We start from the raw sequence: 54819 nt of genomic DNA, 5'->3' as shown, positions 1-54819 counted from the left end.
TGCGCGTGAAGCGCCGTCGCCCCGTCGTTGACGATGTAGAGCGTCACGGTGAAGTGGCGCGTCGTTTCCATGCTCGAGTGGCGGGCACCGAACGATGAAAGGCGCTCCGGTCGAACGCGTCGGGGCCGGATCGAATCGGGCGAAGAGAACGAGTAGCGCGAAGGACGGATCACGTAATATTATAGTAGCCGAGTCGAAAGTCACGGCCATGTCTAATCAGGAATCGCAGGGCTCACTCATGGTGGACGAAGACGAAGACTTCGTCCGCAAAGCGATGTACATCATGTTCGGCTGGGTCGTCGTCGTCGTGGCCGCAGGCGTCCTCCTGTTGTTGCTTCGGGAACCCCTCGCCGGCCTCGTCGCGATGGGACTGCTGTGAAGGGAGGCGTCGATCGGATCCACGACCGCAGTTGGCTTTCGAACAGCGACCGTCTGACCGTCGACTCGCGGTTCGATCGATGGCGTCGCTCGAAAAGCGGCGGCAGTATCACTTGGAACGGCGACAGCGCCATTCTGAACGGCGACACACCACTCTCGGAAGCCGGCGTTCTGATGACCACCCTCGCCGATCTCTGTATCCTCGGATAGCGGATACTTTTACTACGGTACCGATCATCCGTTCGCGTACATGAGCGACGAGCAACCGAATCACCGCTTCGCCACGAACAGTGTCCACGCTGGTCAGGAACCGGACCCGACGACGGGGGCCAGAGCACCACCGATCTACCAAACGACGTCCTACGTCTTCGATGACACCGAACACGCCGCAAACCTGTTCGGACTCGAGGAGTTCGGCAACATCTACTCGCGGATCATGAACCCGACGAACGCGATGTTAGAAGAGCGCATCGCGACGCTCGAGGGCGGCGTCGGCGCGCTCGCGACCGCGTCCGGGATGGCCGCCTTCGACCTCGCAACGTTCATCCTCGCCGAGGTCGGCGACAACATCGTCTCCGCGTCGGCACTCTACGGCGGCACCTACACCTACCTCACCCACACCGTCGCAAAGCGCGGCATCGAGACGAAGTTCGTCGATACGCTCGACTACGACGCCTACGAGGAGGCCATCGACGACGACACCGCGTTCGTCCACCTCGAGACGATCGGGAACCCGGCGCTGGTCACGCCCGACATCGAACGGGTCGCGGAGATCGCCCACGAACACGACGTACCGCTGTTCGTCGACAACACCTTCGCGACGCCCCACCTCTGTCGGCCCTTAGACCACGGCGCGGACCTGGTCTGGAACTCGACGACGAAGTGGCTCACCGGCTCCGGCTCGACGGTCGGCGGTATCCTCGTCGACGGCGGCAGCTTCCCCTGGGACGAGGGCGACTACCCCGAACTCACCGAACCGAACCCGGCCTACCACGGGATCAACTTCCACGAGACGTTCGGCGAGCAGGCGTTCGCCATTGCCGCGCGCACTCGCGGACTGCGAGATCTGGGCAACCAGCAGTCGCCGTTCGACGCCTGGGTCACGCTTCAGAAACTCGAGTCGCTGCCCCTGCGGATGGAGAAACACTCCGAGAACGCCCAGATCGTCGCCGAGTACCTCGAGGATCACGACAAGATTTCGTGGGTCAACTACCCCGGTCTCGAGAGCCACGAGACCCACGAAAACGCCGAGAAGTACCTCGATGGGGGCTACGGCGGAATGATAACGTTCGGCGTCGAAGGCGGCTACGACGCGGCCGAGACGGTCTGTAACGAGGTCGATCTCACGAGTCTGCTGGCGAACGTCGGCGACGCGAAGACGCTGATCATCCACCCGGCGAGTACGACCCACCAGCAGCTCACCGAGGAGGAGAAACTGTCGGGCGGGGTCACCGACGACCTCGTTCGGCTCTCGGTCGGCATCGAAGACGTCGAGGACGTGATCGCGGACCTCGATCAGGCGATCGAGCAGGCCTAACTGGCGAGAAGCTGCGTTCTATTCGACCGGAAATAACCACCGGGATCGATCACTTGGCCGCGGAAAGCCACCGTCATTAAGGTGACGGAGACCTACCCCCCTGATATGGCCACAGGGCTACTCACGTCCGACACGTCGAACCAGATCGTCACGACCGCCCGGACAGCCATCGGCGATAGCTTGCGTTCGGTCACCTACTTCACGAGAGACGACTACGAGCAGCTCTACCTCCGCGACGACCTCGAGCGCGATGCGGACCTCTCGACGTTCATCGGCCACGAGTGGCGCGGCTTCACGACCGCCCAGACCGCCTACGACGGGTCCGAACTCGGCGACTACAATTACACGATTCGGGTCTTCGACAACGGCTTTCTCATCAGGGTGACAAACGACCGCGAGGGCGTGCTGGTCACCACCGACGGGCTCACCGTCAAGGACTTCGAAGAAGTCGCGACCGCGCTGCGTACGTACCTCGCGGAGCGGGCGCTCGACTGAGTTACTCCGCGGTTCGTTTCGGTTTCGAAACGGACGTATCGCTTTCCTGCGTCTCGTTTTCGGCTCGCGAACCGATTGGTAGTCCAGAGCCCGCTTCGTCGTCGATACCGAGCAACCGTGCAAATCGACGACGTTCCGCTTCAGACCTATCAAGACTCATGGCACCGACAGATGACAACGTCGGTTGTAGTTATGGAGCGCGTTCGGGCTGAGAAACGCGCCCTTTCGATCAGAAACGGTCCAAACGGTCCGAAACGGGCCTGAACAGTTCGGATCGTGTGACGGTTCGTTCGACGCGGTCGGCATCGTCCGGGACGCCAGCGTAACACCCTTTTTCGACCCGGCCCTTGTCCGGGTAATGACCGACCAGCCCGCAGCAGTCGAGCGCGAACTCGAGTCCCACGACGCGTTCACACCGCGAGAGGATGACACAGGCTACGACCTCGAGACGACTGTCTTCGAGACGACCGTGACCGCGGACGAAGGGGAGGGGAAACGGGACGGCGAGTTCCGCGTCACGATCACGCTGCCGACGCTTTCGGCTGCCACCGCCGACACCGGTCCCACCGTCGAGCAGGTCGTCGAAGACGGTTGGTTCGAAACCCTCGAACGCCGGCTCGAGGACACCTTCTCGCTGGCTCACACGAGCACCCACGACGAACCCGTGCTCGAGCGCGATTCCGACGAAGTCCGCGTGATCCTCGAGTACGTCGCCTGGGACGCCGCGGAGGGAATCGAGGACGCCAAAACGCTGCTCGAGTACGTCGAGGGAACCTACGCTCAGGGCATCGTCCCCGGCTACGAGTACGAGGGTGAGGCTGCAACGTTGCTCGAGAACGCCCAGAGCCGAGGCCAGCAGGCCGCGGAGGGAGACGGGAACAGTGGCGGTATGCCGATGTAACGTCGGGAATTCCAGTGAAGTGCTACAACTTTTCACACGGCCAAACACACGATAGATAGTTGATATTATTCATAGGAGGTTTGTGTGCGATATGCTAGTAATATAGCTATCAAAATTCCAAACCCAAATCCGATTGTGGCAAATGAGATCGGGACAGAAATAGCTGGGTATGCTGGACGAACCAGGCTCACAGAGATAACAACTGAAATAACCATAAATGATCTTAGAAAGCCATTATCAGTTGATAGCGCTGCCGTACCTAATACGATTCCAAACAGAATAGACAGCACTCCAGAGATGCGTATGACACTGTACGATAGAGTAGTCGAGAGAGATAAAGAGGAAACTCCAAGAATTACAGCACAACCTGCCGCAAAAATCCACCAAGCGATATCCTTCCGTGTCTGTATTGTACTGACAACAACCATATCCAGATTCTCACTCGTACTATAACGTGTATATGAGCTGGCAATCGTTTATATTTATCATGTATCGCCCGATAAATCGGAAAAGTCCCAACTACCGGATAGGAAGCCTCACTGGTGAATAACCTACGAAAAACGGGACTCCAGCACAAAAGTTCGTCTCTAGTCCATCCCGATGTACGTCTTCGTGTCGGCCACGCCCTCGAGCCCCTGCACGTCCGAGGAGGCCGTCTGTAACACGTCGTAGACGTCGGGAACGTCGACTTCGACGATGATGTCGTAGGTGCCGGCGACGATGTGGGCCTCCGCGACCTGCTCGAGCGCTCTGATGTCCTCGAGCAGGCGCTCGGATTTCCCGGCGGCCGTCTTCACCATGATGAAGGCGTGGACCATTGCTCGATAGTGTGGTACTCTCTGGCACGACTAAAACCTTTCCCGAAATCGAACGTGGCCCTCTTCGTTCGGATCAATACTATCCACTACCGTCGGAATTGAACGCGTGCTATCATAGTTACCGGAGGTATATATGATATCAGGCTGTAATTTTTCACATGGCTAGGAGAATCGCTGTGTCGGTGTTTCTGGCAACTATTTTCTATCAGTTCATCGATTCTGGTGCTGAACTGCTTGTCCCGTTCTATGACCGGGGCGGCCTGGTTGCGGCACTGCTGTTTTGGTTGATCCCGGCGGGGACCGCTTTCGTCCTTGGGTTCAAAGAGACTGAGCAACATGCGAGAGATAGTCAGAGACGCAAACGGGTGTATGCCTCTACTGTTATCGGGGCGGCTGTCGGTCAGTTCGCAAGTATCGTTGTTCTGCTGCCGACACCGGCGTTGCCAGATATGACACTTGGCGGCGGCGTGATTTTGGCAGGAATCACTGCCATGTTTGTTATGATGGCAGTAGCTGCAGGCATCATGCTCGTCCTTGCAGCTACTGAGGATAAAGAAGAGCTGATAAATTACCGCCACTCACAGATACTCGGTGTGATATGTCTATCAGCACCATTGCTTTACCTGTCTACCGAAGTAAGTAACTTGTCCAGTCCATACCTAACAGGAAACGACGCGGTTGTCTTCTTTCTCGCGGGCGTCTGGCTTCTCATCCTTGCACGAACCATCAAACAAAACAGTGTGAACAAGAACGGTGGGAAAAAGTCTACTACCGCCTGAATGCACGGTATGTACTGGTTGCTAGAGAATTCGATCAAGATTGAGAACAATACACGGTAAGTTTGAAAGAAGTCCTTGAGAACCCGAGAGACTACTCGGTAGATGTAACGATTTTGGGACAATAGCCAAGGTGAGACGAACGAATCTCACTCGAGCGTCCCAGCTTCGAATGCGCCCTCGAGGGATCGGGTATCGGCGTATTCGGACGTCGTAATCCCGAGTGCGATATACTGGCGACCGGCGAATGGATGGGTTTCGTCGCTGACGAGTAGATAGGGTCGACGCGGTGTGTTTCCGTAGGGATCCGAAGCGACAACGATGACGCCACGGTCGTGCATCACTTCTCCCTGGTGGATTCGTTCGCCTGCTCGTTTAGATCCTCGAGATCGCTATCCCAGTCTGGGTTGTCGTCGTAGTAATCGCCTTCGAACTGGTCGGCGACGGTTTGGAGACCAACGACGCTCGCCGTGTGTGCATCGTACGCCGCGGGATTGATAGCCCAGTACTCGCCCTTGTGTCGAACGAGTCCGCGGGTCTCGAGTCGGCTCAAGGTCGTTCCGACGCTGCCGCGGGGGATGTCGAGCTCCGTCGCGAGCTCGCCGGCTCGATAGCCGGTTTCGGGGCGTTCGGCGAGGAACTCGAGAATTGCCCGCCCGTTCGTATTCTCGTCGGGAAGATCCGTCGGGCGGTACTGCTCGAAGTCGACTGGCATACGTAACAGTACGTAATCGACTGTAATATGTCTGTTGCTACCCTGACAGACTACTCCCCCCTCACTATCACCACCCATCGGAATACTGGTCAGCTTACTACCATTTTCGCATCTCAATAGCACGACTCGAACGGACGTACGACAACTACTACACTGTTGAAACGGGCGAACTATCTCGAGTGCTCGATCACCAAGTGATTCGCTAGCGCAGGGCAAACTTATTCACGGGGGCGAGCGTACCCCACTCCATGCGGTTCGTACTAATCGGGGCTGGACGGGTCGGCTTGCGCACCGCCCGCGTCTTGCGCGAGGAGGGCCACGAGGTGACGCTGATCGAACGAGACGAGGCCACCGCCAGACGGGCGCGCAATCAGGGATTCACGGTCGTCGACGGCGACGGCTCCCAGGAGACGCTGCTCGAGCAGGCGGGCATCGAGGACGCCGACGCAGTCGGCGCGTTGACAGGGGATCTGAACACGAACTTCTCGGCGTGTCTGATCGCCGATCACTACGGCTGTCGGACCGTCCTGCGGATCGACGAGGAGTACCGCGAGGAGATCTACCGGAAGTACGCCGACGTCGTCGACGAGGTGATCTACCCCGAGCGCCTCGGCGCGATGGGTGCGAAAAACGCCCTGTTGGGCGGGACGATCCGCGCGATCGCCGATATCGCCCAGCACCTGCAGGTCGTCGAACTGACGATCACCGACGAGGCGCCGATCAACGGCTACACGATCAGCGAACTGCAACTCCCCGCGGACGCGACCGTCCTCGCGTTCGGGAAGATCGACGGCGACCTCGAGATCCCGACGGCCGATGAATCGCTCGAGGTGGGCGACCGGCTGGTCGTTCTCGCGGACTTTGCGGTGCTCAGCGACGTGCGACAGATCGTCGTCGGTGAGACGGCGGGCCGAACCGGCGCGGAGATCGAAGCGGAAGCGACGGTCGAAGATACCGAAGCCGACACTGGAGGTGCCAACTGATGGTCACAGCATATATCATGGTCAAGGCGAACACGGGCGAGGCGGATCGACTGCGAGACAGCATCGAGGGACTCGAGGGCGTCGAGTCGGCCCACATCGTCGCCGGCGACGTCGATATCATCGCCAAAGCCAGGGTCGAGACGCCCGCGGCGGTCAAGGAGATCGCGGCGACCCAGATACAGGGAATCAGCGGCATCGAAGACACGCAGACGTACATCGCGATGGACTAAAGAACAAACTTTTACACCAAACTTTTGCGCTGCGGGCGCGGCTCGCCGCGCCCTCGGCAAAACTTTGATGAAAAGCACTCCTCCCTCCCCTCCGGGTCGGTCGTCGACCCGCTCGGCCGCTCCGCGGCCTCGCGGTACGAACGGGTGTGAACCGCCTGCCCTCCCCCGAGTCGTGCGACTCTCGAGTGCCTCGAGTCGCACTCCCGGCCACAGCACGGTTTCAGCTTATTCTTCGAGCGCCTGCTCGAGAACGCGTTCGACCTGCTCGAGAACGACCTCCGGCGGCTGGGTTGCATCGACGCGAACGAATCGGTCCGGGTCCCGCTCGAGGAGTCGCTCGTAGTTTTCCCGGACCGACTCGAGATACTCGGCGCGCTCGAACTTGTTCGTCGACCCCGAGCGAGCGGCGGCGGTCTCGGCGTCGAGATCCAGATAGATCGTCAGGTCGGGATCGATCGAGAACGGCTCGTGGATGTCTACGATGTACTCGAGCGGGCGATCGATCTCGCCCTCGAGGGTCGCCCCCTGGTAGGCGTACCGGGAGTCGGAGTAGCGATCCGAGATCACGAGGTCGCCGCGCTCGAGGGCCGGTTCGATCACTCGAGAGAGGTGATCCGCGTGGTCTGCGGTGTAGAGAAACAGTTCCGCCAGCGAGTCCGCGTCGTCGTCCTCGATCGAGCGGTAGACGGCGTCGCCGTACCACGACCCCGTCGGCCCCGAGGTCGGTTCGCGGGTGAACGTCGCGCCGGGATAGACCTCGTGGAGGGCCTCCCAGACGGTCGTTTTCCCGCTGCCGTCCAGTCCCTCGAGCGTGACGAGCATGCACGGAGTTCGCGGCGGTGAGTACTACAATCTGTCGAGTCGCCGTTCGCGGGTTCGGACCCGTCGAGTTCGGCGGCAGCCCACCGCTATGTCGGTGACAGACCCACCGCTATGTTGCCACCAGACGCGTGTAGGCAACCGATTTTTATTCACTCGAGCCCACATATCGCGTATGAACGTCCTCGTCGCCGGCGGAACCGGCTTTATCGGATCGGTCCTGTGTGCGGAACTGGCGGACCGCGGCCACGAAGTCACCGCGCTGTCGAGAACGCCGGACGGCGACTCCCTCCCCGACGACGTCAACGTCGCGATCGGCGACGTCGGCGCGTACGATTCCATCGCGGGGACCGTCGCCGCCCACGACGCGGTCGTCAACCTCGTCGCGCTCTCGCCGCTCTTCCAGCCGAGCGGCGACAAAAGCCACGAGAGCGTCCACCTCGAGGGAACGCGAAACCTCGTTCGCGCGGCGGAGGAGGGGGACACACAGCGGTTCGTCCAGATGAGCGCGCTGAGCGCCCACCCCCACGCGGAAACGGCCTATCTGCGGGCGAAGGGGCGAGCCGAGGGCGTCGTCAAGGAGTCGTCGCTCGAGTGGACGATCGTTCGCCCCTCGGTAGTCTTCGGCGACGGCGGTGAGTTCGTCGAGTTCACGAAGACGCTGACGACGCCGCACGTGACCGCGCTCCCGGACGGCGGACGAACGCGGTTCCAACCGATCTGGGTCGGCGACCTCGCTCCGATGCTGGCCGACGCGGTCGAAGACGACGCACACGTCGGGGAGACCTACGAAATCGGCGGCCCGGAGGTACTGAGCCTCGCGGACGTGACCGAACTCGCCTACGAGGCCGAGGGCAAGTCGGTGACGATCCTGCCGATCCCGTCGGCGCTGGCGAACGTCGGCCTCTCGGCGGTCGGCCCGGTCCCGTTCGTCCCGTTTGGCCCCGATCAGGCCCGGTCGCTCGAGATCGACAACACCGTCGCGGAAAACGACATCTCGGCGTTCGGCGTCGAAGACGCGGACCTGACGACGCTTTCGGCACACCTCGGCCTCGAGGGGAATCATTCGGCGTTTCACGAACCCGGCTCGTAATCGGTTGTCAGACCGATACTGTAGCGCGAATGAGTTAGGGGAGATCGAAGGCATAGTCTGTTATTTGTTAACATAGTATAGGGCCCAAAGATTAATATAAATGTTTGGAAGCCGTGGTAATATTCCTGTTTTATCTCTGTAACCACATTCCAGAACCTTGGCGCAGTCTGCCGGTTTGGTCTTCCTACACGAACGCGTGAAAGTCACACCAACACAAGTTTTATATGGCTAATTGCTCTGACTTCAATTCACGGAGCCCCCTATCAACTATGAAGCTGGCGATGATCGGATTCGGACAGGCCGGTGGCAAGATCGTCGATCGATTCCTCGAATACGACGATCGAACCAACAGCGGGATCGTCCGCGCGGCGATTGCTGTGAACTCCGCGAAAGCGGATCTTATCGGATTGGACCGGATACCAGAGGAGAATCGAGTGCTCATCGGCCAGGCCCGGGTGAAGGGCCACGGCGTGGGTGCTGACAACGAGCTCGGCGCGGAAATCGCCGAGGAAGACATCGACGAGGTCCAGAACGCGATCGATTCGATTCCGACCCACGAGGTCGACGCGTTTCTGGTCGTCTCGGGTATGGGCGGCGGCACCGGTTCCGGTGGCGCGCCGGTCCTGGCGAAACACCTCAAGCGGATCTACACCATTCCGGTCTACGGGCTCGGCGTCCTGCCGGGAACCGACGAAGGGGGCATCTACACCCTCAACGCCGCACGGTCGTTCCAGACGTTCGTCCGCGAGGTCGACAACCTGCTGGTCTTCGACAACGACTCGTGGAGACAGACCGGCGAATCGGTCGAAGGCGGCTACGAGAAGATCAACGAAGAGATCGTCAAGCGGTTCGGCGTCCTCTTCGGCGCCGGCGAGGTCGGCGAGGGACAAGAGGTCGCAGAGAGCGTCGTCGACTCCTCGGAGATCATCAACACGCTCTCGGGCGGCGGCGTCTCGACCGTCGGCTACGCCTCGGAGGAGGTCGAACTCAACACGAGCGGCGGCCTGCTCTCGAGATTCACCGGCGGCGACGGCGGTGGCGACGACGGCCTCGACGCGGCCAACACCACCAACCGCATCACGAGCCTCGTTCGAAAAGCGGCGCTCGGCCGGCTCACGCTCCCGTGTGAGATCGAAGGCACCGAGCGCGCGCTGCTCGTCCTCTCCGGTCCGTCGAAGTACCTGAACCGGAAGGGCATCGAACGCGGCCGGAAGTGGCTCGAGGAGGAGACCGGCAGCATGGAGGTACGCGGCGGCGACTTCCCGCGGGGCGAACCGGAGGTCTCCGCGGCGATCTTGCTCTCGGGCGTGACGAACGTGCCGCGGATCAAGCGCCTCCAGCAGGTCGCGATCGAAGCCCAGGATAACATGGACGACATTCAAGAAGAAAGCGACGAAAACCTCGAGGAACTCGTCGAAGACGACGAGGACGAGCTCGAGCCGCTGTTCTAGGCGCGGTGCCGAGAACGGCGCGCCGGCGCGGTCCCACCGCGCCGGTCGTCTCGAGCGGCCATCGCCCGGGGGGACGGTGGCCGCTCGGTATCGAACGCACTGGCGTATGTACGCGTTATCGTGTCGAATGCACGTCGACGTGATCGTGGGTGGTCACGCCGGCGCGCGGAAACGACTAGTGCTGTGGGTTCGACGTATTTTTGAGCGCGTGCTACCAACCGTCCGGAGATGCACGTCGTCGTTCCGTACGCGCCGGACGCGCCAAAGACCCGTCTCGAGCCGGTGCTGTCCGAACGGGAACGCTCGAGGCTCGCCCGGGTCATGCTCGAGGACGTGCTCGCGGCCGTCCGAGAAACGGGTCGGGAGCCGACGGTGCTCTCGACGGAACCGCTCGAGGTAGACGCGCCGGTCGCCGTCGACCGGCGACCGCTGACCGAGGCTGTCAACGCGGTCGTGCGCTCGCAGATGCGGAACTCGGCGGCCAAATCGGGCGACGCTACGGGCGTCGCCGTCGTCATGGCCGATCTCGCGTTGACGACGCCCGAGGCGCTCGAGCGACTCTTTGCCCCCGACGCAGACGTCGTCATCGCACCGGGTCGCGGCGTCGGGACGAACGCGCTCGTCGTTCGCCACCCCGAGTTCCGGGTCGACTACCACGGCGGCTCCTACCTCGATCACCGGCGGATCGCAGACGACGTCGGGGCGACCCTCGAGACGGTCGATTCGTTCCGGCTCGGGACCGACGTCGACGAACCCGGCGATCTAGTCGAAGTGCTCGTTCACGGAACTGGCCGAACCCCCTCGTGTCTGCGCGAGTTCGGATTCGAACTCGATTCGACGGACGGGCGCCTCGAGGCCGTTCGGTCCGCCGAGCCGTGAGTCCGAGAGCGCGTCGATCGCGGGCTCGAACCGACGATATCCACCCCGGAATCGGCTCGAAGTGAAGCGCTTATGTGCCGAGCGACGACAGACCGAAGTAGAATGATCCCCGGCGCGAGCGACTACGATGTCTCGCTGTCGATCGACGACGAGGCGATCGATCGGCTGTGTGCCGTAACCCCCGAGGACGTCGAGCCAGCGCCGGAACTCAGCTTCGCCCGGAACGTGTTCGTCCCGCTGACGACGGCGTGTCGCTACACCTGCACGTACTGCACCTACTTCGACGGCCCCGGCAACGCCTCGCTGCTCTCGCTCGAGGAGGTCCGGGATATCTGCCGAACCGGCGCCGACGCCGGCTGTACGGAGGCGCTTTTCACGTTCGGCGACGACCCCGACGAGCGCTACACCGAGATCCACGACCAGCTCGCAGAGTGGGGTCACGACTCGATTCACACCTACCTTCGCGAGGCCTGCGAGGTCGCCCTCGAGGAGGGGCTGCTCCCGCACTCGAACCCCGGCGACCAGACGCGCGAGCAGATGGAAGCCGTCGCGGACGTGAACGCGAGCATGGGCGTGATGCTCGAGACGACCGCCGACGTCGACGCCCACGCGGGCCCGCGCCAGAAGAGCCCGGGCCAGCGCCTGCGGACGATCCGGACGGCTGGCGAACTCGACGTGGCGTTTACGACCGGCATCCTCGTCGGAATCGGTGAGTCGTGGTCGGATCGAGCCGAAAGCCTGCTTGCAATTCGCGAGATGCACGAGCGCTACGATCACGTCCAGGAGGTGATCGTCCAGCCGGTCTCGCGAAACGAGCGGTGGTCGGGCAACACGCCGGACCTCGAGACGATGCGACGCGTGACCGCCATGGCGCGGGTCGCGCTCCCCGAGGAGATCTCCGTGCAGGTCCCGCCGAACCTCGCGCCCGCCCGCGAGCTCCTCGACTGCGGCGTCGACGATCTCGGCGGCGTCTCGCCGATCACGGACGATCACATCAACCCCGACTACGCATGGCCCGCCCTGCGCGAACTCGAGGACATCGCGTCGGAAGCCGGCGTTCCCCTCCGCGAACGGCTCCCGGTGTACGAGCGATTCTTCGAGCCGTCGCTTCGAACGAACGACTTCGATGGCGTTCCCGCGGCGGGTGCCGACGAAGGGGGCTGGATCTCGCAGTCGATCCGGGAGGCGCTCGAGGCCGACGACGAGGCGGGCAGGCGGTACCGGTCGGTGCTTCGCGAGGGAACCCCGTGATCGACCCCGGTCCTGTTCGGAACGCGTAACTCGGTCACCTCTCGAGGGGGTCCGTATAATCGAAACTTACACCGACGCGTGAGGGCGCGTCGGAATCGTCCGACTCCGCCGATCCGCCGGAGCTGTACGAGTCCGTTTCACCCGCGAAGGGTGATCGAACACGGCTCGCGGGAACGACGTTCGAGGAGCGCGATCGAGTCCGGCGGGAGTCCGCTCACCGGAGCACCGCGGGGCGAGTTTCGAAACCGAAACGCTCGGCGAGAATCGGCGTCTCGAGGGGACACAGCGTTCTCGAGTGGCGGTCGGCGTTCCTGACGTACGGCTGATTCGAAACCGCCGCCTGTCTCCGGGAAGCCGGACTGAAACAATGGGTCCGTAGCCCGTCCGCCGGAGTACGCCGTGAGGATACCCAATCGATCACTCCGACGCTCGAGTTCGGCGGACACCGAGGTGACGGTCGATGACGAGACGGGGCCCGCCGTCCGCCTCGAGGACGTCCGTCACGAGTACGGCTCGACGACCGGCCGGTTCCGCTCGCGCTCCGAGCAGGCGGTGACCGCGCTTCGCGACGTTTCCATCGACGTGGAACGGGGCGAAGTCCTCGGGCTCGAGGGCCCGAGCGGGAGCGGCAAGTCGACGATCCTCCACGCGATCGCGGGACTGCTGGTTCCCACGGCGGGTGCCGTCTCCGTGCTGGGGACCGACCTCACCGAGTTATCTGACCGGGGACGGACGCGGACCCGTCGCCGCCACGTCGGGATCGTCTTCCAGCGCTTTCACCTGCTCCAGTCGCTTTCGGCCCGGGCGAACGTCGCGTTACCGCTCGTCCAGGTCGGCCTTCCGAAGTCGGCGCGACGGGAGCGTGCGACGACGCTGCTCTCGGAGGTCGGCCTCGAGGATCGGGTCACGCACCTGCCCGGCGAACTCAGCGGCGGGGAGCGACAGCGCGTCGCGATCGCGCGGGCGCTGTCGACGGACCCCGACATCCTCGTCGCCGACGAGCCCACGGGCGAACTCGACACCGATACCGGAGCGAACGTCCTCGAGTTGCTGACCGACGTGGGTCGCGACAGGGCCGTGATCGTGGCGTCCCACGACGCCGCGACGCTCGCCGTCGCCGATCGGGTGGTGACGCTCCGGGACGGGACGGTGATCGAGGATGAGCGATGAGCCCCGGGGGTCGGCGATCGACACCGCCGGAGCCGGGCGACGCCACCGCTGGCGCGGCCTCGTCGGCGTCTCGACCGTCAGGCTCTGGCACCGCCAGACCCGGACCAATTCGAGTCGGATTCGGATGGCGGTCGTCGTCGTCGCGCTCACGATCGCCCTGCTGGTTTGTATCAGCGGCATCGCGCTGGCGCTCGCCGACGGTGGGGCGATGCAGACGGACGACGCCGACGTGACGATATCGCCGGAGGGGAGCGGTTCGCTCTCGACCGTCGACGGCGTCGAGAGCGCGCGACTCGGGGACACGAACGAGCGAGCGGCGCAGATCCGATCGGCGGAGGGGGTCGAACACGCCTCGCCGGTGCTCGTCGAGCCGACGAAATTCGAGACGCCGGGCGGCGAGACCCGGACGGTACTCCTCGTCGGCGTCGTGCCGGACGACACCTCACGAACCGTTGCCGGCCTCTCGACGGCGGCCCTCGAGCCTGGCGACTCCCATTACGACGGTGGTTCCTACGCGGGTCCGACGGAGCGACAGCTCGTGCTCTCCTCGAGCGCCGCGGATCGGCTCGACGCCTCGGAAGGCGACGAACGGACCGTCTCGAGCGGCGTCGTCGAAGCTGCGATCCCGTCGCTGACCGTCGCCGAAGTCGACGACGCCGGAGCGGCGGGCGAGAGCGACGCGCCGATCGCGCTGGTTCACCTGAGCGAGCTGCAGACGTTCGCCGGCAGCAGCGACGACCAGCTCGCGGATCGAGTCCTCGTGTGGGGCGAACCCGCGGCCGCGGAGTCGGCGGCGACGGCGGCGTATCCGGACGCGACCGTCGAGTCGGCGAGCGGGGGAGATCCGATGGCGCTGTTCGACGACGGGCTCGCGTTCGCGACGAGCGCCGTCGCCGTGCTCATCGGCGTGACGATCTGCGCCTCGTTCGTCGCGACGACGATGGGGATGGCAGTCGATCGTGACCGGCGAACGCTCGCCGTCTTGCAGACGGTCGGGATCCCGCTGTCGGGCCGGCTCGTCGTCGTCGCCGTGGCGACGATGGTCGCAACGCTGTGCGGCGCAATCGTCGGGATCGTTCTGGGCGGCCTCGGAATCGCCGCGATCAACGCCGTCGCCGGCGCGACCGTGGCGTCGGGGACCGTCGCGATGGCCCATCCGATATTCGTCCCGTACGCGCTCGCGGTCGCGCTCGTCGCCGGCGCGCTCGCGGTTCCGTACCCGCTCGCGATCGCGGTCAGAACCTCCGTCCTGTCCGAGGTGGGACGATGATCGGGCGAGTCGCGGCGAGACTGCGCGCGGCGGTCGGACTCCGACGCCGGAGCGCTCGAGCGAGCGGCGTCGTCGGCGTCGCGTTCGCCCAGATCCGCCGCGCCCCCAGGCGAACCGTCCTCGCCGTGCTCGCGGTCGCGCTGGTCGTCCTCTCGGTGACGCTGCTCGCGAGCCTCGGCGTCGGCGTCGTCGCCATCGGCGAGGACGGCCTCGAGAACGCCAACCGGGACATCTGGCTCTCGAGCGATCCGATCGATCCGGCCGCCAGCGGGACCGAAAATCCGATTGGCGGCGCACACAAGGTGACCGCCGATCTCGAGGCGCGCGAGGACGTGAGTTCCGCCTCCCCGATCGCGATGTACGAGGTCTACGTCGGAACGAATCCCGGGGAGTTAGAACGGACGTCCGCGGTCGGCGTCCCGCAGACCCACTCTGGGTTCGACTTTCAGGCTGGCGGCGGGTTCGAAATCGAAGAGGAGGCGGCCGAGGAAGCCATGACCGAGGGCGAACCGACGACCGAGGAGGTCGTCCTCGATCCGGCGACGGCCGATCGGCTCGACGCGTCGCCGGGCGATACCGTCTATCTCGGTACCAGCCGGCAATCTGCGCCGGAGTACGAATTCACCGTGGTCGGCACCTCCGGGTACTACTCGCAGTACCTCGGCTCGAAAGCGTCGGCCGTTCCGCTGCCCGATCTGCTGGCCGTCGCCGGCACGTCCGGAACCGACCGGTCGACGTTCGTCACCGCGGACGCCGCACCGGGGGAAGACCCGCGGGCGGTCGCGGCCGACATCGACGCCGCGTACCCGGAATACGACGTTCGAGCGAGCGACGAGCAGATCGGCGCGATGGCCGAGAAGCGGCCGCTCGTCCTCGCCAGCGGCCTGACGCTGGTCGGCCTCGCCGTCGTCGGCGGCGTCGTCCTCACCGTGAACCTGTTCGCGCTCGTCGCCTCCCAGCAGCGCGAGGAACTGGCAGCCCTGCGGGCGATCGGCCTCTCGAGGTGGGTCCTCGCCGGCACGATTGGCGCGCAGGGACTCGTCATCGGACTGCTCGGCGGGGTCGCCGGTCTCCTCGCCACGCCGGCGCTGGCGGCGGGACTCAACCGAATCGTGACCGACGTCATCGGCTTCGAACGGCTCCTGCGGACGCCCCTCGAGGTGTACGTCGTCGGGTTCGTCCTCGCCGCTCTCGTCGGCACTATCGTCGCTCTCGTCGCCGGCTGGCGGGCCGGTCGGTACGCACGGATCGAACACCTCGAGGCCTGAGAGCACCGTCTGTCTCGCAGCCTGAACGCGGTTGGCGGCTCAAAAGTCGACGCCAGCGCCCGCGACCCGAGCTATCAAACGGCTGTGGCCCGTATCAGGGGTATGAGCTGGACCGCGGCCGACGTTCCTGACCAGTCGGGGCGCACAGTCGTCGTCACCGGCGCGAACAGCGGCATCGGCTTCGAAGCGACGCGAGTGCTCGCAGACCGCGGCGCGACGGTCGTCATGGCCTGTCGCAGCGTCGACCGCGGCGAGTCGGCCGCCGAGGAGATCCGGACCGAGAACGGACCCGACCTCGAGGGCGAACTCGTCGTCGCGGAACTCGACCTCGCCGACCTCGAGTCGGTCCGATCGTTCCCCGAGCGGTTCGACGAGGCGGTCAACCGCGACGGCGACTCCTCGGAAACCGAAATCGACGTGTTGGTGAACAACGCGGGCGTGATGGCGATTCCGCGCCGCGAGACGGCCCAGGGGTTCGAGATGCAGTTCGGTGTCAATCACCTCGGACACTTCGGGCTCACCGCCGTCCTGTTCGATCGCCTCGCGAGCGACGTCCGCGTCGTCACCGTCTCGAGCGGCCTCCACGAGCGCGGGGAGATCGACTTCGACGACCTGCAGGGCGAGGGCGACTACAGCAGGCAGGGAGCCTACGCCCAGTCGAAGCTGGCGAACCTGCTCTTCGCCTACGAACTCGACCGGCGACTCGACTCGGTCTCGCCGAACGCACTGAGCGCGGGCGTCCACCCCGGCTACGCCGACACGTCGCTGCAGGCTCGAGCGCCCGAGATGGACGGCTCGGTCACCCGCAAGCTCCTGATGGACGCCGCGAACGCCGTGCTCGCCCAGTCGGCGGCAAAGGGCGCGCTGCCAACGCTGTACGCGGCGACCGCGAGCGACGTCCAGGGAGGGGAGTACTACGGCCCCGGCGGCTTCATGAACATGCGCGGCGCGCCGGAACGCCAGCGCTCGGCCGAGCAGTCCTACGACCGCGAGACGGCCCGAAAGCTCTGGGACGTCTCCGAGGAGTTGACCGGGATCGAGTTCGACCTCGAGGAACGTGCCGACGATACCGAGCGTGTCGATCAACACAGCGCCGAAAACTAATCACCGAGTTAGCGGAGCGGCCGAAACAAAAGCGGCGCGCTCGAGGGAAACGTACACGTACACGTGACCGTTGACAAATATTTATCAGTGGCTTCGTGGTCAGAAACGGATAGATGACCCCACCTCGGCCACCGACCTCGGATCGCAGAACCGTACTAACCGGCCTCGCCGCCAGCGTCGGCGTTCTCGGCCTCGCCGGGTGTACCGAATCCGAGGATAGCGACCCGACGAGCGGAAACACGAGCGCGAGCGGCGACGACGAGAGTGGCGAGGAGACGAACTCGAGCGACGACTCCTCGGAGATACACGCAAGCTACGACAAGACCGAGGTCAGCGTGATGACTCTCGACGGCGAGGAACTCGGGGAGGTGACGGCGGCGGTCGCCGTCACGTCCGAACTGCAGAATCTCGGGCTCAGCGACACCGAGGAGTTGCCCGAGGATCGAGGCATGATCTTCATCAACAGGTCCGAGCAGGACCTGCGATTCGTCATGCGGGATATGTCCTTCGGTATCGACATCATCTACGCCGACAGCGAGGGCGTCATCACGGGGATTCACCACGCGCCAGAGCCCGGCCCGAACGAGGACGGCTCCGAACAGGTGTATCCGGGCTACGGCCAGTTCGTCCTCGAGGTCAACTACGAGTGGACGACAGAACGGGGCATCGAAGAGGGCGACGTGCTCGAGTTTTCCTATTCGGGTTCGGGGTGAGCGGGATGCCCTCAAGGACAGCGAACGGATATCACGGCTCACTTCTCGAGATAACTGCACTCACGTGGAAGCAGTGCCAGTGGTGAGACGACGGTACCACGTGGCGAAATCCAGAATGGCGCCACCGATGAGCACCAGACCGAGCAGGATGTCGCCAATAGAAAGCCAGTAGAGGCCGATAATGGCGACGACACTGCTGGCCACGCCGGCGAGGACCCATTCGCGGATATCGAACAGTTCGCTACCCAACAAAATCGCACTGATCGAGACGAACGACACGACCCAGACAGTGTCGTGCGGGCGCGACACTCCGACGACGAATATCAGGAGCGCCAGAGCAACGGTACCGAGAGATATCTGGTCCGTCGACTGCATTACTTACAATTCACCGATGGAAGAGTAAAAAGCATCGTCTCAGGTGGTACACGGACGGATCACGGCGTACGGAGAGCGGTTTCGGATTAGTCCGCGAACGCGACTGCGAGGCAAAAACGGCGTCAGTCGTCGGCGGGAACGGTATCGTCGCCTCGAGCCAGCAACGGCGTGCCGTCGGCTTTCGGCCCGAGTTGCGGTCCGAACGGCGGATCGTCGGGGTCGACGACGCGGCGTTTTTCGTAGTCCGTCGAGCGCTCGACGGGGACGCGTCCGATCGAGGTGATGAGGTCGACGTAGTCCTCGACCGAGCGGAACTCGCCGTACTCGCCGCCGGCCCGTTTGGTGATCTCCTCGGAGAGGATCGTTCCCATGAAGTCGTCTGCGCCACAGGAAAGCATCTTCAGGCCCTGCTGGTCGCCGTATTTCACCCACGAGGACTGGATGTGATCGATGTTGTCGAGGAAGAGCCTCGAGACGGCGATCAGCAGTTCGTCCTCGTCGGTGCTCGCGCCGCTGGAGACGACATCGTGTTCGTACAGCGGTGTGTTCTGGTGGATGAACGAGAGGGGAACGAACTCGGCGATCGCGCCGTCGACGCGCTCTTGGAGGTCGCGGATGCGTTTTAAGTGCATCACTCGGTGAGCCTCGTTTTCGACGTGGCCGTACATGATCGTCGAGGTGAGCCCGTGGCCGGCGTCGGCCGCGGCTTCCATCGCCTCGAGCCAACCGTCGGTGCTGATCTTGCCGGGGCAGATCACCTCCCGGACCTCCTCAACGAGGATCTCGGCCGCGGTGCCGGGGACGGTATCGAGGCCGGCGTCTCGAAGGCGGCTGTAGACATCCTCGTAGGACCAGTCGGTCCCACGCCGAGCGTGGTAGGCTTCCTCGGGAGTCATCGAGTGGACGTGGACGCCGTCGACGCTCATCGCCTCCATCTGTTCGGCGTAGGTGCCGGGATCGGTGTCGTACCGTTCTGGCGGCTTGAAGTTGACCTCCTTGCGGTTTTCGGTCGCCTCGAGGATCTCTAAGTGTTCGTCGTCCAGCGCGAACGCGGGGTGGAGCCCCGAAACTGAGGTGACTTCGTAGATACCCCGGTCGGCCGCGTTGCTGACGATCTCTCGAGACTCGGCGGGAGTTTTGGTAAAGCCCTGGCTCTCCATCTCGGCGTCGGATTCGAACGTGTGGGCGGCGTCCTTGAAGTTACAGAACAGACAGCCGACGTTACAGGCCGTCGTGACGTTGTTGTTCAGGTTCGCGATGAAGGTGACCTCCTCGCCGACGACGTCCGCGCGCCGGCGGTCCGCGGCCTCGAGGACCCGTTCTTTCCGTCGCTGGTCGATCCCGTCGACGTCCGTTCCCGTCGTCAACAGTTCGATCCCGTCGTCGACTGTGAGTCGGTTCTTGTTCCGTGCTTTCTCGAGCGCGTTCTCGAACGACTGATCGGTCTCGGGAACATGCTCGAACTCGAGGTCCGCCTCGGTCACCGGTCGCTCCATCGTAGCAATGAACCCGTTACAGCGCCAAAAACGTGGTGAAACGCGGCTGAAGTCGCCGCTATCTCCGAGCGCGGCTTCCGGAGGGATCGTCTCGAACCGAACACTTCCCGCCCGCAGCCGCTGTAAGTACATCGAGCGAGCGGATCCGCGACGAATACTGAAACCTTCTTACCATGGGGACACGGCACGTTGAGTATGAACCGCGGGGGCCACTCGGCGAGGTGCCACGAATGACGAGCGTCAAGGAGTTTCGCATCGAGGAACCGGCGACGGCCGACTCGCTCGGCCGCGGCGCGTTCGTCTTCACCGACGATTACTCGGTGTTCGATTGGGGCAAGATGCCGGACCAGATCCCACAGAAGGGAGCGACGCTCTGTACGATGGGCGCGTTCAACTTCGAACTGCTCGAGCGGGCGGGCGTACCGACCCACTACCGCGGCGTCGGCGTGAACGGCGACGTGAGCCGACTCGAAGACGCGTCGCGCCCGCCCTGGGAGATGGAGATCGATCTGACGCAGGTTCCCGACCTCCCGAACGAGGGGAGAGAGTACGACTACGAGTCCTATCACGCCGAGGCGGGCTCTAACTACCTGATCCCCCTCGAGATCGTCTTCCGGAACACGGTGCCGATTGGCTCGAGTCTCCGCCGGCGGACCGAACCGGCGGACCACGGCCTCGAGTTCTCGAGTTGGCCCGACGAACCCGTCGACCTCGACGAACCCATCGTCGAGTTTTCGACGAAGTACGAGGAGGGCGACCGATACCTCGACCGCGAGGAGGCTGATTACATCGCGGGCGAGGCGTCGATCACGGACCTCGAAGCGCTCGCTCGCGAAGTCAACGAGATCATCACCGAGCAGGCGACCGGGGCCGACCTGGTCCACCAGGACGGCAAGATCGAGTGTCTCACCTTCGACGGCGAGATTCGGGTCGCCGACGTGGTCGGCACGTTCGACGAGAACCGGTTCAGCCACGAGGGGACCCAGCTATCGAAGGAGGTGCTCCGACAGTACCACAAGCGGACCCAGCCCGAGTGGGTCGAGTCGGTCAAGCACGCCAAAGCCGAGGCCGAGCGCCGCGACGTCGCCGACTGGAAGTCGCTGTGCGAACGGGACCCGGAACCGCTCGACGAGGAAGTCATCGAGACGGCTCGAGACCTCTACTGTGCAGGCACCAACGCATACACCGGACTCGATCTCTTCGACGCGCCGCCGCTCTCGAGTGCGATCGGCGCGGTCAGTCGGCTGTAACGACGGGTTCGTCGAAACGACGGCGAACGAACTCGCTTCTCGCCGAGACAGGTAGCTCGCAGATCCGGACAGTGCACGAGGTGGTTTTTCGGTGGTGGGTCATTCTGATAGCCGGAGTCGGGGCTATCCGAGCGCAAAGAGGGCGGGGCGGAGAAACGCGGTGGATCCGCCGTCTGGGAGCGTCACCGACGGTGGAACGAACTATACGAAGGCCATCGAACCGAGAAACAGAATCGCGTTGAACGCACCGTGAACGAACACGGGGACGACGAGCGTGTTCGTTCGTTCGTAGGTCGCGCCGAAGATCGCGCCCATTACGGTGTAGTACGCGATCATGTGTACGATACTCGCGGCCGACGGTTCCAGCAAGAGGATCGGATACACGTGGAAAAACGAGAACACGAATCCGGCCACTCCAATGGCCGCGGCCGGTCCGAACGCCGCTCGCAGACGACCTTGAATCACGCCACGAAACAGGAACTCCTCGACGGGAGCGACGACGAGCAGCGACAGCACCGCACCGAGGACCAGAACGGTGGCCGACGAGGAATCATACCCCGCATACTCCGTGAATCCCGGTGACACCTCGACGGCGGGTATCAATGCGTCAGTACTGGCAAACGAGAGCGTTACAGCGGCGAGCCCGGCAGCGAGGCCCGCGACGGCGACACCCCAATCGTGCCTGTTCGGTGACTGAATCGGAACGTCGACGGCCGGCCGATACCACATGTACCCACTGCCGACGACGAGAAACGAACCCTCGACCACGAGCAGGCTGAGAACGAACGTTACCCATTCCGATCCCGGCTGGAACAGGACGGTGAGGAGACTAAACGCCGTATTCGAGAGAATCGCGGCGATGCCGAGAAGCGCGACGATTACCAACGCACGGCCTCGAGACATCCGCTCGACGGACGACTCGAGCGCGTCGGTCTGGCTTGTCGTTTCGACCATAGACGACATGTCGAACCGTTCGTAAATATGTATTCTCTGAACGGATTTTAAGTAGCGTGCTTGTCATATTCGGAATAGCTATCCGAATCGCGACCGATCGCAGACGCATGACCGACGCGAATCGGGCCGTTCCGGACGACGCGTACGCGGCCCTCGGCGACGAAACGCGACTCGAGATTCTGTTCGAACTCGCCGACCACTACGAAGCGGCCTGGTCGGCCGGTTGGCTGTCCTTTTCGACCCTCTGCGAGCGGGTCGACGTCGACGACACGAGCCGATTCAACTACCACCTCCAGACGTTACAGGACGAGTTCGTCGTCAAGGAAAACGAACAGTACCGGCCGACGATAGCCGCCCTCGAGGTCGTCACGGCGGTTCGATCGGGAACGTACGACGGTGAGACCGAACCGTGCGAGAACGTCATCGACGAGCGCTGCCCCCATTGTGATCAGCAGCTGGTCGCCCGCCACGACAGGCACTTGCTGATGCTCGCCTGCCCCGAGCACGGCACCACGCTCGGCTATCCGGTCCCGCCAGTCGCCGCCAGCCACCAGCCACTCGAGGTGCTCGTGGAACTCGCGCTCCGGCGGCACGCCGCCGATATCGAATCGGTTCGTCGCGGGGTCTGTCCGTACTGCTGGGGGCCCGCTACGATTTCGTTTCCGCGGGAATCGCTCCCGGAACTGTACCTCCGACGCGAGACGGTCTACGCGACGGTCGCCTGCGAGGCGTGCTGGATGTCCTATCCGGTACCGGTTCCCGAACTACTCGCGCGTCTCCCGGCCGTCGTCTCGCTGTACGACGACCACGACCTCGGTCCGCTCGAGACGCAACTCGGGCCGAGAGACCTCTCTAGCGTGAGCGAGGTCGAACTGCTCGAGAGCGGGATGGCTACCGTCGACATCGCCCTCGACGGGACGCGACTCGAAGTCGTCATCGACGGTGACGGGAAAATACAGCAGTGTAAGCGATCCGACTGATGTGATCTCCGGACCCACTCGAGAGAATCGAGCGGTAGTGCTAACTAGAAGGGGTCATTCCGAGCCCTCTCCATACCTGCTAGCTGTTAACACCAAACATTGTGTTAGCACGGAATCCGAAAAAGTAACGCTCATATTACGCGACTCCAAAGGGCCGCTAGACATCAGTTCATGTCCCTCGAAACTGGCGCGACCGTGACAGCTAGCATCGTTCCGTCCGATCCGACGATGGGTGTCGCCGCGTTCGCGAGCGTAGCACTGGCCCTGATCGTCGGAGCCATGCTGTTTCTCACGTTAACATCGACGGCCTCGGTCTCGGACGCACCCCGTGCGTCGACGACGAACTCGAACGCGTCCGCCAAAGCCGCCGAAACGGACGACTGAGAACGACGATCTGACTTTCGAGGGCGGTTCGGTTCAGCCGCTCGACTATCGACCGAACTGAAGAGCGAGCGGCTTCGTTTTTCGATCGAGCAGGCGGCGAAGCGTAGTCGAGACCGCCGATAGTGAGAACGCGCTCTCTGCAGAACTGACCGGGATGCCGTCATGCTCACCCCTCGCTTGTTTACCGCTCGTCGTGGAAGGGGCAGGCGGTCGAAAGATGAGCAACTCTTACAGTCCCACCCGCGAACTCGGCATCGAATTCGGCGAACTCGAGGAAAAGCTTGCCGACCACGGCTATCCCGCGACGAACGAGGAACTCGTCGAGACTTACGGCGAGTACCCACTCGAGCTCCCGGACGGCTCGGAGTCGCTCGAGGAGCTGCTGGGTATGACGTCGAACGAAACCTACAACTCGCCGGCCGAAGCGCGCCAGGCCATCTTCAACATGGTCGATAGCAGGGCGATCGGCCGGAAGTTCTACTCCGACCGGACGCCGCCGGCGCTCGGCGAGACTCGAGAGGACGAACAGATCTCGTTCTAACCGCCCGTTGCCTGCGAATCGTCTCGCTCGCCCGCGAACGAGCAGCCGGCCCGGAGATCGGACTGCCTGTGAACGAGCAGCCGACCTAGAGATCGTACTGCTCGCGAACGAGGTGTGCGAGACCGCGTTCTTCGAGGACGGTCATCGGCGCGAGCAGGTCGAGCTGGACGACGCCGGGGAGCCGGCCGATCTGGACGCCGCCGGTGAACGTACACCGCGATCGAACTTCGCCTTCACTCATCTCGAGGAGCGCGCCCGCCCGGTCGAAGGCGTTCTGGGTCGCGTCGTTGACCGTCTCGCCGCTGCCAATCACCTGAATCGGGCCCATCTCCTCCTCGAGGGCGACGCCGTGTTCGGCGGCGAGGTCCCGACCGGATTCCCGTTCCTCGTCGCTGTAGGGCTTGCTGATGAACGGGAGGTCCTCCTCGTTCGGGAGGAGAAGCGGTCCCTCGAGGTCGAGTCCGTCGATCACTTCGACGTCCATCCGCACGGTTCCGCTGACGTCCGTCGTGTGCAGGGAGAGTTCGCCGTCGCCCTGATTCGCGTGGAGATCGCCGACGTAGACGCCGCCGCCGTCGACCTTCACCGGGCAGATGAGCGTCGCGCCGGCCCGCACCTCCGGCACGTCCATGTGGCCGTCGGTGCGAGCCTCGAGGTCCTCCTGGGTCTCGACGCCGTAGTCGTGCTCCGCGCCGACGAGGAACTGCCCGAAGTCGCCCGCGTTGTGCGAATCCGGGAGCGTCACCGGCGGCGTCGTCCCAACGTTGCCGATGAACGGGCGAAGCCGACCGAGCGTGCCCGGCATCTCGTCCGGTTCGTAGAGCAGGATCGGGTGCTGTCTCGAGTTCTCCGGGATGTCCATCACTTCGGCCGCGTCCGTCGCGAGTTCGTGGGCGGCGTCGCCGTCGAGCGTGATGCCGACCTCGTGGTCGTCGTCGAACGCGACGGTGTAGCCGTACTCGAAGCCGAACGAGGAGGCGTTCGCGCCGCACTCGGCGCACTTGATCGCGTCCTCGCCGGTCCCCTCGACGACGCTCTCGGGCCACGTGGTTCCGCACTCGGGACAGCGGTGGTCGACGAACGGATCGTCGTCGAACGCGCCCTCCCGTTCGGCCATCGACCCGGTACTGGTCGCCATGCTGGTCACCGACACGTCCCGAATCCGCAGCGCGATGGCGTCGCCGACCGTCGCGCCCTCGACGCGAATCGGCCGCGTGACCTCGTGGCCGCCCCGAAAGTCCGGCGTGATCATCGGCCCCCAACAGCCCGGCGGCGTGTAGGTCTCGATCGTTCCCCCGTCGGCGACGGTGCCGGCCCACTCCTGATCGGGGCCGACCAGCCCGAGCGTGTACTGATCGACGAACAGCTCCTGTTGGACCTCTTGCTGTGCCATAACGTACCAAGCTACGGACTCCGAGCTAATAAGCGGAACCGTCGTCCGGCTATCTCGTCGCGGCGGGCTCGACCTGCGAACGACGGTCAAATACGTGCTCGATGCTCGAGACCGAATCGGAACTCGAGACACCCAGTCGACGCGACACAGCGCCGCTCGAGTTGCCATCGCAGTGATGGGCTGGCGGCTCGGGCGCTCGACCGAGGTACTCGTTCGAGCGTCGATTCCCGACTAGTCGTCGCTCGAGTCCTCGAGCGAGGGATTTCGGACACGGCAGCCACAGGGCTGTGCTTGGGTGGCCATCGGCCCGCCGCTGGTCACGAGCGCGACCGACTCGCCACAGCGCGGACAGTCGGGCAACGACGGGCCGTCGGCGTCGTCGACCGGCGTCGAGTCGCGGTCGTCCTGCGACGGAGATCCGGTATCGTCGCCGCTCATGATCGGTCGGCTCGAGTCCCGTCGGATTCACCGTGAGATCCGTCGGATTCGACCCGCGGGCCGTCGGCCGTCACCACGAGCGTCCGGCCACGAATCGAGACCCGAATCTCGAGCGAGTCGTCGGCCGAGTCGACGACCCGTTCGAGCGCCTCGGGGTCGATTTCGTCGGCGAGGCGATACTCGTCGCTGGGGAGTCCGGCCGACTCGAGCGCCTCGACGATTTCGACGGTGAGCGAGGCGTTCGAGGCCCTCATCGGGCGATCACCTCGAGACGCGTTGCTGTCGGCGTGGTTGGTGTTTGATTCAACTGTCGTACGGGACGTTTAAGCCCGCGGAGAAGTAATCCAGACATGCTGACAAACCCCGGTAGGGTTTAGAAGCCACGTCTCGGGTGTTGCTGCACCCGGGGCATTTTCGTACGCCCCCTCGGGAGTGCGCGACTTCCATCTGAGACCACGCATTGGTGAGCTATGTACTTACTGTTTCTGTTGGAAAGAAACACAGTCCGCGCTGACTCGAGGTGAGATCGGGTGCTCGAGAGAGAACGCGATGAGCGACGAATTACGGCTGATAGACGCCCGCTGGTCGAATTTCGCTCTCGTGGCCAATACTGACCCAACAGGTTCGTTCAAGTGCGTTTCGGCCCACGTGTCGCTCATGACTGATTCACCGGACGACGATGACGGACCACGGTGTGACAACTGCGGCGACCCGATCGAGGCGAGTCCGAACAGGCGAGTCGTAACGAACCTCGAGGACGGCGAGGCGGCCTACAGCAATTTCTGCGACGACGACTGTCTCGAGGAGTGGCGGTCCTGAACACCTAGTTTCGAACATGACTCATCCGCGGAAGCGGTCGAGTTACATTCTATCGGCTTCAGAAACCATATATAAATAACTCGTTCACCACTGAACGAGTATGTGTGAGCAGTCGACCGATGACGATACATCGGAGTGGGCGAATTCTCGGTTTCGCCCCGACTCACTCGGACGTGCCTTCGGAATCCTCTTCGTCGCATCCATAGGTTCGTTCGTACTCTCGACGATGGGACTCATAGCACTGGGCTGGTGGCTGCCCGCAGACGCACCGAAGTTTTCGGTGGGTGATCCACCCGTTCTCGCCTTACTCGGGTCGTGGGTGGGTATGTGGGCGTCACCGCTTGCGTACAGCAGCTGGTCGTTCTGGCAACTTCGAGGAATGACGGTCGAACGATCACGTCCGCGATCGCGAAACCCACTGGTACGCGGATACCAGTTGCTTGCACTCGTGTCCGCGGACCTAGACGAATTGACACCGTACGAAAAACGACTGCAACTGACCGTCCAGTCGTTTCTCCTCGGAGCGATCGTACTGGTCGGTCCCACGTACCTCGTCGTGAGCGGTCACGGGCGGGGGGTAACAACCCCCAACGGGTAGGAATCGAAGCAAGTTACTCGAACGGTCTGAAGAAGTGACCCTCGTCTATCGACTGCTCTCTCGCCGCTTCACTTTCACCGGTTCTTCAGAAAATTGAGTCGACGCGAAAAACAGCGGACTCCGTCGGTCAAACCAACTGACCTCGTTCATGTTTCCGCGGCTCCCCATCGATAGAAGGATCCAGAAGGGACAAAATAACCAGTTCTGCGAACCGTTACTCGTCGGCGACGACGCTTCCGATCCCGTCGATCGGACGATCCGGCACGAAGTCGTCGACCTCCTCGGGCAGGCCGAGCTGGTAGTCGTCGCCGTTCTCCCTGACCGTCGTCCGACCGCGGTGGACCGAGACGTCCCCGTTGAGGTGCAGGCGCACGGCCTCGAGAAGGGCGTCTGCCTCGAGTGGCTGGCCGCGGCGTTTCATCTCGTCCAGGTCGGCGTCGTCGGGCACGTCGAAGGCGCGCTGGGTGATGACCGGCCCCTGATCGAGGTCGGTCGTGACGTAGTGGGACGTGACGCCGGCGACGCGGACGCCCTCCTCGACGGCCTGTCGGTAGGCCTCCGCGCCGGGGAACGCTGGGAGCAGGGAGGGGTGGACGTTGATGATGCGATCCTCGTACCGGAAGACGACGTTCGGGCTGAGGATCCGCATGTATCGCGCGAGAACGATCAGGTCGGCGTCGTACTCTTCGAGCAACTCGAGGAGTCGTTCCTCGTCCTGCTGGCCGGACTCGGTGCCGATGTCGTGAAACGGCACGTCGTAGTGGTCGGCAAGCGGCTCGAGGTCGTCGTGATTCCCGATGACGACGCCGATGTCGGCCCCCAGTTCGTCGTTGGCCCACGCCTCGAACAGCGCCTCGAGGCAGTGGCTCTCCTTCGTGACGAGGACGGCGATCTGCTGGTTGTCCCGATCGGCGGGGAATCGGACTTGCACGTCCAGCCCGAGGTCTTCACCCAGTTGATCCAGGTCATCTCGAAGCGTGTCTTTCGTACAGACCATCTCGCTCGTATCGACGGCGAGGTACATCCGGAAGACGCCGTCTCTGACGGCCTGATCGAGGTCTTCGATATTGATCCCGCGCTCGAAGAGGAGGCTCGTCACTCGGGCGATCAGCCCGGTATCGTCGTCCCCAACGACCGTGATCTCAGTTACGTCGGTCGTCATCGCTGCCACCTCCGCTCGAGCGAATCTCGAAACATCAGTACCGTCTCATGCGACGTATCGTGAAAAGCCCTGTCTTTCGGGGTGAAAGGATTGTCGGCCGATCACACGTGACGGACAGCGAGCGGTTGGGACGGGTCGGCGGAGGGGGCAAGCGTATCGAGCGTCGATCATATCCACGAACGTGTATCACAGACAGAACCCGAAAGGGTTTTTGAGCACGGTTACGGGGATTCAGGTAATGACTGCCTACACCGCGACGGTGACGGTTCGTCTCAAACACGGCGTCCTCGATCCCGAAGCCGAGACCACCAAGCGTTCGCTCGAGCGTCTGGGCTTCGACCTCGAGGCGCTGCGTTCGACCGACCGCTACGAGATCGACCTCGAGGCCGAGAGCGCGGGCGACGCCGCCGCCGAGGTCGAGGAGATGGCCGAGCGACTGCTCGCGAACCCGACGATCCACGACTACGACGTCGACGTGGCACAACGAGAGTGAGATCGACATGACCGTTTCAATCATCCGGTTCGGCGGCTCGAACTGCGACCGGGACGCCGCGCGCGCACTCGCCCACCTCGATATCGACGCCGAGATCGTCTGGCACGAGGACGGCCTCCCGGCCGAGACCTCGGGGATCGTCCTCCCCGGCGGCTTCTCCTACGGCGACTACCTCCGCGCCGGCGCGATGGCGGCCCGGTCACCGATCATGGACGAGATCCGAGAGGCCGCCGCCGACGGCGTGCCCGTGCTGGGCGTCTGCAACGGCGCGCAGGTCGGCTGCGAGTCAGGGCTCACCGAGGGCGCGTTCACGACCAACGAGAGCGCCCGCTTCCAGTGTGAACACGTCTACCTCCGCGTCGAGCGCGACGATACGCCCTGGACCGCGGCCTACGACGAGGGGGACGTCCTCGAGATCCCGATCGCCCATGGCGAGGGCCGCTACGAGGTCGACGACGACCGTCTCGAGGAACTCGAGAGCGAAGGCCGCGTTCTCTTTCGGTACTGCGACGAAGACGGCGAACTGACCGAGGATGCTAACCCCAACGGCTCGAAACACAGTGTCGCGGGCGTGCTCGGCGAGCGAGACTCGGTCGCGGTGTTGATGCCCCACCCCGAGCGCGTCACGCTCCCCGACGTCGGCGGTACCGACGGCCAGGGCGTGCTTCGGGGACTCGAGAGCGCCTGATTCGGCTTCGAGACGACAGCGCTTTTTTCGGCGACCGAACGGTGACTGACCGCCGGCAGCGAAGCCGATTCGCCGACCGCTCGTCTGTGGCTTGCAAGGGAGTGCCGAGCGCTTTTACCGCTGGTTATGGCCCGTTAGACAGCGCGATCATGTCAGAACACGATTCGAGCGACGATATCGAGGCGGAGCCATCGAACGCGAACGAGACCGAATCGAGCCGAGAAGAATCGGCCGACGGGTCGAGCCCAGCGGAGATGACCGACGGCGGTTCCGACGACGAGACGGAGTCCGGACAGACCGGAACGAGCGATGACGCCGGCGGCGAAGTCGACGGAGAGAGCAAACAGGACCAGCTCGAGGAGGTCCGGGAGAACCCGGAGGGCGAGCAGCTGACCTCCGACCATGGCGTCAAGATCACGGACACCGACAACTCGCTGAAGGCGAGCGAGCGCGGGCCGACGATCATGGAGGACTTTCACTTCCGGGAGAAGATGACCCAGTTCGACCACGAGTCGATCCCCGAACGGGTCGTCCACGCCCGCGGCACGGGCGCACACGGCTACTACCAGCCCTACGAAGATCCGGATCTCGGGGAGTACGACGACATCTCGGAGCTAACGAAGGCGTCGTTCCTGCAAGATTCCGACCGGAAGACGCCCGTGTTCACCCGATTCTCGACGGTCGTCGGCTCTCGAGGCTCCGCGGACACGGTACGGGACGTTCGTGGCTTCGCGACCAAGTTCTACACGGAGGAGGGTAACTGGGATCTCGTGGGCAACAACATGCCGGTCTTCTTCATTCAGGACGCGATGGAGTTCCCCGACCTGGTCCACGCGATCAAGTCCGAACCCGACGACGCGATCCCGCAGGCGGCCTCCGCTCACGACACCTTCTGGGACTTCGCCTCGCTGAAGCCCGAAATCACGCACATGCTCATGTGGCTGCTCTCCGGGCGGGCGCTCCCCCGATCTTTCCGGATGATGCAAGGCTTCGGCGTTCACACGTTCCGGTTCGTCAACGAGGACGGCGAGTCTGTCTTCGTCAAGTTCCACTGGGAACCGAAACTCGGCACAAATCAGCTCGTCTGGGACGAAACCCAGAAGATCGCGGGCAAGAATCCTGACTTCAATCGCGAGGGGCTCTACGAGGTCATCGACGAAGGCTACGAACCCGAGTGGGAACTCGGCGTCCAGATCGTCGAGGAGGACGAGGCGGATCAGTTCGACTTCGACCTGCTCGATCCGACGAAAATCATCCCCGAGACGGAGGTTCCGGTCAGACCGATCGGGAAGATGGTCCTGAACGAGCGACCGGACAACTTCTTCGCCGAGGTCGAACAGGTCGCGTTCCACCCCGGTAACGTCGTCCCGGGAATCGACTTCACCAACGACCCGCTTCTGCAGGGCCGACTCTTTTCGTATCAGGACACCCAGCTCAACCGCTTCAACAGCGCCAACTGGGACGAGATCCCGATCAACCGGCCGGTCACAGAACGGCACAACAACCAGCGGGCCGGGTTCATGCGCCAGGAGATCAATACGGGCAAAGCGTCGTACAAACCCAACTCGATCGGCGACGACTATCCCGAGGAGGTGCCCGAAGAGGAGGGGGGCTACGAGCACTTCGCCGAAAAGATCGACGGGCGAAAGATCCGCAACCGATCCGAGAGCTTCGAGGAGCACTTCTCGCAGGCGCGGCTGTTCTGGAACAGCATGACCGAAACGGAAAAACAGAACATCGTCGAAGCTGCCCACTTCGAACTCGGGAAGGTCGATCGCATGGAAATCCGCGAGCGGACGGTCTACGACCTCTTCAACAACGTCGACCACGAGTTCGCCACGCGGGTCGCCGAAGGGATCGGCGTCGAACCACCCGAAGAACCCGGGGACGAAATTCCGGACCACGACGACGAGGATCCGTCGCTGAGCATGCTAAACCGGACGCGAGATACCATCGAGACGCGGAAGGTAGCCGTGCTCGTTGACGACGGGTACGACGCCGACCACCTCGAGACTATCCAATCGACGCTCGAGGACGAGGGCGCACGTGTCGAGATCGTCTCGAAACTCCTCGGCGACGTCGAGGCGGCAAACGGTGAGACGGTCGACGCCGACGAGAGCCACGGAACGACCGAGTCCGTGCTGTTCGACGCGGTCTACGTCCCCGGCGGCGAAGGGAGCGTCGATGCGCTCGTCGAGCAAGGAACTGCCAAACACTTCGTCGCGGAGATGTTCAAGCACAAGAAACCGATCGCCGCTGCCGGCGAGGGCACCGAACTGCTCGAGGCCGTCGAATTGCCGGGAATCAACGTGGCGAACGACAGAGAAGGCGTCGTCACGGATCGGGGAGTCGTGATGGCCCCCAATGGGGCGGATCTCGAAGGGGCCAGCGAGGCGTTCGTCGACGCGATCGCAGCGCACCGCCACTGGGATCGAGATCCGAAAGAAGTGGGCGCCTAGGCGTACTGCCGTCGAGCCGTTACCGCGTCAGCGGCTGGTTGTAGCCCCGCTCGAGGTCCATCACGGCCTCCCAGGTCGCTTCGCACTCGCAGCTGACCTGCTCGAAGACCGAGGGGTCCTGCCGGAGGTCGAAGTCCTTGATCGCCTTCTGGACCAGATCGTCGCACTCTTTGCAGTTGTGCGCGCCGCGGTCGGAGCCGTGCCCGACGGGGTCCGAGACGACGATGGCGTCGACGTCGGCGGTTTCCTCGAGGACGTGGGCGACCGACCAGAGCCACGGCGGTCGGTAGCCGTCCCTGAAGTGGAGTTCGTCGACCATGGTGTAGCGCTGGACGTTACACGGGTTCATCGAGACGGTGTGACAGCCCGGAACGTCCGCACAGCGTTCGATCGAGGAGATCATGTCCTCGACGGCTTCGGATTCCGCGAGGAACGGCGGTTTCATCAGCAGGTAGGCCTTGATCCCCGCGTTCTCGACGTCGGCCGCGGTGGCGCAGGCGTCCTCGAAGTCCGCGAAGTCGAAGTACTTGTTCACGCAGTCGTGACGAACCCGATCCGTGGCGGTCTCGAGGCCGATCGCGATATCGGTCTGGAGTCCTTCCTCGGTGAAGTCGGTGAGTTTCTCGCGGTCGACGAAATCCGGCAGCGACTCGAGGACGATGCGCTCGCGGTCGCCGAAGGTCTCGGCGATGGCGCGGCGGCTTTCCGCGCCGACCTCGCGCTCGTCGAGGAACGACCCGGAGGTGTAGATCTTGATGAGGTCGGCGGGTTCGTCGGAATTCTCGGCTTCGTGCTCGAGGCAGACGTCGATCTGGTCCATCAGCGCGTCGTGGGGGACCGAACCGCCGTCGACGCTCTCGGCGACATAGCCACACATCGTACAGCCGCCGGCGCGGGCCCAGCGACAGCCGCCGGTGTTCAGGATGATCGTCAGGCTCGTCTTGACGCCGTCGGGCGTGTTGTCCTCATCGAGCCAGACGCGGGTCGGTTGGTGCGGGTCGTAACTCGCTTCCTTCTCGGCGCGTATCCCCCGCATCACCTGATTGTGGGCGTCCATGCCCTTGCCCTGCTCGTAGACCTCGGGCGTGGGAGTACTCATTGTCGGGTCAAGCGGTCGGACGCCTAAAGCGCCTTCGTTGCCGCTCGCGTCGCCGCCGCTCGAGCGGTTCGGGAACGTTTGGATCCGAGGCGGTAGATTCGCCGTCTGGTGAAATCGACCCGCTACAGTCGAAGTTCCCGCGTTTCGATCGCGTTACAGGACGGGCAAACGTGCCGGTAGGAGACCCGATCACCGCTCGTGCGCACGCGCCACCCGCCGTCCGAATCGACGTACCCACACTGGCGACAGCGCAGTTCGGTGTCGTCTAGCTTCTCTCGAAGCCGATCGAACGGGAAGCGACTTCGTTGTGCGGACATACGATATTGTACAACATCGATCGTGATAAATCCGTGGGTGCGACTACCATAGTCCCGAACGATCGCGATGGTCGTATCCGACGGCTCGAGTTCGAGCGGGTACTTCACGAGCTACGAAGGAATAGTTCATAATGCTGCCTACGTACGTAGGGTTATGGGAACGATCGACACGGAACTGAGCGACGGGGACGCCGATTCGGCATCGAACGCGCCGGCGGCGCTCGAGCACGTCGTCGATCCGGTAGTGTTGATAACTGACGGGGCGATCACCTACGCGAACGCGGCCGCTCGCGAGGCGTTCGCGCTCACGGACGCCGACGGTGGGAAAGACACGTTCGAGGCGAATTGGGATCGGCTCGGCGACGCGATCGGCGAGACGACGGTCGGAACGGTTCGAACGGTCGAACTCGAGCACGGACGCTACGACGCGCGCGTTCACCGCGGGGTCGACGGTACGACGATCGTGTTCACAGAAAGAAACGGAACGAACGATCCGGCGGGGGACAGGGCCGTCAAAGCCCGCGCGGTCAACGAGGCCCCGGTCGGCGTGACGATCTCCGATCCGTCGCGCGCGGACAACCCGCTCGTCTACGTCAACGACACCTACCAGGAACTCACCGGCTACGCGTTCGAGGACATCGTCGGTCAGAACTGTCGCTTTCTACAGGGACCGGACTCGAGCCCGGAGGCCGTCGCCGAGATGCGGGCCGCGATCGACGAGGAGCGACCGGTCACCGTCGAACTCAGGAACTACCGCGAGGACGGCACGGAGTTCTGGAACGAAGTCACCATCGCACCGGTCTACGACGACCGGGGCGAGCTCGCCAACTACGTCGGGTTCCAGAACGACGTCACCGCCCGCAAGGAGGCCGAACTCGAGGCCGAGCGCCGAACCGAGGAGCTCGAGTACACGCTCGCGCGCGTCGAGGGGCTGATCCAGGACGTCACCGACGCCGTCGTCGGCTCGAAAACGCGCAGCGAGCTGGAGGCCGCCGTCTGCGACCGGATCGTCGAGGAATCGGACTACGAGAGCGCGTGGATCGGCGAACGAAATCCCGCGACTCGAGAGATCGACGTTCGGACCGCCGCGGGCGACGCGTTCGACGAGCTCAGCCCTGACGACGACCACCCCGCGGCGGAGACACTCGAGACGACGGCCGTCGCGACCGGGACGGTCGACGAGTCGGCGGTGGCCGCATTCCCGCTGTTTTACAACGACATCGAATACGGCGTGTTGACCGTCCTATCCGACGCAGATCGGGCGTTCGACGAACGAGAAACGGTCATCCTTTCGGCGCTCGCTCGCGCGGCGGCGAGCGGTATCAACGCCCGCGAAACCAGCCGAATGCTCGCGACCGACGCCGTTGTCGCCGTCGACGTCGAGATCGCGGACGACGCGGCCGCTCCGATCGCCGTCGCGCAGGCCGCGAACTGTCGGCTCGAGTATCGACGGTCCGTCCATCGAACGGGCGCGGAAACCGCCTCGTTGTTTACGGCGACGGATGCGTCGGCAGACGACTCGACGGAGTTCGCGGCGACTCTCGCCGATTCGGCGGCCCCGGTCGACGGCGTCGACCTCGAGGTGCTGGTCGAACGCGACGGCGACTGCCTGGTGGAACTGACCACAGAGACGAACGTCGTCGCGTGGCTCTCCGATCGCGGGGTTCGAACGCAGGCGATCACGGCCGAGGACGGGCGGGCGCGACTCACGCTCGAGATTCCGCGATCGGCCGACGTCCGATCGATTATCGAGGCAATCGAGGCGCGTTACGACGGGACGGACATTCGCTCGTTCCACCACCGAGAGCCCGACACCGAAACGCGGGCGGAGTTCGTCGGTCGACTCGAGGAGGAACTCACCGAACGCCAGTTCGCCGCGCTCCAGCGGGCGTACCTGGGCGGGTACTTCGAGTGGCCCCGGCCCGCGACTGGGGAGGAACTCGCCGAATCCATGGGCGTCTCCCGTCCGACGTTTCACGAGCACCTCCGGAACGCCGAGGCCAAACTCTGTCGGGCGTTCTTCGGCGACGATTAGGGAGTCCGACGACCGGTGAAGCGCGGCTTACTCGGTCGTAGTTGCGAGTTAGCGAGCGGAACGGTTCGGGACGGTCGTCACAGTTTATGTTCGCTGCAGCCAGAGCACCGGCTATGTTCGACGTAGCGACCCCCCTGCAGATCGGCGGCGGCGGATTCCTGTACTGGGCGATCCTCTTTTTCGTCCTCGCGATCGTCGCGGCCGCCGTCGGCGCGCGCGGCGTCGCCGGGATCTCGATGGAGATCGCCCGCATCTTCGTGTTGCTCTTCGTCGTCCTCGCGATCGTCGCCCTGCTTCTGTGAAGAGACGGTTGTCAGGGCTTGACTACGTCGCCCAGGTATCCGCTCGTAAGCCGCACCCGTCGGAAACAAACAGTCCGCGTTCCCGGAAGCAAACAGTACGCACTCGCGCGTCCGAAGACGGCAGAGTACCCGGACTCGCTCGAAACGACGCTCACGAATCCGAATCGAACTCGTAGGTCGCGATTTCGCTCGAGTCGCAGTTCGGGCAGCTGTCCTCGGCGTCCTCGAGAGTCGTTCCGCAGTTGCGACACTCGTAGTGCGGGCCGTCGTCGGTCAGCAATCCGGTGAGAACGTCTTTGAGACTCATTACGGATCGATCGGTTCCGAGTCCGAGACGGGCTCGGCTGCGGGCGGTCGGAAACTGTGCAGTGTCCGGTCGTCGATACCGTCGCGCGACAGGACGGTGACGACGTCGTCCGCGCGGATCGTCGTCTCGCCGCGAGGGGTCAAGACGGTGCCGTCGCGTTCGATCGCGACGATGAGGAGGTCGTCGGGGAGGACGCCGCGACTGCCCGCTTCCTCGAGCGTGTAGCCGCGGATTTCGGAGTCCGAACTGACGGTGACTTCGACGACGTTCGCATCGCCGGTCAGGCTGATCACGTCCGTCGGCGTCGGGTCGGTCGCCGTCTCGTCGGGCCCGTAGGGCGTGTACGGGCGAGAGATCTCGTCTTGAACGAGGTCCTCGTCCTCGATCTCCGCGCCGAGTTCCGACAGCGCGCGACCGATCCGCTCGAGCGACTGCGTATCGGCTCCGACGGCGACGACGTGGAGGTTCCGTCTGCCGGTCATCAGCTTCCGAACGTTGATCACGCCGGGAATCGCGCTCACCTGCTGTGCGATCGCTTCGCGGTTTTCGACGGAGACGTTACACTGAAAGAGCGTCGTCAACCCTCCCTCCGCCCGCTCGAAATCGACCGACGTGTGATAGTCCCGGATGATCCCGTGGTCCTCGAGCTGGTCGATGCGATTGCGGATCGTGGCCGGCGAAACGCTCACCTCTTCGGCGATCATGGGAGCGGAGGTGTTTCGCGCGTCGGCCATCAGCGCGTAGATGATCCGGCGATCGATCTCGTCGAGGCGGTATCCGGAGTCGGGGCGGTGACTAGCGATGGGTACTCATCCTCCGTATGCGGTAGTCTGCTATTGAGGATCGAATAATAAATACTCCACGGATTATTCAAACAGTACTCACGAGCGAGATTGCTATCGAACCGAAAAACGTGATTCTCGGATTATACATCTGGAGCGACGGTCCCGACGTCGAACGGGAGACGGGGACACCGCGTCGCGTTCGATCGAGGACATACGACCGCGAGACGGCTCCGAAACCCAGACGCAGCGCTCGAGACGCCGATAGAACTGATCGTTCGAACGATGTCGCTCGCAACGGGCTCGGTGAGCCGACCGCTCGACGAGCGGCGCTACGTGGTATCGGCCCCCATATGAATTGTCGGAGGCTGACCACCGACAACATCTTATTGACGAGCGGATTATCACCTCCAACACGTATGTGCGAGCGTTCCGCAGATTGCTCGAAGGACGACGCGTGTCAACTCGTGATACGGAACAACGACACGGGAATCGAAACCGTCGAGTACTACTGCAAGGCACACCTCGTCGGTCGAATCTGCGAGGTCGAAGCCGAGGACGGACTCGCCGTCGTCGACGCGACGAAGCTGTGGAGTTGAGTGGGCCGAACGCCTTCCCTGGCCACCGCTTTCCGTCTCGCTACCCTCTTCTATTCTGATCGAATGGTGCTGATCCCGATGAGACCGAGTTTTGTTTCGGTGAGATCGCCATAGCTTGCTGCGCGCGTGGCTTTGTAAAGGAACGTATCGATGTTCGCTACGTGATCAATTTCGTCAAGGGGCACTGTCTAGTTGAGCCAGTTTGAGGAACGAGCAGGTCGTTGAGTGAATTGGACTAGAATGCTCGCAGACCTGCTCAGCGAGTGCTATGACCCGGATTTAGAAGAATCTTGGGAGCGGACGGCGACGCCCATCAGGGCGTTCTCCGTCCGCCTCCATCAGACCGGTTGTTCGCCCCGCGAGACAACTACAACCTTGGCGGAATTAGGCGTTGAACGCTCGCATGGAGCGGTTTGGAATTGGGTGCATCGGCTGGCTGATAGCGAGTGCCACCCGCCTGAGGCGCAGCCGAAGCGGGTCGCGGTTGACGAGACTGCTGTCAAGATCAACGGCGGGTGGTCTTGGTTGTACGCTGCAATAGACACCGAGACGAAGCTGATTCTCGATGTCGCGTTGTTTGGTCGACATGGCACCGATCCGGCAGCTGCGTTTCTGCATCGACTCGACAAGAAATACGATCTCTCCGACACCGTATTTCTCGTGGATCAGTTCGGCTACCGGACTGCCCTTGCTCGATTGGGATTGAGCGGTCAGGTCAACTACACCGAGCGAAACCTCATCGAAAAGTGGTTTCACACCCTCAAAATGCGGATCGATCGCTTCCACAACTCGTGGGTGGGCAGTCGGACGAGTACACACGAATGGCTTGAACAATTCATACACTACTACAACCGCCAGAGACCGCACCAAGCTCTGGATGGAAAGACGCCGATTGAGGAGGTGCAAAACTAGACTGTGCCCGCAAACCAATTGATTCCGGATTCAGAGGACTATTTAGCTTCAACGGGTCACCCAGAGAGTAAGGTCTATTCCGTTTTCTTCGACCAACTAGACAAGATCGGCGGAACTGCTCTCGTTGTCCTTGACGGGCACTGTCTAGTTGAGCCAGTTTGAGAAACGAGCAGGTCGTTGATGAATTGGCTAAGATGCTCGCAGACCTGCTCAGCGAGAGCTATGCGGCGGATTTAGAAGAACCTTGGGAGAACGAGCGGACGGCGACGCCCGTCAGGGCGTTCGCCGTCCGCCTCCATCAGACCGGTTGTTCGCTTCGGGAGACAACAACGATTCTAGCAGAATTAGGCGTTAAACGTTCTCACGGAGCGGTTTGGAATTGGGTGCATCGGCTGGCTGATAGCAGGTACGACCCGCCGACTGCGACGCCGTCAAGGGTCGCGGTTGACGAGACTGCTATCAAGATCAACGGTGAGCGGTCTTGGTTATACGCTGCAATAGACATCGAGACAAAGTTGATTCTTGACGTCGCGTTGTTTGGTCGGCATGGCACTGATCCAGCGGCTGCGTTTCTGCATCGGCTCCGTGAGAAACACGATCTCTCGGATGCTGAGTTTCTTGTCGATCAATTCGGCTATCGGACTGCCCTCTCTCGATTAGGATTGAGCGGTCGGGTCGAATACACCGACCGAAACCTGATTGAAAAGTGGTTTCACACCCTCAAAATGCGGATCGACCGCTTCCATAACTCGTGGGTGGGCAGTCGGTCAAGCGTCCGCGAGTGGCTTGAACAGTTTGTGCACTACTATAACCGTCAAAGACCGCACCAAGCTCTCGGTGGAAAGACGCCGATTGAGGAGGTGCAGAACTAGACAGTGCCGTCTGAAACACATGCATACTACAGATGCGAATGTATCAGCGTCTGTCGAGTGGAGTCTTGTACTGGAGAAAAAGATATACCGATAGGAACGGATGGTATGGATATTGCTAAAACAGGTCTCTATTATGCATCCTTAGCCGTCTGTGGTGCTATTCTTGGAGGGATGGGCCTCTCGAGTCTCGTATCTGGGGGTCTAGCTCTCGTCCCAGCGCTTTTCTTACTTAGCGGACTCAGAATGATTGCGGGAGTGGTCTACGAAGTATTCATCTCGTCTTCCTCCGCCGATATTCCTCCAGATGATAGATTAGTGTGGTTTACAGTAGCTATGGCCGTAGTCGGCGGTATAGGTGGGATTTGGTCGCTGGTTGGATAGTACCAAGCGATAACTGCTTACCCTGTACTTACCGATTCCGCTCAAACTTTGTTAGCCGCAGATGATTTCAACAGAGTCTGAAGAATCAATTCTATTCTTCAATCAAGTTCTGAACGCTCTTGTCAATTCCAATTGTATCGACAGTATCGCCGAGTGCTGTGAGTACTTCGGTGGTAGGATGTTTCAGCGAGTGAGTCTTGTACTGACCTCCCGATGAATCGTGTTTTACTTCGGATTCGATGATGTTTAACTCATCAAGTCGTCCATAGTAGTCCCGTGCTCGACGTTCCGAAACAGGATCGTGCCCGACCATCTGTGCAAAATCACTATAGATTTCGTAGAGAATTGATGACGTCACTTCCTCACCTTCTCGCTCCTCGAGAACTGCGAGGGCATACACGACTATTTTGATGTTTTCTGGCAGATCAGCTAATATCGACATCGACCGTTCGATCTCGTATTCGTCCATTGCTTCATCAACGAGATCTTCCGTAACATAGTCCTCGCTTCGCTCACGAGCGTAGTCGCCAGCAATCCGAATCAAGTCGAGGACCATTCGGGCATCGCCACTGTTCTTTGATCCAAGAGCGGCCGCATAGGTGATTGCTGCGTTGGTGACTACATCCTCATAGAAGGCAGTATCAACACGCTGTCGGAGGACTTCTTCGAGCTGACTAGCATCGTAGGGAGGAAATTCGATGACACGCTCACGAAGGGATGAACGAATATCTGATGATAGGTTTTCACCGAAGGCAGTATCGTAACCCCATCAGTTCTTTATCGTCGTCGCTTCCGACGGATACGAAACGGACTCGAGACTCGAGCGCTCGAGGGCGTCCTCGATGATCGCCGCGCCGCGATCGGTCGCCTCCGCCGCCGACGCCGCCTCGACGTCGACGACCGCGCGGAACGAAACTGCAATCGTGTACGGGTCGAACGGCGCGGCCGGGTGCTCGTAGACCGCCGTCTCGAGGGTCCCGTTAGCCCGGACAGCGGTCGTTTCGGTCAGCGACTCGAGCGTCGCCGCGAGCTGGGACGCCGCCTCGCTACGGGCGGTCGTGTCGGTACCTTCGTGGAGGGTGACGAGCGTCCGGACCTCGCGGGAAACGGTGTAGGTCATACGGGGTCTATGGTGGCTACTGCATTGAACGCTTGGACGGCGAACCCGTCCGGAAGCGGGAGGTACACGCGTATTTCCGCCGGTTTCAGTATTTACTCGATATCAGGTAAATTTATTGTGGATCGTTGTCTGTGTACGATCAATGAAAGCGATCGCAGTCGAACCGGGTGCCGGCGACCCCGTCGTGGTGGAGAAGCCGGTTCCCGAACCGGCGGCCGGCGAAGCGCTCGTACGGACGCTTCGCGTGGGCGTCGACGGCACCGACCACGAGGTGATCCGGGGCGCACACGGCGAGCTTCCGGCGGGGAGCGACCGGCTCGTGCTGGGCCACGAGGCGGTCGGCGTCGTCGAAGATCCGAACGGAACCGACCTCGAGAGAGGCGAGGTCGTCGCGCCGACGGTCCGCAGACCGCCCAACGGGACCAACGAGTACTTCGAGCGTGGCGAACCGGACATGGCTCCCGAGGGGGCCTATCTCGAGCGCGGGATCGTCGGCGCGCACGGGTTCATGGCGGAGTACTTCACCAGCCCGGCCGAGACGCTCGTTCCGGTCCCGCCCGAACTCGCGGAACTCGGCTTTCTGGTCGAACCGATCAGCATCACCGAAAAGGCCCTCGAGCACGCCCAGGCGGCCCGCTCGACGGTCCACTGGGAGCCAGAATCCGCCATCGTTCTCGGCAACGGCTCGCTCGGGCTCGTGACCCTCGCGATGTTCGAAGAAGTGCTCGACATAGAGCGCACGTACTGTCTCGGCAAGCGCGATCGGCCCGACCCCTCGATCGACCTGATCGACGACCTCGGTGGCACCTACATCGACTCTCGAGAGACTTCGGTTCCCGAAATCCCCGACGCGCACGAGCCGATGGACCTCGTCTACGAGGCGACTGGCTACGCGAAACACCCCTTCGACACCGTCGAGGCGCTCGCACCCAACGGCGTCGGTGCGCTGGTCGGGGTTCCCGACGACTGGTCGTTCGAGATCGACGGCGGTCGACTCCACCGAGAGCTCGTCCTCCACAACAAGGCGCTCGTGGGGACGGTGAACTCGAATCGCGGCCACTTCGAGGCCGCCGTCGATACGCTCGCGTCGATTCCCGGGTGGGTCACCGACGACCTCGTGACCGGGGTCTACGGTCTCGACGAGTTCGAACGAGCGTTCGAACGGAACGAGTCGGTCATCAAGACGGCCGTCGAGTTCGATACGCGCTGAAATCGATCGGGCAAAACGTCGTTTCGACCCGGAACCCCAGTACTCGAGCGAACTCGAGGCCCAATGCGCTGTTGAGATCGACCTCGATGGCAACAGTTATTCGACAGCCAGTCGAGAGGATAATCGGATAGATCCGACGAACGATAGCGTTCACAGGATGGAAAAACATTACTATGATACGAGTAACTCGTTAGTTATGGGAGTCGATTACTCACAGCTACACGATCCGAACGCCGAGTACACGATGCGGGAGCTGTCCGCCGACACGATGGACGTCACCCGCGAGCGCGGCGGCGGCCGAGACGTCGAGATCACGGACGTCCAGACCACGATGGTCGACGGCAACTTCCCGTGGACCCTCGTCCGAATCTACACGGACGCAGGCATCGTCGGCACCGGCGAAGCCTACTGGGGCGCGGGCGTCCCCGAACTCATCCAGCGGATGAAACCCTTCCTCGAGGGCGAGAACCCGCTCGACATCGATCGACTGACCGAACACCTCGTCCAGAAGATGTCCGGCGAGGGATCGATCGGCGGCGTCACCGTCACCGCCATCTCGGGCATCGAAGTCGCGCTACACGATCTGGCTGGCAAGATCCTCGAGGTCCCGGCCTACCAGCTGCTGGGCGGCAAGTACCGCGACGAGGTCCGGGTCTACTGCGACTGTCACACCGAAGACGAAGCCGATCCGACCGCCTGCGCGGACGAGGCAGAACGCGTCGTCGAGGAACTGGGCTACGACGCGCTCAAGTTCGACCTCGACGTTCCCTCGGGCCACGAGAAGGATCGGGCGAACCGCCACCTGCGCGGCCCCGAGATCGACCACAAGGTCTCGATCGTCGAGGCGATCACCGAGCGCGTCGGCAGCCGCGCCGACGTGGCCTTCGACTGCCACTGGACGTTCTCCGCCGACAGCGCGAAACGGCTCGCGAGCGAACTCGAGGCCTACGACATCTGGTGGCTCGAGGACCCGGTGCCGCCGGAGAACCACGACGTCCAACAGGAGGTCACCCAGTCGACGACGACGCCGATCACCGTCGGCGAGAACGTCTACCGAAAGCACGGCCAGCGCCGACTCATCGAGGAGCAGGCGCTCGACATCGTCGCCCCCGACATGCCGAAGGTCGGCGGGATGCGCGAAACCCGGAAGATAGCGGATCTGGCGGACCTGTACTACATCCCGGTCGCGATGCACAACGTCGCCTCGCCCGTCGCCACGATGGCCTCGGCCCACGTCGGCGCGGCGATTCCGAACTCGCTGGCCGTCGAGTACCACAGCTACGAACTCGGCTGGTGGGAGGACTTGGTCGAGGAGGACGTTATCGAGGACGGCTCGATCGAGATCCCCGAGAAGCCGGGACTCGGTCTGACCCTCGATATGGACGAAGTCGAGGCCCACATGGTCGAAGGAGACGAGCTCTTCGACGAAGCCTAAGGTACACGCTCGAGATCCACCGAGACCACAGCTAATCTCGAGCCGATCCCATAGGTTCCGAGAGTCTGTCCCACTATCGCTTTTTCACGCCGTTCCGGTCGAAAAACAGCGTCCCTCGAGAATCCTACGACGCGAGACCCCGAACGGTGGTTAGCCGCTCATCCCGCCGAAGGAGAGTCCGTCCTCGACGTAGCTCTGGGCGAGGAAGTAGATGATCGCGACGGGGAGGGCAAAGAGGATCGCGAAGGCCGAGAACTCCGTCCACGGCGTTTCGTAGCCGCCGCCCGCGATGAGCGCGTAGAGTTCGACCGAGAGCGTGTAGTTGTGCGACTGGAGCAGCGTCTGTGCGATGACGAACTCGTTCCAGCCCGCCAGGAACGTGAAGACGAGCACGACCGCGATGCCGGGTTTCGAAAGCGGCAGGATGATCTCGCGGATGACCTGCCACTGGCTCGCGCCGTCGACGATCGCGGCCTCCTCGTAGGAAACCGGGATGTTGTCCATGAACGTCTTGAGCAACCAGGTGTTGAACGGGATCGCGCCCGCGGCGTAGAATACCCCGAGGACAAGCAGGTTGTTGTCCAGCCCGAGGTTGACGAACAGCGCGTACAGCGCGATCAGGGTCGCGATCGACAGCCCGGCCCCGACCTGCGTGAACAGCACGTAGCCGTAGAGAATCCCCCGACGGCCGAGAAACTCCCGACGCGAGAGCGCGTACGCGCCGGGGATTATCACCGACATCGAAACCAACACCGTGATCGAGACGACGATGAGGCTGTTGACGGCCGCGTAGGTGAAGTCCGATTCGAAGAGCACCCAGCGGTATGCCTCGAGGTTGTACGAGGTCGGATCGGCGAAGATCCCCTGGGAGCTCATCAGGCCGGAGCCCTGCGAGAGCGACGCGGCGAAGACCCAGTAAACCGGGAACAGCAGGACCAGAAGCAACGCGGTCGCACCGACCGTGCCGACGCCGGTTTTGGCGACGTCACGGACGGTTCGCCGGCCGGTTCTGACCTGTTCGATCGTCAACCGGGCGGCGGCTGCGGCCCGCCGGGGCCAGGTTAGTTTCCGAACTGTCCACCGACCGATCGACGTGGTGTAGTGTGTGAGACGACTCATGCAGAATCGATGCCCTCCGCGAGGTTTCCTTTCTTGACGGCGAGCCACATGAACATGCCAATGAAGGCGATCGCGGTGACCATGATCGCCGAGGCGAACGCGTACTCGTGGAGTTCGATCGCCTCGCGATAGCCGTAGAGGATCAGCAGCTCGTTCTGTCGCGACGGACCGCCACTGTTGAAGATAAACGGAATTAGGAACTGCTGGAACGAGGTCGCGGCGGTCAGGATCGACGCGAACAGCACCGGGCGTTTGATCGCCGGGAGCGTCACGTTGGTGAACCGCCGCAGATAGCCCGCGCCGTCGACCTTCGCCGCGTCGTGGAGATCCATCGGCACGTCCTGGAGCGCGCTGACGATGATGATAACCATGAACGGATAGGCCAGCCAGACTTCGGTGATGACGTAGGCGGCGAACGCGCTCCAGCGCCCCCCGAGCCACTGGATCGGGAGATCCGCGAGCAGCAGGTCGGGCGCAGAAATCGTCACGAAAAACAGGAGGCTATCGAGAACGACGACGAACCCCGACACGATCGAGTTGTACGTTCCGACCATCTGGTTCAGCGGGCCGTACCGCGCGCCGCTGAACATCCCCTCCCAGACGGTGATCACGAAAATCGCCGGGAACCCCATCGGGACGATCACGAGTGCACGCATGAACCGCTTGCCGAGCACTCGAGCGTGGGTCAGGACCATTGCGAGGCCGGTCGCAAGCACGACCTTGATCGAGAGGCTCACGGCCAAGAACAGCCACGTGACGCCGAACGACTGCCAGAACTGCGGATCGGTGAACAGTTCGGCGTAATTCTCGAGGCCGACGAACGACGCCTCCCCGCCGAGTACCGTCCCTGCGTGGGTCGCGTCAGTAACCGAGAGGTAGACGAGAAACGCGATCGGAAACAACATGAACGAGAGGAACAACACTGCGCCGGGTGCGACGAGCAGGAGTCCGGTGAGTCCGATGGAATCGACGTCGAACGGCAACCGGTCGCGTCCGTGACCGACGACGCGGGTTCGGAGTGATGAAGACATTGCTGTGCTCGGTCACCCGCGTTACTCCCAGCGGTCGCGAATATTCTGCGCGGTCGATTCCATCGCCTGTGCTGCGCTTTCGTCGCCGTTGAAGACGCGCTCGAGGCCCGACTCGAGCGGGTCCCAGATCTGGTCGACCTTCGGATGCGTCGGCAGCGGCGTCCCCATCTCGACCGTTTCGGCGAAGGTCTGGACGTCCTCACCCAGGTCGGCGTCCTCGTTCCCGGCGTAGTCCTGATGGACGGGGATCAGCCCCTGAATCTCGGCGTTGTCGATAATCGCCTGCTCGTTGGTCGTGTACCACTCGGCCCACTCGATGGTCGTCTCGAGTGCAGTCTCGTCGGCCGACTCGAGTTGGGACGTGAAGTACCAGACCTTCACGCCGGTAAACGGCGTCGGGCTCCCGCCCTCCACGTCCGGCAGCGGCGCGACCTGCGCGTCGACGCCGGCTTCGCGGAACCCTTCGAGTTCCCAGGGGCCGTTGATCGCGAACGGCGCGTTTCCGTCGGAGAAAACCGGAATCTGGCTGGCGTAGCCGGGGTCGTCAGGCACGTACGGCCAGATCGACTCCTCGAGGAGTTCGACGCCCTCGACGAACGCGTCGTCTTCGATGCGGAGTTCCTCGGACTCCGTGTCGAAGAGCGAACCGCCGAACGCCTGCAGCCACGCGCTCGGGAAGTACGGGTCGACCGCCGGCATCGAGAGCCCGTATCGGTTGTTTGCCGGATCGTGGTGTTCCTCCATGATCGCGACCATATCCGAGAGGGTTTCCGGCGGTTCGTCGACGTACTCGGGATTGTACATCAGCGAAACCGTCTCGATCGCGAACGGGAGCCCGTACACCGCGCCCTCCCACTGAACCGCCTCGAGTGCGTTCTCGGTATAGGTCTCCTCGAGATCGATCTCGAGGTCGTCGGATGCGTCGTAGACGAACTCCTGTTCGTGGTACCGGCCGATCCAGTCGTGGGCCCAGTTGAACGTCTCCGGCCCCTGTTCGGCCGGCAGCGCCGTCTCGAGTTCTTTTTCCATCTCGGCGGGAGCCTCCGCGTTGAGCGGATCGTCGCGACCGTCGTTGAACTCCTCCAGTGCGCGTTCGAACGCGCGTTCCTGTGCATCGGTGAAATCGTACCAGGCGGTCGTCCCCTGCCGTGCCCCCGTGATTCGATCCAGACAGCCGGCAGCGCTCGTCGCTGCCAGCCCGCCGATCCCCGTGAGCAACTGTCTGCGTTCCATTGACATGGTGGAATCAATGATGTATTATATCTTCATATATTTAGTGTTTGGGATAGGACGTATCACGGTGCTCGAGGGAGACGGGGATATTCGCGGTATAGAGACGCTTATCAGCTGCTTTCGAGCGCAGGAGAAGACAGCAGCATCGAACTTTCGAGCGAGCCCTGTCGAAATAGCTTATAGATCACGGGTCCAGCGTGGCTTTCGACTGGACCGTGATCAAGATGTGTTGTAATTCTACTTCCTGAATTGGAATTTTTGGGAAAGGGTTTTACGGCCCCCCGACGAACGAGTGAGCAAATGGCACACGTCAGAGTCGAATCACTCCGAAAGGAGTACGACGTCGGAACGGTCGTCGCCGTCGACGACCTGAACCTCGAGATCGAAGACGGCGAGTTCGTCACCGTCGTCGGACCGTCGGGTTGCGGGAAAACGACGACGCTCCGGATGTTAGCCGGGCTCGAAGAACCCACGTCGGGGACGATCTCCATCGGCGGCGAGGACGTCACCGACGTCCACGCGAAGAACCGCGACGTCGCGATGGTGTTCCAGAACTACGCGCTCTATCCGCACAAGACCGTCTTCGAGAACATGGCGTTCGGGCTTCGAATGAGCACCGACATGAGCGCGGACGAACGCGAGCGACGGGTGACCGAGACGGCCGAGATGATGGACATCGAGGGGCTGCTCGAGGACAAACCCGACCAGCTCTCGGGCGGGCAGAAACAGCGCGTCGCGCTCGGGCGGGCGATCGTTCGCGAACCCGACGTGTTCCTCTTCGACGAACCGCTCTCGAACCTCGACGCGAAGCTCCGGACCTCGATGCGCGCGGAGATCCAGCGCCTCCAGAACGAGCTGGGCATCACGGCGGTATACGTCACCCACGACCAGCACGAGGCCATGACGATGGGCGATCGGATCGTCATCCTCGACGGCGGCGAGTTACAGCAGGTGGGCAAACCGACCCGCGTCTACGAGAACCCGGCCAACGAGTTCGTCGGCGGGTTCATCGGCTCGCCCTCGATGAACTTCCTCGAGGTCGACGTCGACGACAGCGGAGATGGCGTCAACCTGACGGGCCTCGAAGCGGAGTTCGACTTCGAACTCTCCGGATCCTACGTGGATCGACACGCCGGGTCGCTCGAGGGAGGTCGGTACACGCTGGGTATCAGGCCGGAGAGCGTCGAGTTCGTCGACGGCGCGCGGAACTCGATCACCGGTCGCGTCTCGGTCGTCGAACCGGTCGGCTCCGACAACTACCTGCACCTCGATCTCGGGGGCGAGTTCGTCGCCCGCGTCAGTCCAGCGATCGAACCACAGCCCGGCGACGACGTGACATTGACGTTCGACGAATCAGCTATTCATCTCTTCGATCCGGAAACCGGACGAGACGTTTTCGGTTCAGCCGAAGAACCGCCGGCGATGACGACCTCCTGAACCGTCGAACTCGTAGTACTCGAGAACCGACACCACAGACCGCTCGAAACTGTTTTCGTCTCTCTCCTATTCGTCGAGCGCCGTCGCGGTCGCGAGTCGCAAGGCGTGGGGCCAGCCAAGCGGCATCGCGCTATCCGCGATTCCGTCGTCGAACACCTGTTCGGGGAGGTAGCCGCCAGATCGCCGAAGCGAGCCGTCAGGACCCACCGCTTCGAGGAGGGTCGCCGCTCGGTCGCCGAAGTTTGCGGCCGCTGCGTGGTCGCGATCCGAGAGCAACGACTCGAGTTCGACCGCCGCGTGCGCGCCCCACGCGGTCGTCACGGTCCAGATTTTCGGGTCGTCTTGGTCGCGAACCCGCCAGGGATCGCTCTCGAACCGGGCAAGCCCCGTGACCGGGCCATCGGGGTCGCGCGCGAGTCCCTCGATCGTCGTTTCGTGGTGGGAGACCAACCGATCGAGTCGCTCGTCGTCGACGCCGCCCTCGAGTCGGTCGTACTCGGCGTGGGCCGAGGCGAGCGCGAACGTGCTGCCGTCCAGTCGGTCGTCGAGCACGTCGCCGTCGAGTCGGAGTGCGTAGATTCCCCGGTCGGGCACCCAAAGCGTCTCGAGCGCGTCGTAGACCGCGCGGGCGCGCTCGGCGGCGTCGTCGCCGATGCGCTCGGGGAGGGGCGCACGAGCCAGGGCCGCGTAGGCCTCGAGAAACGTCGCCGCGGTGTGGGTAAAGCGCCCGGTCATGTTCTCCCAGGCGTTCTGGACGCGGGTCGGCAGTCCGTCGTCCTCGAGGGAGGCGTCGAGTCCGTCTTTCGCCGCGAGCAGGGACTCACGGACGTACTCGGCGGACGGGTCGACGACCCGGAGGTAAGTCGCGAGGTAGGCCACGACGCTCGCGGTCTGGTCGGCCTGGTACTCCGAGGTCCCGGACCCACGTTCGAGGCGGCCGTTCGCCCAGCCCGGGGCGAGGCGACCGCTGTGGGGCCACACCCGGTGGGGCCAGGTCCCGTCCGACCGCTGGGTGTCTGTGTAAAACCGGGCGCTTGCCTCGTGCCAGTCCTCGAGACCGAGTTCGGCCCGCCGGTCGGCCGCGAGAAGGAACCGCGAGATCTCGGCGTCGTCCCGGAACCACGTGTAGCCGTACCCCCCCGAGTAGCGGTAGTACGGGTCGAACTCGGGACCCGCGATTCGAGAGCCGCTCGAAGCGCGCAACAACTGGAGGGCGCGGAGGTCCTCGAACGCACCCGCCGGAGCGGTCTCGGACCGACGGAAGCGATCGAGTCCGAGACGCCGCGTCTGCGTTCGACCGGCCTCGAGCAGCGAGTCGCGGGTCGGGTGGTCGAGCGGCCCCGCCCGGACCCGATCGAGCGCGTCGGCGCGGTCGCACGCTTCGGCGTCGGTCAACAGCGTCGCGATCGTTGTACGTGGGGTTGCCCCCTCGAGTTCGACCGACGCCAGGATTATCGGGCTGAGACGGCCGTCCTCGTAGCGACCGTCGTCCGAACTTCGGGGGAGCGCCGTCGGCCCCGCTTCGAGCAGTTCGTCGAACGTCTCCGGCATCTGGCTCGTCACCTCGAAATCGGTCGACGCGGCGAGGAGGTCCCGTTCGCTGTCGTGATGAACTTCGACGATCCCGTCGTGGCGAAGCTGTCCGACCCGTCCGGTCCGCCCTTCGGGTGCGAACCCGAAACAGGCCTGTATCGTCGGCGTTCCGGCGTCGGAGCCGAAGTCCGACGGCGCGTCGGATCGATCCAGAGAGCCACGTTCGGTTTCGCCGGTCCCGTCCTCGAGCACGAAGTGAGTGAGGTGGAGTCGGCCGATCGCGAGATCGTACTGCACGAGTCGTCGCCCGGCGACGCGGTGGACCGTTTCGACCGCTGCAGTCCCCTCGACGTAGCGCTGGTCGCCATCGTCGAACCAACGGACGGTCCCGTCGATCTCGACGCCAAAGCGCGATCGATCGACGCCGACCAGTCCCGAGAGCGGGTAGGAGTAGTCGCCGATCGCGCCGTCGGGCGAGACGTGAACGAGGCGATCCTCGAGCCCGGTGAAAAAACCCGTCGTCGACCGACGCTCGCCGGCGAACAGGCGATCGCTCCCCCGAACGCGCTTGAAGTCGTTCAGGGCGGAATGTATTGTCATCGTCTCACCGGTACGACCCGCACGAATTAAAGTTTGTTGTAAAATTTATTCTCACTTTTCTCCACGGCCATGGCGGTTCGGTAGCCGTCGACCGCGACCAGCCGTGGACGGTAACTCAAAGGATGATCGTCGACGCGATCCGCAGGAGACGAGCTGGACGACCGGGGCGAAATCCGCGCCGCACAGCGAATCTTTTTCATGCATCGATACGATCTGTGACGTACTGGTTATACATGGATCAAGACGGGCTCACCGACCTGCTCGAGCGGTTCGGACTCTCCGAAAAGGAAATCGACACGTACCTCGCGATCCTCGAACGCGGCGAGTCGAAGGCGAGCACGATCTCGGACGCCGCTGATGTCTCCAAACGGTACGTCTACAGCATCAGCGAAGCGCTCGAGGAACGGGGGTTCGTCGAGGTCGACGACCACGCGGTGCCGACGGTCATCAGGCCCGTTCCGCCGGACGAGGTCGTCGATCGACTCACCGAGAGCGTCGAGGCGATCGAACCGGGGATCCGATCGCGTTACACCGCGACCGAGCGGACCGGCGAACAGTTCGAGGTGATTAAATCACGGCAGACGGTGTTAAAGCGGATCGAGGCGCTGCTCTCGAACGCCGAAACGGAAGTCACCCTCTCCCTGCCGGCCGAAGTGTTGCCCCAGATCCGGTCGGCGTTAGAGGAGACCGTCGATCGGGGCGTCCTCGTCTTGCTCTTGCTCGGCGCAACCGAGCGGAACGAACCGGACATCGCGACGCTCACCGGGACGGCGAGTACGGTCCGAACCTGGGACGCGCTGGTTCCGACGATGATGACGGCGGACCAGCGCCACGGGCTGCTCGCGCCGAGTCAGTTGCTGACGAGTTCGACCAGCGAGACGAAGGCGATCTCCCTGCGTCAGGAACAGCTCGTGCCGGTCTTCGTCGGGTCGTTTCTGGCGAACTACTGGCCGACCGCGGACGAACGCTACGTGACCACGCCGGCGACGCTCCCGCAGACCTACGACGGCTTTCGGAACGCGGTGTTTCAGGTCGCGCTCCACGAGGCCGCAAACACTACGCTCCGGGCGACGGTCACTGGCTCGCCCGTCGGCGATCGGTCGCTTCCCGCGGAGCTCTCGGGAACCGTCGTCTCCGTCCAGCAGAGTCTCGTCCGGCCGGTCACCTCGACGATCCCTGTCGAGAACTCATTCGAGATCGACGTCGACGGCGAGCGGTACAAAATAGGCGGCAGCGGCGCGTTCCTCGAGGACTTCGAGGCCGAGTCGGTCACCCTCGAGTACCCAGAGGAGTGATCGAGTCGAGATCGGCCGACAGGGAAAGCGGGTCGAGCTGTGTCGACATTCGACCGCCCCTAGGCGTGAACGTTTCTTGAGATATGTGGTTGTTCCACACAACTATCACCGCACGAACAGGTCCGTCTGGCGAGCGGTCGTCCGTGGTCCGACTCGTGAACGGACAGCCGGGGCCGCCCGCGATCGGAGTGCCACGAAGCTGGAGGACGGGTGCTACGAGATGGGGGTCGAGACTCACGGAACAGAACTCGAGACCCACGAAAGGACTCGAGACGCCGCGAGACAGGGGCTCTAGATGCTCGAGTTCGAAACGCGCTCATCGGAGTCCCCGTTCTCGATTCTCAGTGGGTCGAAGCTGCTATCAGCTTTAATGGAGTGTCCGTTGTGAGACCACTGTGAACCGGCGAAAGGGATACCTCCTCGCGCTGTTGCTCGCCTTCGGTTACCTGTCGCTCCGGCTGCTCCTCCCGTTCGCACAGTACGTTCTCGTCGCGATCTTGATCGCGTACGTCCTCGCACCCCTACAGCGTCGCCTCGAGCGGCGGGTCTCCGCGCCGATCGCCGCGTTTTCGCTCGTCGTCCTCGCAGTCGTCGCCTTCTTCCTCCCGTTCCTGTTCGTCGTGGTCGCGATCGCGGAAGACGCGGCCAGAATCGCGGAGAACGTGGACGCGGAGCGGTTTCAGGTCGCGGATATCGAGCGGGTGCTCGAGGCGGAGTTCGGCCTCGAGGTCGACATCGCCTCGACGGTCGCGGACTCGGGCCAACAGCTCGGGACGGTCGTGCTCGAGCAGTCGACGGCCTGGGTGAGCACGATCACCCACGCGTTGATCGGTCTGGGTCTCGCGCTCTTTCTCATCTACTACTTGCTCCGGGACGGCGGTCGGCTCTACGGCTGGATTCGCGAGATGACGCCGCTCCCGGACGACGTGCAGGACGACCTCTATACGGAACTGAATCAGGTTATGCGGGCCGTCCTCCTCGGACACGTGTTGATCGCGATCGTACAGGGAACCATCGCCGGGCTCGGACTGTTGGCGACCGGCGTCCCGAACGCCGCGCTCTGGACGGTGGTGATGATCGTCCTCGCGCTCGTTCCGCTGGTCGGGGCCTTCCTCGTGTGGGGGCCGGCGGTCGTCTACCTCCTGCTCACTAACGAGCCGATTTTGGCCGTCGCGCTGTTCGTCTACAGCGCGACGATCGTCGCCGTCTCCGACGATTATCTCAGACCGATCGTCGTCGACCGCTACGCGGACATCAACCCGGCCGTGATCATCGTCGGCGTGCTCGGCGGCGCTTACGCGTTCGGCATCATGGGGCTTTTCTTCGGCCCGGTCGCGCTGGGGGCGTTTATCGCCGTCGTCCACGTCATCGACGAGAACTACGACCGACTCGAGCGGACGACCGAACGGCGACCGGACCCCGAGACCACGGAAGAGTGAGGAACCGAACGCCGAATCCGTCGCGCTTTTGGCCGACGAGTGCGGACCCATTCGTACGCGAATGGCCCGATACCACATCGAGACGTACGGCTGTACGTCAAACCGCGGGGAGAGCCGCGAGATCGAGCGGCGACTCCGCGACGCGGGCCACCACCAGGTCGACGGTCCCGAACAGGCCGACGTCGCGATTCTCAACACCTGTACGGTCGTCGAGAAGACGGAGCGCAACATGCTCCGGCGCGCGGAAGAACTCGCCGACGAAACCGCCGACCTCTACGTCACGGGCTGTATGGCTCTCGCGCAGGGCGAGGCGTTCGCCGATGCGGGAATCGACGGCGAAGTGCTCCACTGGGACGAGGTCCCCGACGCGGTCACGAACGGGGAGTGTCCGACGACGACGCCGGACGCGGAGCCGATTCTCGATGGGGTGATCGGCATTTTGCCGATCGCTCGCGGCTGTATGTCCGACTGCTCGTACTGCATCACCAAGCAGGCGACCGGGAAGATCGACTCCCCGCCGATCGAGGAGAACGTCGAGAAAGCCCGCGCGCTCGTCCACGCCGGCGCGAAGGAGATCCGCATCACCGGTCAGGACACGGGCGTCTACGGGTGGGACACCGGCGAGCGGGCGCTTCATACGCTGCTCGAGCGGATTTGTGCCATCGACGGTGACTTCCGCGTCCGCGTGGGCATGGCGAATCCGAAGGGCGTCCACGGCATCCGCGAGGAACTCGCCGAGGTCTTCGCCGACAACGAGAAGCTCTACAACTTCCTGCACGCGCCGGTCCAATCGGGTTCAGACGACGTGCTCGGCGACATGCGACGCCAGCACCAGGTCGAAGAGTACGTAGAGGTCGTCGAAACGTTCGACTCGGCCCTCGAGTACTGGACGCTCTCGACCGACTTCATCGTCGGCTTCCCGACCGAGACCGAGCGCGACCACGAGCAGTCGATGGCGCTGCTTCGCGAGACGCGCCCCGAAAAGCTCAACGTGACCCGTTTTTCGAAGCGGCCGGGGACGGACGCAGCCGAGCTGAAGGGCCTCGGCGGTACGATCAAGAAGGAGCGTTCGAAGGCGATGAGCGATCTCAAACTCGAGATCGTCGGCGAGGCCTACGAGGAGATGGTCGGCGAGATCCGGGAGGACGTCCTCGTCGTCGAGGACGGAACCGCCGACTCGGTAAAGTGTCGGGACGGCGCGTACCGACAGATCATCGTCCAGAACGCCGACGAACACGGCATCGAAATCGGCGACTTCGTCGATCTCGAGATAACCGGTCAGAACACGGTTTATGCGTTTGGAGAGCCGCTCTAGCCCCCCATTCTCAATTAGTGAGATTCTGCAACAGCGGCAACTATATCCGGTAATCCCCGAGATGGAGACCCGAAGACCGGACGCCACGCTTTTGCGGAACCGAACCGAATCCCCGCGTATGATCACGCTGTACCAACTCGAGGGGTGTCCGTACTGCGAGACCGTCGACGAGGAGCTCACCTCGCTCGAGATCCCCTACGAGAGCGTCTGGGTCGACGGGTTACACTCGAAACGAGACGAAGTCAAACGGGTTTCCGGCCAGCGCCAGGTTCCCCTGCTCGTCGACGAGGAGTACGGCGTCACGATGGCCGAGTCGGAAAATATTCTCTCGTATCTCGAGTGCACGTACGCCTGATCCCCCGAACTCACTCGAACACGACGGCGCGGCCCGCTCCGGGCACTGTTGCCCCCTCCTGAGCGGCGAAAGCCTCGTGGAGCTGGTCGTACGTTTCCTCGAGCGCCTGCACGATGACCGAAGTGTCCCCGATCACCGGCATGAAGTTGGTATCCCCCTGCCAGCGCGGGACGATGTGCGTGTGTAAGTGATCGCCGATCGAGCCGCCGG

Annotated in this window: 63 protein-coding genes (2 of these 63 only partly in view); 40 read left to right on the top strand and 23 right to left on the bottom strand. The window is 63.1% G+C overall.

The features are described from left to right. Positions 1–71: the 5' portion of an NUDIX hydrolase gene (locus BM348_RS09535; RefSeq protein WP_092904342.1), read on the bottom strand. 397 nt of this gene lie to the left of the window's left edge; only the first 71 of its 468 coding nucleotides appear in the window; the start codon lies at positions 69–71; its stop codon lies off the left edge, out of view. Between the two features lie 137 nt (positions 72–208). Between BM348_RS09535 and BM348_RS21295 the strand changes: the two genes are divergently transcribed. From BM348_RS21295 to BM348_RS20625, 6 genes are all read left to right on the top strand, one after another. Beyond that, entirely contained in the window at positions 209–379 is a 171-nt protein-coding gene (locus BM348_RS21295) for a hypothetical protein (RefSeq protein WP_175507150.1), read from the top strand. Further along, positions 376–588, top strand: coding sequence for a hypothetical protein (locus BM348_RS09530; protein WP_092904340.1), 213 nt, complete (start codon positions 376–378; stop codon positions 586–588). The genes BM348_RS21295 and BM348_RS09530 overlap by 4 nt, the downstream gene beginning before the upstream one ends. Before the next feature lie 40 nt (positions 589–628). Next, the gene (locus tag BM348_RS09525) at positions 629–1915 is read left to right on the top strand and encodes an O-acetylhomoserine aminocarboxypropyltransferase/cysteine synthase family protein (protein ID WP_092904338.1); all 1287 of its coding nucleotides are present in this window, start codon (positions 629–631) and stop codon (positions 1913–1915) included. 105 nt (positions 1916–2020) lie between these two features. Then, a complete protein-coding gene (locus BM348_RS09520) occupies positions 2021–2410 on the top strand; it encodes a DUF7522 family protein (protein ID WP_092904336.1) in 390 nt (129 codons plus the stop codon). Between the two features lie 358 nt (positions 2411–2768). Beyond that, positions 2769–3311 (top strand): DUF5813 family protein, encoded by a 543-nt coding sequence (locus BM348_RS09515; protein WP_092904334.1) that lies wholly within the window; start codon positions 2769–2771, stop codon positions 3309–3311. 135 nt (positions 3312–3446) lie between these two features. Continuing rightward, entirely contained in the window at positions 3447–3764 is a 318-nt protein-coding gene (locus tag BM348_RS20625; protein ID WP_139231173.1) for a hypothetical protein, read from the top strand. A gap of 134 nt (positions 3765–3898) precedes the next feature. Here the strand turns inward: BM348_RS20625 and BM348_RS09510 are convergent, their stop codons facing one another. Next, positions 3899–4129, bottom strand: a complete 231-nt coding sequence (locus BM348_RS09510) for an Lrp/AsnC family transcriptional regulator (protein ID WP_050052100.1) — start codon at positions 4127–4129, stop codon at positions 3899–3901. Positions 4130–4287: 158 nt separating this feature from the next. Here BM348_RS09510 and BM348_RS21290 point away from each other — a divergent pair, with 158 nt between their 5' ends. Then, entirely contained in the window at positions 4288–4908 is a 621-nt protein-coding gene (locus BM348_RS21290; protein WP_175507130.1) for a hypothetical protein, read from the top strand. A 146-nt stretch (positions 4909–5054) separates the two neighbouring features. Here the strand turns inward: BM348_RS21290 and BM348_RS09505 are convergent, their stop codons facing one another. Further along, a complete protein-coding gene (locus tag BM348_RS09505) occupies positions 5055–5246 on the bottom strand; it encodes a hypothetical protein (RefSeq protein ID WP_217642008.1) in 192 nt (63 codons plus the stop codon). Next, positions 5246–5620: a MarR family transcriptional regulator gene (locus BM348_RS09500; protein ID WP_092904332.1), complete on the bottom strand. Its 375-nt coding sequence runs from the start codon at positions 5618–5620 to the stop codon at positions 5246–5248. The genes BM348_RS09505 and BM348_RS09500 overlap by 1 nt, the downstream gene beginning before the upstream one ends. Positions 5621–5868: 248 nt before the next feature. Here BM348_RS09500 and BM348_RS09495 point away from each other — a divergent pair, with 248 nt between their 5' ends. Beyond that, positions 5869–6603, top strand: coding sequence for a potassium channel family protein (locus tag BM348_RS09495; RefSeq protein ID WP_092904330.1), 735 nt, complete (start codon positions 5869–5871; stop codon positions 6601–6603). After that, positions 6603–6833, top strand: coding sequence for an Lrp/AsnC family transcriptional regulator (locus BM348_RS09490; RefSeq protein WP_092904328.1), 231 nt, complete (start codon positions 6603–6605; stop codon positions 6831–6833). The genes BM348_RS09495 and BM348_RS09490 overlap by 1 nt, the downstream gene beginning before the upstream one ends. A gap of 225 nt (positions 6834–7058) precedes the next feature. Here the strand turns inward: BM348_RS09490 and tmk are convergent, their stop codons facing one another. Continuing rightward, positions 7059–7655 (bottom strand): dTMP kinase, encoded by a 597-nt coding sequence (tmk, locus tag BM348_RS09485; RefSeq protein WP_092904326.1) that lies wholly within the window; start codon positions 7653–7655, stop codon positions 7059–7061. A 172-nt stretch (positions 7656–7827) separates the two neighbouring features. Here tmk and BM348_RS09480 point away from each other — a divergent pair, with 172 nt between their 5' ends. From BM348_RS09480 to BM348_RS09440, 9 genes are all read left to right on the top strand, one after another. Beyond that, on the top strand, positions 7828–8745 hold the full coding sequence (locus BM348_RS09480; protein ID WP_092904324.1) for a complex I NDUFA9 subunit family protein: 918 nt from the start codon (positions 7828–7830) through the stop codon (positions 8743–8745). A 269-nt stretch (positions 8746–9014) separates the two neighbouring features. Next, positions 9015–10196: a tubulin/FtsZ family protein gene (locus BM348_RS09475; protein WP_092904322.1), complete on the top strand. Its 1182-nt coding sequence runs from the start codon at positions 9015–9017 to the stop codon at positions 10194–10196. Positions 10197–10424: 228 nt separating this feature from the next. Further along, on the top strand, positions 10425–11075 hold the full coding sequence (gene cofC / locus BM348_RS09470) for a 2-phospho-L-lactate guanylyltransferase (protein ID WP_092904320.1): 651 nt from the start codon (positions 10425–10427) through the stop codon (positions 11073–11075). 102 nt (positions 11076–11177) lie between these two features. Then, positions 11178–12326 carry a 7,8-didemethyl-8-hydroxy-5-deazariboflavin synthase subunit CofG gene (gene cofG, locus BM348_RS09465; protein ID WP_092904318.1) on the top strand — a complete coding sequence of 383 codons (1149 nt, stop codon included), beginning with the start codon at positions 11178–11180 and terminating at the stop codon, positions 12324–12326. 450 nt (positions 12327–12776) lie between these two features. Next, complete coding sequence (locus BM348_RS09460) at positions 12777–13496, top strand: ABC transporter ATP-binding protein (protein WP_394328091.1); 720 nt, start codon at positions 12777–12779, stop codon at positions 13494–13496. After that, positions 13486–14766 carry an ABC transporter permease gene (locus BM348_RS09455; RefSeq protein WP_092904316.1) on the top strand — a complete coding sequence of 427 codons (1281 nt, stop codon included), beginning with the start codon at positions 13486–13488 and terminating at the stop codon, positions 14764–14766. Before BM348_RS09460 ends, BM348_RS09455 begins: the two co-directional genes overlap by 11 nt. Further along, positions 14763–16034 (top strand): ABC transporter permease, encoded by a 1272-nt coding sequence (locus tag BM348_RS09450; protein WP_092904314.1) that lies wholly within the window; start codon positions 14763–14765, stop codon positions 16032–16034. The genes BM348_RS09455 and BM348_RS09450 overlap by 4 nt, the downstream gene beginning before the upstream one ends. A 102-nt stretch (positions 16035–16136) precedes the next feature. Next, a complete protein-coding gene (locus BM348_RS09445) occupies positions 16137–17138 on the top strand; it encodes an oxidoreductase (RefSeq protein ID WP_092904313.1) in 1002 nt (333 codons plus the stop codon). Positions 17139–17251: 113 nt separating this feature from the next. Then, the gene (locus BM348_RS09440; protein ID WP_092904311.1) at positions 17252–17851 is read left to right on the top strand and encodes a DUF192 domain-containing protein; all 600 of its coding nucleotides are present in this window, start codon (positions 17252–17254) and stop codon (positions 17849–17851) included. Positions 17852–17911: 60 nt separating this feature from the next. Here BM348_RS09440 and BM348_RS09435 read toward each other — a convergent pair whose 3' ends face one another. Both BM348_RS09435 and cofH read right to left on the bottom strand, forming a co-directional pair. Further along, the gene (locus BM348_RS09435; RefSeq protein ID WP_092904309.1) at positions 17912–18226 is read right to left on the bottom strand and encodes a hypothetical protein; all 315 of its coding nucleotides are present in this window, start codon (positions 18224–18226) and stop codon (positions 17912–17914) included. A 122-nt stretch (positions 18227–18348) separates the two neighbouring features. Then, the gene (cofH, locus tag BM348_RS09430) at positions 18349–19722 is read right to left on the bottom strand and encodes a 7,8-didemethyl-8-hydroxy-5-deazariboflavin synthase subunit CofH (RefSeq protein WP_092904307.1); all 1374 of its coding nucleotides are present in this window, start codon (positions 19720–19722) and stop codon (positions 18349–18351) included. A gap of 230 nt (positions 19723–19952) precedes the next feature. On the opposite strand from cofH, the gene BM348_RS09425 reads away from it, so the two are divergent. Then, complete coding sequence (locus BM348_RS09425; protein ID WP_092904305.1) at positions 19953–20972, top strand: phosphoribosylaminoimidazolesuccinocarboxamide synthase; 1020 nt, start codon at positions 19953–19955, stop codon at positions 20970–20972. A 201-nt stretch (positions 20973–21173) separates the two neighbouring features. On the opposite strand, the gene BM348_RS09420 is transcribed toward BM348_RS09425, so the two are convergent. Continuing rightward, complete coding sequence (locus BM348_RS09420; RefSeq protein WP_092904303.1) at positions 21174–21926, bottom strand: CPBP family intramembrane glutamic endopeptidase; 753 nt, start codon at positions 21924–21926, stop codon at positions 21174–21176. Positions 21927–22033: 107 nt separating this feature from the next. Here BM348_RS09420 and BM348_RS09415 point away from each other — a divergent pair, with 107 nt between their 5' ends. From BM348_RS09415 to BM348_RS09405, 3 genes are all read left to right on the top strand, one after another. After that, positions 22034–22906: an ArsR/SmtB family transcription factor gene (locus tag BM348_RS09415; protein ID WP_092904301.1), complete on the top strand. Its 873-nt coding sequence runs from the start codon at positions 22034–22036 to the stop codon at positions 22904–22906. 171 nt (positions 22907–23077) lie between these two features. Next, on the top strand, positions 23078–23290 hold the full coding sequence (locus BM348_RS09410) for a hypothetical protein (RefSeq protein ID WP_092904299.1): 213 nt from the start codon (positions 23078–23080) through the stop codon (positions 23288–23290). A gap of 217 nt (positions 23291–23507) precedes the next feature. Beyond that, positions 23508–23831, top strand: a complete 324-nt coding sequence (locus BM348_RS09405; protein WP_092904297.1) for a DUF5789 family protein — start codon at positions 23508–23510, stop codon at positions 23829–23831. 85 nt (positions 23832–23916) lie between these two features. On the opposite strand, the gene BM348_RS09400 is transcribed toward BM348_RS09405, so the two are convergent. Continuing rightward, the gene (locus BM348_RS09400) at positions 23917–25224 is read right to left on the bottom strand and encodes an acetamidase/formamidase family protein (RefSeq protein WP_092904295.1); all 1308 of its coding nucleotides are present in this window, start codon (positions 25222–25224) and stop codon (positions 23917–23919) included. A gap of 94 nt (positions 25225–25318) precedes the next feature. Here BM348_RS09400 and BM348_RS21285 point away from each other — a divergent pair, with 94 nt between their 5' ends. Continuing rightward, entirely contained in the window at positions 25319–25459 is a 141-nt protein-coding gene (locus BM348_RS21285; RefSeq protein ID WP_175507149.1) for a hypothetical protein, read from the top strand. Here the strand turns inward: BM348_RS21285 and BM348_RS09395 are convergent. After that, positions 25456–25662 (bottom strand): hypothetical protein, encoded by a 207-nt coding sequence (locus tag BM348_RS09395; protein WP_092904293.1) that lies wholly within the window; start codon positions 25660–25662, stop codon positions 25456–25458. The genes BM348_RS21285 and BM348_RS09395 overlap by 4 nt on opposite strands. Continuing rightward, positions 25659–25916: a HalOD1 output domain-containing protein gene (locus tag BM348_RS09390; RefSeq protein WP_092904291.1), complete on the bottom strand. Its 258-nt coding sequence runs from the start codon at positions 25914–25916 to the stop codon at positions 25659–25661. The genes BM348_RS09395 and BM348_RS09390 overlap by 4 nt, the downstream gene beginning before the upstream one ends. 403 nt (positions 25917–26319) lie before the next feature. On the opposite strand from BM348_RS09390, the gene BM348_RS21280 reads away from it, so the two are divergent. After that, positions 26320–26481, top strand: coding sequence for a DUF7576 family protein (locus BM348_RS21280; RefSeq protein ID WP_175507148.1), 162 nt, complete (start codon positions 26320–26322; stop codon positions 26479–26481). Positions 26482–26806: 325 nt separating this feature from the next. Next, entirely contained in the window at positions 26807–27079 is a 273-nt protein-coding gene (locus tag BM348_RS09380) for a hypothetical protein (protein ID WP_175507147.1), read from the top strand. A 214-nt stretch (positions 27080–27293) separates the two neighbouring features. Here the strand turns inward: BM348_RS09380 and BM348_RS09375 are convergent, their stop codons facing one another. After that, on the bottom strand, positions 27294–28241 hold the full coding sequence (locus BM348_RS09375; protein WP_092904285.1) for a formyltetrahydrofolate deformylase: 948 nt from the start codon (positions 28239–28241) through the stop codon (positions 27294–27296). Positions 28242–28479: 238 nt separating this feature from the next. Here BM348_RS09375 and purS point away from each other — a divergent pair, with 238 nt between their 5' ends. The 3 genes from purS to BM348_RS09360 all read left to right on the top strand — a co-directional run bounded on the left by purS (position 28480) and on the right by BM348_RS09360 (position 31881). Continuing rightward, complete coding sequence (gene purS / locus BM348_RS09370; protein ID WP_092904283.1) at positions 28480–28734, top strand: phosphoribosylformylglycinamidine synthase subunit PurS; 255 nt, start codon at positions 28480–28482, stop codon at positions 28732–28734. Positions 28735–28741: 7 nt separating this feature from the next. Beyond that, positions 28742–29422 (top strand): phosphoribosylformylglycinamidine synthase I, encoded by a 681-nt coding sequence (gene purQ / locus BM348_RS09365; RefSeq protein ID WP_092904281.1) that lies wholly within the window; start codon positions 28742–28744, stop codon positions 29420–29422. A 254-nt stretch (positions 29423–29676) separates the two neighbouring features. After that, positions 29677–31881: a catalase gene (locus tag BM348_RS09360; protein WP_394328103.1), complete on the top strand. Its 2205-nt coding sequence runs from the start codon at positions 29677–29679 to the stop codon at positions 31879–31881. A gap of 19 nt (positions 31882–31900) precedes the next feature. On the opposite strand, the gene BM348_RS09355 is transcribed toward BM348_RS09360, so the two are convergent. Together BM348_RS09355 and BM348_RS09350 are read right to left on the bottom strand one after the other, a co-directional pair. Continuing rightward, positions 31901–32980, bottom strand: a complete 1080-nt coding sequence (locus BM348_RS09355) for an archaeosine biosynthesis radical SAM protein RaSEA (protein ID WP_092904277.1) — start codon at positions 32978–32980, stop codon at positions 31901–31903. A gap of 122 nt (positions 32981–33102) precedes the next feature. After that, positions 33103–33297 carry an HVO_0649 family zinc finger protein gene (locus BM348_RS09350; protein ID WP_092905504.1) on the bottom strand — a complete coding sequence of 65 codons (195 nt, stop codon included), beginning with the start codon at positions 33295–33297 and terminating at the stop codon, positions 33103–33105. Positions 33298–33451: 154 nt separating this feature from the next. On the opposite strand from BM348_RS09350, the gene BM348_RS09345 reads away from it, so the two are divergent. Both BM348_RS09345 and BM348_RS09340 read left to right on the top strand, forming a co-directional pair. Next, positions 33452–35332, top strand: coding sequence for a bacterio-opsin activator domain-containing protein (locus tag BM348_RS09345; RefSeq protein WP_092904275.1), 1881 nt, complete (start codon positions 33452–33454; stop codon positions 35330–35332). 113 nt (positions 35333–35445) lie between these two features. Continuing rightward, complete coding sequence (locus tag BM348_RS09340) at positions 35446–35634, top strand: DUF1328 family protein (RefSeq protein ID WP_050050185.1); 189 nt, start codon at positions 35446–35448, stop codon at positions 35632–35634. A 151-nt stretch (positions 35635–35785) separates the two neighbouring features. On the opposite strand, the gene BM348_RS21275 is transcribed toward BM348_RS09340, so the two are convergent. Next, complete coding sequence (locus BM348_RS21275) at positions 35786–35941, bottom strand: hypothetical protein (protein ID WP_175507146.1); 156 nt, start codon at positions 35939–35941, stop codon at positions 35786–35788. Then, a complete protein-coding gene (locus BM348_RS09335; RefSeq protein ID WP_281244699.1) occupies positions 35941–36744 on the bottom strand; it encodes an Lrp/AsnC family transcriptional regulator in 804 nt (267 codons plus the stop codon). The genes BM348_RS21275 and BM348_RS09335 overlap by 1 nt, the downstream gene beginning before the upstream one ends. 398 nt (positions 36745–37142) lie before the next feature. Between BM348_RS09335 and BM348_RS09330 the strand changes: the two genes are divergently transcribed. From BM348_RS09330 to BM348_RS09320, 3 genes are all read left to right on the top strand, one after another. Then, complete coding sequence (locus BM348_RS09330) at positions 37143–37322, top strand: hypothetical protein (RefSeq protein ID WP_092904271.1); 180 nt, start codon at positions 37143–37145, stop codon at positions 37320–37322. Positions 37323–37562: 240 nt separating this feature from the next. Further along, entirely contained in the window at positions 37563–38234 is a 672-nt protein-coding gene (locus tag BM348_RS09325) for an IS6 family transposase (protein WP_092904269.1), read from the top strand. 194 nt (positions 38235–38428) lie between these two features. Then, positions 38429–39106, top strand: coding sequence for an IS6 family transposase (locus BM348_RS09320; RefSeq protein WP_092904267.1), 678 nt, complete (start codon positions 38429–38431; stop codon positions 39104–39106). 472 nt (positions 39107–39578) lie between these two features. On the opposite strand, the gene BM348_RS09310 is transcribed toward BM348_RS09320, so the two are convergent. Beyond that, entirely contained in the window at positions 39579–40187 is a 609-nt protein-coding gene (locus tag BM348_RS09310) for a Cdc6/Cdc18 family protein (protein ID WP_394328102.1), read from the bottom strand. A 69-nt stretch (positions 40188–40256) separates the two neighbouring features. Then, complete coding sequence (locus BM348_RS09305; RefSeq protein ID WP_092904261.1) at positions 40257–40607, bottom strand: hypothetical protein; 351 nt, start codon at positions 40605–40607, stop codon at positions 40257–40259. 142 nt (positions 40608–40749) lie between these two features. Between BM348_RS09305 and BM348_RS09300 the strand changes: the two genes are divergently transcribed. Further along, positions 40750–41817, top strand: a complete 1068-nt coding sequence (locus BM348_RS09300; RefSeq protein WP_092904259.1) for a glucose 1-dehydrogenase — start codon at positions 40750–40752, stop codon at positions 41815–41817. 196 nt (positions 41818–42013) lie between these two features. Then, positions 42014–43252 (top strand): mandelate racemase/muconate lactonizing enzyme family protein, encoded by a 1239-nt coding sequence (locus BM348_RS09290; RefSeq protein ID WP_092904255.1) that lies wholly within the window; start codon positions 42014–42016, stop codon positions 43250–43252. A gap of 150 nt (positions 43253–43402) precedes the next feature. Here the strand turns inward: BM348_RS09290 and BM348_RS09285 are convergent, their stop codons facing one another. Genes BM348_RS09285 through BM348_RS09275 form a run of 3 tightly spaced genes read right to left on the bottom strand, consistent with a single transcriptional unit; the run spans position 43403 to position 46635 of the window. Beyond that, on the bottom strand, positions 43403–44371 hold the full coding sequence (locus tag BM348_RS09285) for a sugar ABC transporter permease (protein ID WP_092904253.1): 969 nt from the start codon (positions 44369–44371) through the stop codon (positions 43403–43405). Beyond that, positions 44368–45402 (bottom strand): carbohydrate ABC transporter permease, encoded by a 1035-nt coding sequence (locus tag BM348_RS09280; RefSeq protein ID WP_092904251.1) that lies wholly within the window; start codon positions 45400–45402, stop codon positions 44368–44370. The genes BM348_RS09285 and BM348_RS09280 overlap by 4 nt, the downstream gene beginning before the upstream one ends. A 21-nt stretch (positions 45403–45423) precedes the next feature. Beyond that, positions 45424–46635 carry an extracellular solute-binding protein gene (locus tag BM348_RS09275; protein ID WP_175507145.1) on the bottom strand — a complete coding sequence of 404 codons (1212 nt, stop codon included), beginning with the start codon at positions 46633–46635 and terminating at the stop codon, positions 45424–45426. A 300-nt stretch (positions 46636–46935) separates the two neighbouring features. Here BM348_RS09275 and BM348_RS09265 point away from each other — a divergent pair, with 300 nt between their 5' ends. Beyond that, a complete protein-coding gene (locus BM348_RS09265) occupies positions 46936–48072 on the top strand; it encodes an ABC transporter ATP-binding protein (RefSeq protein WP_092904245.1) in 1137 nt (378 codons plus the stop codon). 66 nt (positions 48073–48138) lie between these two features. Here BM348_RS09265 and BM348_RS09260 read toward each other — a convergent pair whose 3' ends face one another. Continuing rightward, positions 48139–50205 (bottom strand): glucan 1,4-alpha-glucosidase, encoded by a 2067-nt coding sequence (locus tag BM348_RS09260; RefSeq protein ID WP_092904243.1) that lies wholly within the window; start codon positions 50203–50205, stop codon positions 48139–48141. Between the two features lie 233 nt (positions 50206–50438). On the opposite strand from BM348_RS09260, the gene BM348_RS09255 reads away from it, so the two are divergent. From BM348_RS09255 to BM348_RS09235, 4 genes are all read left to right on the top strand, one after another. Further along, positions 50439–51500 carry a TrmB family transcriptional regulator gene (locus tag BM348_RS09255; protein WP_092904241.1) on the top strand — a complete coding sequence of 354 codons (1062 nt, stop codon included), beginning with the start codon at positions 50439–50441 and terminating at the stop codon, positions 51498–51500. 395 nt (positions 51501–51895) lie between these two features. Continuing rightward, entirely contained in the window at positions 51896–52939 is a 1044-nt protein-coding gene (locus BM348_RS09245) for an AI-2E family transporter (protein ID WP_092904237.1), read from the top strand. Positions 52940–53000: 61 nt separating this feature from the next. Continuing rightward, positions 53001–54254: a tRNA (N(6)-L-threonylcarbamoyladenosine(37)-C(2))-methylthiotransferase gene (locus tag BM348_RS09240; RefSeq protein WP_092904235.1), complete on the top strand. Its 1254-nt coding sequence runs from the start codon at positions 53001–53003 to the stop codon at positions 54252–54254. A 118-nt stretch (positions 54255–54372) separates the two neighbouring features. Then, positions 54373–54609 carry a glutathione S-transferase N-terminal domain-containing protein gene (locus tag BM348_RS09235; protein ID WP_092904233.1) on the top strand — a complete coding sequence of 79 codons (237 nt, stop codon included), beginning with the start codon at positions 54373–54375 and terminating at the stop codon, positions 54607–54609. Positions 54610–54619: 10 nt separating this feature from the next. On the opposite strand, the gene BM348_RS09230 is transcribed toward BM348_RS09235, so the two are convergent. After that, positions 54620–54819, bottom strand: partial view of an HIT family protein gene (locus BM348_RS09230; protein WP_092904231.1) — the 3' end only. It continues 340 nt past the right edge of the window; 200 of the gene's 540 nt are visible here — the last part of the coding sequence; its start codon lies beyond the right edge, outside the window; its stop codon occupies positions 54620–54622.

This window comes from Halostagnicola kamekurae (assembly GCF_900116205.1).
Lineage (GTDB): Archaea > Halobacteriota > Halobacteria > Halobacteriales > Natrialbaceae > Halostagnicola > Halostagnicola kamekurae.
This window is presented reverse-complemented; position numbering and strand designations above follow the sequence as displayed.

Excerpts from the sequence above, each read along its gene's own strand:
- BM348_RS21295 (WP_175507150.1), top strand. The coding sequence starts at position 209 with ATGTCTAATCAGGAATCGCAGGGCTCACTCATGGTGGACGAAGACGAA.
- BM348_RS09525 (WP_092904338.1), top strand. The coding sequence starts at position 629 with ATGAGCGACGAGCAACCGAATCACCGCTTCGCCACGAACAGTGTCCAC.
- BM348_RS09520 (WP_092904336.1), top strand. The coding sequence starts at position 2,021 with ATGGCCACAGGGCTACTCACGTCCGACACGTCGAACCAGATCGTCACG.
- BM348_RS09515 (WP_092904334.1), top strand. The coding sequence starts at position 2,769 with ATGACCGACCAGCCCGCAGCAGTCGAGCGCGAACTCGAGTCCCACGAC.
- BM348_RS09510 (WP_050052100.1), bottom strand. The coding sequence starts at position 4,129 with ATGGTCCACGCCTTCATCATGGTGAAGACGGCCGCCGGGAAATCCGAG.
- BM348_RS21290 (WP_175507130.1), top strand. The coding sequence starts at position 4,288 with ATGGCTAGGAGAATCGCTGTGTCGGTGTTTCTGGCAACTATTTTCTAT.
- BM348_RS09505 (WP_217642008.1), bottom strand. The coding sequence starts at position 5,246 with ATGCACGACCGTGGCGTCATCGTTGTCGCTTCGGATCCCTACGGAAAC.
- BM348_RS09500 (WP_092904332.1), bottom strand. The coding sequence starts at position 5,620 with ATGCCAGTCGACTTCGAGCAGTACCGCCCGACGGATCTTCCCGACGAG.
- BM348_RS09495 (WP_092904330.1), top strand. The coding sequence starts at position 5,869 with ATGCGGTTCGTACTAATCGGGGCTGGACGGGTCGGCTTGCGCACCGCC.
- BM348_RS09490 (WP_092904328.1), top strand. The coding sequence starts at position 6,603 with ATGGTCACAGCATATATCATGGTCAAGGCGAACACGGGCGAGGCGGAT.
- tmk (WP_092904326.1), bottom strand. The coding sequence starts at position 7,655 with ATGCTCGTCACGCTCGAGGGACTGGACGGCAGCGGGAAAACGACCGTC.
- BM348_RS09480 (WP_092904324.1), top strand. The coding sequence starts at position 7,828 with ATGAACGTCCTCGTCGCCGGCGGAACCGGCTTTATCGGATCGGTCCTG.
- BM348_RS09475 (WP_092904322.1), top strand. The coding sequence starts at position 9,015 with ATGAAGCTGGCGATGATCGGATTCGGACAGGCCGGTGGCAAGATCGTC.
- cofC (WP_092904320.1), top strand. The coding sequence starts at position 10,425 with ATGCACGTCGTCGTTCCGTACGCGCCGGACGCGCCAAAGACCCGTCTC.
- cofG (WP_092904318.1), top strand. The coding sequence starts at position 11,178 with ATGATCCCCGGCGCGAGCGACTACGATGTCTCGCTGTCGATCGACGAC.
- BM348_RS09455 (WP_092904316.1), top strand. The coding sequence starts at position 13,486 with ATGAGCGATGAGCCCCGGGGGTCGGCGATCGACACCGCCGGAGCCGGG.
- BM348_RS09450 (WP_092904314.1), top strand. The coding sequence starts at position 14,763 with ATGATCGGGCGAGTCGCGGCGAGACTGCGCGCGGCGGTCGGACTCCGA.
- BM348_RS09445 (WP_092904313.1), top strand. The coding sequence starts at position 16,137 with ATGAGCTGGACCGCGGCCGACGTTCCTGACCAGTCGGGGCGCACAGTC.
- BM348_RS09440 (WP_092904311.1), top strand. The coding sequence starts at position 17,252 with ATGACCCCACCTCGGCCACCGACCTCGGATCGCAGAACCGTACTAACC.
- BM348_RS09435 (WP_092904309.1), bottom strand. The coding sequence starts at position 18,226 with ATGCAGTCGACGGACCAGATATCTCTCGGTACCGTTGCTCTGGCGCTC.
- cofH (WP_092904307.1), bottom strand. The coding sequence starts at position 19,722 with ATGGAGCGACCGGTGACCGAGGCGGACCTCGAGTTCGAGCATGTTCCC.
- BM348_RS09425 (WP_092904305.1), top strand. The coding sequence starts at position 19,953 with ATGACGAGCGTCAAGGAGTTTCGCATCGAGGAACCGGCGACGGCCGAC.
- BM348_RS09420 (WP_092904303.1), bottom strand. The coding sequence starts at position 21,926 with ATGGTCGAAACGACAAGCCAGACCGACGCGCTCGAGTCGTCCGTCGAG.
- BM348_RS09415 (WP_092904301.1), top strand. The coding sequence starts at position 22,034 with ATGACCGACGCGAATCGGGCCGTTCCGGACGACGCGTACGCGGCCCTC.
- BM348_RS09410 (WP_092904299.1), top strand. The coding sequence starts at position 23,078 with ATGTCCCTCGAAACTGGCGCGACCGTGACAGCTAGCATCGTTCCGTCC.
- BM348_RS09405 (WP_092904297.1), top strand. The coding sequence starts at position 23,508 with ATGAGCAACTCTTACAGTCCCACCCGCGAACTCGGCATCGAATTCGGC.
- BM348_RS09400 (WP_092904295.1), bottom strand. The coding sequence starts at position 25,224 with ATGGCACAGCAAGAGGTCCAACAGGAGCTGTTCGTCGATCAGTACACG.
- BM348_RS09395 (WP_092904293.1), bottom strand. The coding sequence starts at position 25,662 with ATGAGCGGCGACGATACCGGATCTCCGTCGCAGGACGACCGCGACTCG.
- BM348_RS09390 (WP_092904291.1), bottom strand. The coding sequence starts at position 25,916 with ATGAGGGCCTCGAACGCCTCGCTCACCGTCGAAATCGTCGAGGCGCTC.
- BM348_RS21280 (WP_175507148.1), top strand. The coding sequence starts at position 26,320 with ATGACTGATTCACCGGACGACGATGACGGACCACGGTGTGACAACTGC.
- BM348_RS09380 (WP_175507147.1), top strand. The coding sequence starts at position 26,807 with ATGTGGGCGTCACCGCTTGCGTACAGCAGCTGGTCGTTCTGGCAACTT.
- BM348_RS09375 (WP_092904285.1), bottom strand. The coding sequence starts at position 28,241 with ATGACGACCGACGTAACTGAGATCACGGTCGTTGGGGACGACGATACC.
- purS (WP_092904283.1), top strand. The coding sequence starts at position 28,480 with ATGACTGCCTACACCGCGACGGTGACGGTTCGTCTCAAACACGGCGTC.
- purQ (WP_092904281.1), top strand. The coding sequence starts at position 28,742 with ATGACCGTTTCAATCATCCGGTTCGGCGGCTCGAACTGCGACCGGGAC.
- BM348_RS09360 (WP_394328103.1), top strand. The coding sequence starts at position 29,677 with ATGACCGACGGCGGTTCCGACGACGAGACGGAGTCCGGACAGACCGGA.
- BM348_RS09355 (WP_092904277.1), bottom strand. The coding sequence starts at position 32,980 with ATGAGTACTCCCACGCCCGAGGTCTACGAGCAGGGCAAGGGCATGGAC.
- BM348_RS09350 (WP_092905504.1), bottom strand. The coding sequence starts at position 33,297 with ATGTCCGCACAACGAAGTCGCTTCCCGTTCGATCGGCTTCGAGAGAAG.
- BM348_RS09345 (WP_092904275.1), top strand. The coding sequence starts at position 33,452 with ATGGGAACGATCGACACGGAACTGAGCGACGGGGACGCCGATTCGGCA.
- BM348_RS09340 (WP_050050185.1), top strand. The coding sequence starts at position 35,446 with ATGTTCGACGTAGCGACCCCCCTGCAGATCGGCGGCGGCGGATTCCTG.
- BM348_RS21275 (WP_175507146.1), bottom strand. The coding sequence starts at position 35,941 with ATGAGTCTCAAAGACGTTCTCACCGGATTGCTGACCGACGACGGCCCG.
- BM348_RS09330 (WP_092904271.1), top strand. The coding sequence starts at position 37,143 with ATGTGCGAGCGTTCCGCAGATTGCTCGAAGGACGACGCGTGTCAACTC.
- BM348_RS09325 (WP_092904269.1), top strand. The coding sequence starts at position 37,563 with ATGCTCGCAGACCTGCTCAGCGAGTGCTATGACCCGGATTTAGAAGAA.
- BM348_RS09320 (WP_092904267.1), top strand. The coding sequence starts at position 38,429 with ATGCTCGCAGACCTGCTCAGCGAGAGCTATGCGGCGGATTTAGAAGAA.
- BM348_RS09305 (WP_092904261.1), bottom strand. The coding sequence starts at position 40,607 with ATGACCTACACCGTTTCCCGCGAGGTCCGGACGCTCGTCACCCTCCAC.
- BM348_RS09300 (WP_092904259.1), top strand. The coding sequence starts at position 40,750 with ATGAAAGCGATCGCAGTCGAACCGGGTGCCGGCGACCCCGTCGTGGTG.
- BM348_RS09290 (WP_092904255.1), top strand. The coding sequence starts at position 42,014 with ATGGGAGTCGATTACTCACAGCTACACGATCCGAACGCCGAGTACACG.
- BM348_RS09285 (WP_092904253.1), bottom strand. The coding sequence starts at position 44,371 with ATGAGTCGTCTCACACACTACACCACGTCGATCGGTCGGTGGACAGTT.
- BM348_RS09280 (WP_092904251.1), bottom strand. The coding sequence starts at position 45,402 with ATGTCTTCATCACTCCGAACCCGCGTCGTCGGTCACGGACGCGACCGG.
- BM348_RS09275 (WP_175507145.1), bottom strand. The coding sequence starts at position 46,635 with ATGGAACGCAGACAGTTGCTCACGGGGATCGGCGGGCTGGCAGCGACG.
- BM348_RS09265 (WP_092904245.1), top strand. The coding sequence starts at position 46,936 with ATGGCACACGTCAGAGTCGAATCACTCCGAAAGGAGTACGACGTCGGA.
- BM348_RS09260 (WP_092904243.1), bottom strand. The coding sequence starts at position 50,205 with ATGACAATACATTCCGCCCTGAACGACTTCAAGCGCGTTCGGGGGAGC.
- BM348_RS09255 (WP_092904241.1), top strand. The coding sequence starts at position 50,439 with ATGGATCAAGACGGGCTCACCGACCTGCTCGAGCGGTTCGGACTCTCC.
- BM348_RS09240 (WP_092904235.1), top strand. The coding sequence starts at position 53,001 with ATGGCCCGATACCACATCGAGACGTACGGCTGTACGTCAAACCGCGGG.
- BM348_RS09235 (WP_092904233.1), top strand. The coding sequence starts at position 54,373 with ATGATCACGCTGTACCAACTCGAGGGGTGTCCGTACTGCGAGACCGTC.